Origin of the sequence: Luteibacter sp. (assembly GCF_035539195.1) — a bacterium.
Classification (GTDB): Bacteria; Pseudomonadota; Gammaproteobacteria; order Xanthomonadales; family Rhodanobacteraceae; genus Luteibacter.
In genome coordinates this window covers 1-56555 of the sequence record NZ_DATLIW010000018.1, presented here as the reverse complement: position 1 = coordinate 56555, position 56555 = coordinate 1, and the positions used below count along the sequence as shown (strand labels likewise).

The 56555-nt window shown below is 66.3% G+C and carries 53 protein-coding genes and 1 tRNA gene (1 of these 54 running past the window's edge); 28 read left to right on the top strand and 26 right to left on the bottom strand.

What is annotated here, in order from left to right; translation table 11 throughout:
- From pth to VM621_RS05970, 7 genes are all read right to left on the bottom strand, one after another.
- A protein-coding gene (gene pth / locus VM621_RS06000) for an aminoacyl-tRNA hydrolase (RefSeq protein ID WP_063573734.1) crosses the window boundary here: on the bottom strand, nucleotides 1-402 show its 5' portion. The gene continues 177 nt to the left of window position 1, outside the view; only the first 402 of its 579 coding nucleotides appear in the window; it begins with the start codon at nucleotides 400-402; its stop codon lies beyond the left edge, outside the window.
- 112 nt (nucleotides 403-514) lie between these two features.
- A complete protein-coding gene (locus tag VM621_RS05995) occupies nucleotides 515-1168 on the bottom strand; it encodes a 50S ribosomal protein L25/general stress protein Ctc (RefSeq protein ID WP_325468054.1) in 654 nt (217 codons plus the stop codon).
- A gap of 83 nt (nucleotides 1169-1251) precedes the next feature.
- The gene (locus tag VM621_RS05990) at nucleotides 1252-2190 is read right to left on the bottom strand and encodes a ribose-phosphate diphosphokinase (RefSeq protein WP_325468069.1); all 939 of its coding nucleotides are present in this window, start codon (nucleotides 2188-2190) and stop codon (nucleotides 1252-1254) included.
- Between the two features lie 71 nt (nucleotides 2191-2261).
- Nucleotides 2262-2338, bottom strand: a tRNA-Gln gene (locus VM621_RS05985).
- Nucleotides 2339-2404: 66 nt separating this feature from the next.
- Nucleotides 2405-3793, bottom strand: a complete 1389-nt coding sequence (gene ispE / locus VM621_RS05980) for a 4-(cytidine 5'-diphospho)-2-C-methyl-D-erythritol kinase (RefSeq protein ID WP_325468068.1) — start codon at nucleotides 3791-3793, stop codon at nucleotides 2405-2407.
- A 43-nt stretch (nucleotides 3794-3836) separates the two neighbouring features.
- The gene (gene lolB / locus VM621_RS05975) at nucleotides 3837-4457 is read right to left on the bottom strand and encodes a lipoprotein insertase outer membrane protein LolB (RefSeq protein WP_325468053.1); all 621 of its coding nucleotides are present in this window, start codon (nucleotides 4455-4457) and stop codon (nucleotides 3837-3839) included.
- Nucleotides 4458-4861: 404 nt separating this feature from the next.
- Entirely contained in the window at nucleotides 4862-6553 is a 1692-nt protein-coding gene (locus tag VM621_RS05970; RefSeq protein WP_325468052.1) for a tetratricopeptide repeat protein, read from the bottom strand.
- A gap of 155 nt (nucleotides 6554-6708) precedes the next feature.
- Here VM621_RS05970 and hemA point away from each other — a divergent pair, with 155 nt between their 5' ends.
- The 3 genes from hemA (at nucleotide 6709) to ppk2 (ending at nucleotide 10101) form a co-directional block, all read left to right on the top strand.
- On the top strand, nucleotides 6709-7980 hold the full coding sequence (gene hemA / locus VM621_RS05965) for a glutamyl-tRNA reductase (protein ID WP_325468051.1): 1272 nt from the start codon (nucleotides 6709-6711) through the stop codon (nucleotides 7978-7980).
- Between the two features lie 31 nt (nucleotides 7981-8011).
- Complete coding sequence (gene prfA / locus VM621_RS05960; protein ID WP_325468050.1) at nucleotides 8012-9094, top strand: peptide chain release factor 1; 1083 nt, start codon at nucleotides 8012-8014, stop codon at nucleotides 9092-9094.
- A gap of 230 nt (nucleotides 9095-9324) precedes the next feature.
- Entirely contained in the window at nucleotides 9325-10101 is a 777-nt protein-coding gene (gene ppk2 / locus VM621_RS05955; protein ID WP_325468049.1) for a polyphosphate kinase 2, read from the top strand.
- Here ppk2 and VM621_RS05950 read toward each other — a convergent pair.
- From VM621_RS05950 to recQ, 8 genes are all read right to left on the bottom strand, one after another.
- The gene (locus VM621_RS05950) at nucleotides 10095-10949 is read right to left on the bottom strand and encodes a cytochrome c oxidase assembly protein (protein ID WP_325468048.1); all 855 of its coding nucleotides are present in this window, start codon (nucleotides 10947-10949) and stop codon (nucleotides 10095-10097) included. The genes ppk2 and VM621_RS05950 overlap by 7 nt on opposite strands.
- A 4-nt stretch (nucleotides 10950-10953) precedes the next feature.
- Entirely contained in the window at nucleotides 10954-12816 is a 1863-nt protein-coding gene (locus VM621_RS05945; RefSeq protein WP_414674497.1) for a GldG family protein, read from the bottom strand.
- Nucleotides 12813-13547 (bottom strand): ABC transporter permease subunit, encoded by a 735-nt coding sequence (locus VM621_RS05940; protein ID WP_325468047.1) that lies wholly within the window; start codon nucleotides 13545-13547, stop codon nucleotides 12813-12815. Before VM621_RS05940 ends, VM621_RS05945 begins: the two co-directional genes overlap by 4 nt.
- Complete coding sequence (locus VM621_RS05935) at nucleotides 13544-14479, bottom strand: ABC transporter ATP-binding protein (protein ID WP_325468046.1); 936 nt, start codon at nucleotides 14477-14479, stop codon at nucleotides 13544-13546. Before VM621_RS05935 ends, VM621_RS05940 begins: the two co-directional genes overlap by 4 nt.
- Before the next feature lie 850 nt (nucleotides 14480-15329).
- Nucleotides 15330-17156: a glucose-6-phosphate dehydrogenase gene (gene zwf / locus VM621_RS05930; protein ID WP_325468045.1), complete on the bottom strand. Its 1827-nt coding sequence runs from the start codon at nucleotides 17154-17156 to the stop codon at nucleotides 15330-15332.
- Entirely contained in the window at nucleotides 17153-18979 is a 1827-nt protein-coding gene (locus tag VM621_RS05925) for a glycoside hydrolase family 15 protein (RefSeq protein ID WP_325468044.1), read from the bottom strand. Before VM621_RS05925 ends, zwf begins: the two co-directional genes overlap by 4 nt.
- Before the next feature lie 67 nt (nucleotides 18980-19046).
- Complete coding sequence (gene ybaL, locus VM621_RS05920; RefSeq protein WP_325468043.1) at nucleotides 19047-20711, bottom strand: YbaL family putative K(+) efflux transporter; 1665 nt, start codon at nucleotides 20709-20711, stop codon at nucleotides 19047-19049.
- Between the two features lie 182 nt (nucleotides 20712-20893).
- Nucleotides 20894-22711: a DNA helicase RecQ gene (gene recQ, locus VM621_RS05915; protein ID WP_325468042.1), complete on the bottom strand. Its 1818-nt coding sequence runs from the start codon at nucleotides 22709-22711 to the stop codon at nucleotides 20894-20896.
- A 176-nt stretch (nucleotides 22712-22887) separates the two neighbouring features.
- On the opposite strand from recQ, the gene VM621_RS05910 reads away from it, so the two are divergent.
- Complete coding sequence (locus VM621_RS05910) at nucleotides 22888-23178, top strand: hypothetical protein (protein ID WP_325468041.1); 291 nt, start codon at nucleotides 22888-22890, stop codon at nucleotides 23176-23178.
- Nucleotides 23179-23190: 12 nt separating this feature from the next.
- Here the strand turns inward: VM621_RS05910 and VM621_RS05905 are convergent, their stop codons facing one another.
- Nucleotides 23191-23550, bottom strand: coding sequence for an MGMT family protein (locus VM621_RS05905; RefSeq protein WP_325468040.1), 360 nt, complete (start codon nucleotides 23548-23550; stop codon nucleotides 23191-23193).
- Between the two features lie 76 nt (nucleotides 23551-23626).
- Between VM621_RS05905 and VM621_RS05900 the strand changes: the two genes are divergently transcribed.
- Entirely contained in the window at nucleotides 23627-24031 is a 405-nt protein-coding gene (locus VM621_RS05900; RefSeq protein ID WP_325468039.1) for a hypothetical protein, read from the top strand.
- Nucleotide 24032: 1 nt separating this feature from the next.
- On the opposite strand, the gene VM621_RS05895 is transcribed toward VM621_RS05900, so the two are convergent.
- On the bottom strand, nucleotides 24033-25157 hold the full coding sequence (locus VM621_RS05895; protein ID WP_325468038.1) for an inorganic phosphate transporter: 1125 nt from the start codon (nucleotides 25155-25157) through the stop codon (nucleotides 24033-24035).
- Between the two features lie 13 nt (nucleotides 25158-25170).
- Entirely contained in the window at nucleotides 25171-25800 is a 630-nt protein-coding gene (locus VM621_RS05890) for a DUF47 domain-containing protein (protein ID WP_107912750.1), read from the bottom strand.
- 181 nt (nucleotides 25801-25981) lie between these two features.
- Here VM621_RS05890 and VM621_RS05885 point away from each other — a divergent pair, with 181 nt between their 5' ends.
- Entirely contained in the window at nucleotides 25982-27301 is a 1320-nt protein-coding gene (locus VM621_RS05885; RefSeq protein WP_325468037.1) for a hemolysin family protein, read from the top strand.
- 33 nt (nucleotides 27302-27334) lie between these two features.
- On the opposite strand, the gene VM621_RS05880 is transcribed toward VM621_RS05885, so the two are convergent.
- The gene (locus VM621_RS05880; RefSeq protein ID WP_325468036.1) at nucleotides 27335-28099 is read right to left on the bottom strand and encodes an RNA methyltransferase; all 765 of its coding nucleotides are present in this window, start codon (nucleotides 28097-28099) and stop codon (nucleotides 27335-27337) included.
- A gap of 134 nt (nucleotides 28100-28233) precedes the next feature.
- Between VM621_RS05880 and VM621_RS05875 the strand changes: the two genes are divergently transcribed.
- The gene (locus tag VM621_RS05875) at nucleotides 28234-29037 is read left to right on the top strand and encodes an inositol monophosphatase family protein (RefSeq protein WP_325468035.1); all 804 of its coding nucleotides are present in this window, start codon (nucleotides 28234-28236) and stop codon (nucleotides 29035-29037) included.
- A gap of 262 nt (nucleotides 29038-29299) precedes the next feature.
- Nucleotides 29300-30337, top strand: a complete 1038-nt coding sequence (locus VM621_RS05870) for a metallophosphoesterase (protein ID WP_325468034.1) — start codon at nucleotides 29300-29302, stop codon at nucleotides 30335-30337.
- Between the two features lie 31 nt (nucleotides 30338-30368).
- Here VM621_RS05870 and hda read toward each other — a convergent pair whose 3' ends face one another.
- From hda to VM621_RS05855, 3 genes are all read right to left on the bottom strand, one after another.
- Nucleotides 30369-31064 (bottom strand): DnaA regulatory inactivator Hda, encoded by a 696-nt coding sequence (gene hda, locus VM621_RS05865; protein WP_325468033.1) that lies wholly within the window; start codon nucleotides 31062-31064, stop codon nucleotides 30369-30371.
- Nucleotides 31061-32218 carry an AI-2E family transporter gene (locus VM621_RS05860; RefSeq protein WP_325468032.1) on the bottom strand — a complete coding sequence of 386 codons (1158 nt, stop codon included), beginning with the start codon at nucleotides 32216-32218 and terminating at the stop codon, nucleotides 31061-31063. The genes hda and VM621_RS05860 overlap by 4 nt, the downstream gene beginning before the upstream one ends.
- 70 nt (nucleotides 32219-32288) lie before the next feature.
- Entirely contained in the window at nucleotides 32289-33275 is a 987-nt protein-coding gene (locus tag VM621_RS05855; RefSeq protein ID WP_325468031.1) for a DUF2066 domain-containing protein, read from the bottom strand.
- 104 nt (nucleotides 33276-33379) lie between these two features.
- Here VM621_RS05855 and purM point away from each other — a divergent pair, with 104 nt between their 5' ends.
- The 3 genes from purM (at nucleotide 33380) to VM621_RS05840 (ending at nucleotide 35922) form a co-directional block, all read left to right on the top strand.
- Nucleotides 33380-34450, top strand: coding sequence for a phosphoribosylformylglycinamidine cyclo-ligase (gene purM / locus VM621_RS05850; RefSeq protein ID WP_414674496.1), 1071 nt, complete (start codon nucleotides 33380-33382; stop codon nucleotides 34448-34450).
- A gap of 7 nt (nucleotides 34451-34457) precedes the next feature.
- Nucleotides 34458-35093, top strand: coding sequence for a phosphoribosylglycinamide formyltransferase (gene purN / locus VM621_RS05845; RefSeq protein ID WP_325468029.1), 636 nt, complete (start codon nucleotides 34458-34460; stop codon nucleotides 35091-35093).
- Between the two features lie 127 nt (nucleotides 35094-35220).
- Nucleotides 35221-35922, top strand: coding sequence for a DUF3108 domain-containing protein (locus VM621_RS05840; RefSeq protein WP_325468028.1), 702 nt, complete (start codon nucleotides 35221-35223; stop codon nucleotides 35920-35922).
- 224 nt (nucleotides 35923-36146) lie between these two features.
- On the opposite strand, the gene murA is transcribed toward VM621_RS05840, so the two are convergent.
- Both murA and VM621_RS05830 read right to left on the bottom strand, forming a co-directional pair.
- Nucleotides 36147-37406, bottom strand: a complete 1260-nt coding sequence (murA, locus tag VM621_RS05835) for a UDP-N-acetylglucosamine 1-carboxyvinyltransferase (RefSeq protein ID WP_325468027.1) — start codon at nucleotides 37404-37406, stop codon at nucleotides 36147-36149.
- Nucleotides 37407-37458: 52 nt separating this feature from the next.
- The gene (locus tag VM621_RS05830) at nucleotides 37459-37698 is read right to left on the bottom strand and encodes a BolA family protein (protein ID WP_046966997.1); all 240 of its coding nucleotides are present in this window, start codon (nucleotides 37696-37698) and stop codon (nucleotides 37459-37461) included.
- 169 nt (nucleotides 37699-37867) lie between these two features.
- On the opposite strand from VM621_RS05830, the gene VM621_RS05825 reads away from it, so the two are divergent.
- The 12 genes from VM621_RS05825 (at nucleotide 37868) to ptsP (ending at nucleotide 47804) form a co-directional block, all read left to right on the top strand.
- A complete protein-coding gene (locus VM621_RS05825) occupies nucleotides 37868-38881 on the top strand; it encodes a KpsF/GutQ family sugar-phosphate isomerase (RefSeq protein WP_325468026.1) in 1014 nt (337 codons plus the stop codon).
- A gap of 19 nt (nucleotides 38882-38900) precedes the next feature.
- Nucleotides 38901-39449, top strand: coding sequence for an HAD-IIIA family hydrolase (locus VM621_RS05820; protein ID WP_325468025.1), 549 nt, complete (start codon nucleotides 38901-38903; stop codon nucleotides 39447-39449).
- Nucleotides 39450-39454: 5 nt separating this feature from the next.
- Nucleotides 39455-40045 (top strand): LPS export ABC transporter periplasmic protein LptC, encoded by a 591-nt coding sequence (gene lptC / locus VM621_RS05815; protein ID WP_325468066.1) that lies wholly within the window; start codon nucleotides 39455-39457, stop codon nucleotides 40043-40045.
- Nucleotides 40008-40655 (top strand): lipopolysaccharide transport periplasmic protein LptA, encoded by a 648-nt coding sequence (gene lptA / locus VM621_RS05810; RefSeq protein WP_325468024.1) that lies wholly within the window; start codon nucleotides 40008-40010, stop codon nucleotides 40653-40655. The genes lptC and lptA overlap by 38 nt, the downstream gene beginning before the upstream one ends.
- A gap of 4 nt (nucleotides 40656-40659) precedes the next feature.
- Nucleotides 40660-41379 carry an LPS export ABC transporter ATP-binding protein gene (gene lptB / locus VM621_RS05805; RefSeq protein ID WP_325468023.1) on the top strand — a complete coding sequence of 240 codons (720 nt, stop codon included), beginning with the start codon at nucleotides 40660-40662 and terminating at the stop codon, nucleotides 41377-41379.
- 99 nt (nucleotides 41380-41478) lie between these two features.
- Nucleotides 41479-42960, top strand: a complete 1482-nt coding sequence (locus tag VM621_RS05800) for an RNA polymerase factor sigma-54 (RefSeq protein ID WP_325468022.1) — start codon at nucleotides 41479-41481, stop codon at nucleotides 42958-42960.
- A gap of 116 nt (nucleotides 42961-43076) precedes the next feature.
- Nucleotides 43077-43427 (top strand): ribosome hibernation-promoting factor, HPF/YfiA family, encoded by a 351-nt coding sequence (gene hpf, locus VM621_RS05795; protein ID WP_325468021.1) that lies wholly within the window; start codon nucleotides 43077-43079, stop codon nucleotides 43425-43427.
- A 78-nt stretch (nucleotides 43428-43505) separates the two neighbouring features.
- Entirely contained in the window at nucleotides 43506-44456 is a 951-nt protein-coding gene (gene hprK / locus VM621_RS05790; protein ID WP_046967003.1) for an HPr(Ser) kinase/phosphatase, read from the top strand.
- A gap of 20 nt (nucleotides 44457-44476) precedes the next feature.
- On the top strand, nucleotides 44477-45358 hold the full coding sequence (gene rapZ, locus VM621_RS05785; RefSeq protein WP_325468065.1) for an RNase adapter RapZ: 882 nt from the start codon (nucleotides 44477-44479) through the stop codon (nucleotides 45356-45358).
- A 39-nt stretch (nucleotides 45359-45397) separates the two neighbouring features.
- Nucleotides 45398-45790: a PTS sugar transporter subunit IIA gene (locus tag VM621_RS05780; RefSeq protein WP_063573064.1), complete on the top strand. Its 393-nt coding sequence runs from the start codon at nucleotides 45398-45400 to the stop codon at nucleotides 45788-45790.
- Nucleotides 45783-46052 (top strand): HPr family phosphocarrier protein, encoded by a 270-nt coding sequence (locus tag VM621_RS05775; RefSeq protein ID WP_325468020.1) that lies wholly within the window; start codon nucleotides 45783-45785, stop codon nucleotides 46050-46052. Before VM621_RS05780 ends, VM621_RS05775 begins: the two co-directional genes overlap by 8 nt.
- Nucleotides 46053-46055: 3 nt before the next feature.
- A complete protein-coding gene (ptsP, locus tag VM621_RS05770) occupies nucleotides 46056-47804 on the top strand; it encodes a phosphoenolpyruvate--protein phosphotransferase (protein ID WP_325468019.1) in 1749 nt (582 codons plus the stop codon).
- Between the two features lie 306 nt (nucleotides 47805-48110).
- Here the strand turns inward: ptsP and VM621_RS05765 are convergent, their stop codons facing one another.
- A complete protein-coding gene (locus tag VM621_RS05765) occupies nucleotides 48111-50582 on the bottom strand; it encodes an acyl-CoA dehydrogenase (protein ID WP_325468018.1) in 2472 nt (823 codons plus the stop codon).
- Nucleotides 50583-50620: 38 nt separating this feature from the next.
- Entirely contained in the window at nucleotides 50621-51499 is an 879-nt protein-coding gene (locus tag VM621_RS05760; RefSeq protein WP_414674499.1) for an alpha/beta hydrolase, read from the bottom strand.
- Nucleotides 51500-51639: 140 nt separating this feature from the next.
- Between VM621_RS05760 and VM621_RS05755 the strand changes: the two genes are divergently transcribed.
- The 5 genes from VM621_RS05755 (at nucleotide 51640) to VM621_RS05735 (ending at nucleotide 56223) form a co-directional block, all read left to right on the top strand.
- On the top strand, nucleotides 51640-52230 hold the full coding sequence (locus tag VM621_RS05755; RefSeq protein ID WP_325468017.1) for a helix-turn-helix domain-containing protein: 591 nt from the start codon (nucleotides 51640-51642) through the stop codon (nucleotides 52228-52230).
- Nucleotides 52231-52327: 97 nt separating this feature from the next.
- The gene (locus VM621_RS05750; protein WP_325468016.1) at nucleotides 52328-54118 is read left to right on the top strand and encodes a phosphoenolpyruvate carboxykinase (GTP); all 1791 of its coding nucleotides are present in this window, start codon (nucleotides 52328-52330) and stop codon (nucleotides 54116-54118) included.
- Between the two features lie 167 nt (nucleotides 54119-54285).
- A complete protein-coding gene (locus tag VM621_RS05745; protein ID WP_414674495.1) occupies nucleotides 54286-54873 on the top strand; it encodes an RNA polymerase sigma factor in 588 nt (195 codons plus the stop codon).
- Nucleotides 54870-55289 carry a hypothetical protein gene (locus tag VM621_RS05740; protein WP_325468015.1) on the top strand — a complete coding sequence of 140 codons (420 nt, stop codon included), beginning with the start codon at nucleotides 54870-54872 and terminating at the stop codon, nucleotides 55287-55289. Before VM621_RS05745 ends, VM621_RS05740 begins: the two co-directional genes overlap by 4 nt.
- Nucleotides 55290-55314: 25 nt before the next feature.
- A complete protein-coding gene (locus VM621_RS05735) occupies nucleotides 55315-56223 on the top strand; it encodes a DUF4097 family beta strand repeat-containing protein (protein WP_325468014.1) in 909 nt (302 codons plus the stop codon).
- Nucleotides 56224-56555 lie beyond the last annotated feature (332 nt).

Below are 56555 nucleotides of genomic sequence, written 5' to 3'. Positions count from 1 at the left end.
CCGCAGGCGATGGAACTTGCCGTGGCCGAGATGGGCCACGATGTCGCGCAATCCGTTCTGGCCGCCGTGGCCGCCATCGAACTTCATGCGAACGGTGCCGGGCGGGAGGTCGAGTTCGTCGTGGGCGACGAGACACTCTTCCGGCGCGATCTTGTAGTAGCGCAACGCCGAAGCGACGGCGATGCCAGACTTGTTCATGAATGTCGCGGGCTTGAGCAGCCAGACGGTCTCGCCACCGAGGCGCAGCTTGCAGGTTTCGCCGTGCAGCTTGCCGTCGAAGGTCCAACGCTCTCCCTGGTCCATGGCCAGGGCGTCGACACACCAGAACCCGGCATTGTGCCGGGTCCTGACGTATTCGGCCCCGGGGTTACCGAGGCCGACGATGAGACGTAGTGTCGCCATTGTTTCATCAGGCTTGTGTGGGAGCCGCTTCAGCGGCGATTGGGCGAATCGGCATCGCCGCTCCGTTGGCTTTTCGCCGATGAATCGGCTCCCACATTGGCCTAATCGCCGATTACTTCTTGTCGGCCGGCTTTTCTTCGGTCGCCGGCACTTCCGCGCCTGCAACCGGTTCCGGATCGACTTCTTCCTGGACCGAGGCCACGGTCACGACGGCGACGTCGTGTTCCTTGCCCAGGCCCAGTTCCGGGATTTCCACACCGGCCGGCAGCTTGAGGTCGGACAGGTGGACGATGTCGCCGGCGGACAGCTTGGCGAGGTCGAGTTCGATGAACTCCGGGAGGTCCTTCGGCAGGCACCAGACGGTGACTTCCGTCAGGTTGTGCGAAATGACCAGACCGGCGGTCTTGCCGGCGGGCGATTTTTCCTGATTCAGGAAGTGCACCGGAACGGCGACCTTGAGGACTTCGTTCTCGTTGACGCGCTGGAAGTCCATGTGCAGCATGAGCTGCTTGAACGGGTGCTTCTGCCAGTCCTTGATCAGGATCTTCTGCAGCTTGCCGTCGACCGTCAGGTCGATGACCGACGAGTAGAAGGACTCGAAGCGCGAGCCGAGCAGCACATCGTTATGCAGGACCTGAACGGGCTGCGGCGCCTCGTTGCCGCCATAGATGACAGCCGGTACGTAGCCAGACAGGCGGAGGCGGCGGCTCGCACCCTTCCCCTCGACCTTGCGGCTGGTAGCCGTGAGCTTGTGATTCGTTGACATGGTGTTGCCTCAGTGTTGAAAGCCGCCTTCCGGCGACTGGTAATGGGCTCCTCCGCGACCAGGGGAGCCCGAAAAACGATACGTCAGTCGATGTAGAGCGAGCTCACCGACTCGCCAAAGGCGATGCGGCGGATCGTCTCCGCGAGCAGTTCCGCCACCGACAACTGGCGAATTTTCGCACAGTCGCGGGCGTTGTCGCGCAACGGCAGCGTATTGGTGACCACCAGCTGGTCGAGCTGGGAGCCTTCGATGTTCTGGATCGCGGCACCCGACAGCACCGGGTGGACGCAGTAAGCGACGACCTTGCGGGCGCCTTTGTCCTTCAGCGCCGCCGCGGCGGCGCAGAGCGTGCCGGCGGTGTCGACGATGTCGTCCACCAGCACGCAGGTCTTGCCTTCGACGTCGCCGATGATGTTCATGACCGTGGCCACGTTCGCCTTCGGACGGCGCTTGTCGATGATCGCCAGATCCGCGTCGTCCAGACGCTTGGCGAGCGCGCGGGCGCGCACCACACCACCGACGTCGGGGCTGACCACGATCAGGTCGTCCATGCTGTGGTGGCGCCAGATGTCGGCCAGGAGCACCGGCGAGGCGTACACGTTGTCGACCGGGATATCGAAAAAGCCCTGGATCTGGTCGGCGTGCAGGTCGATCGTCAGGACGCGGTCGGCACCGGCCGTGGCGATCATCTTGGCGGCCAGCTTCGCCGTGATCGGTACACGCGCCGAGCGCGGGCGACGATCCTGGCGGGCATAGCCGAAATACGGCATCACCGCGGTCACGCTGCCGGCCGATGCGCGCTTGAGCGCGTCGATCAGCACCAGCAGGTCGAACAGGTTCTCCGCGCTGGGCGCACCCGTCGGCTGGATGACGAACACTTCCTGCTTGCGAACGTTTTCCTCGATCTCGATCTGCGCCTCGCCATCGCTGAACCGGCCGATGAGGGCCTTGCCGAGCGGAATGCCGAGACGGGCGGCGACATCGTCGGCGAGCAGACGGTGCGCGTTACCACTGAACAACATCGGGGTGGACGTATCCACGTAGGAACTCCTGGCGTGAGAGAGGGTTGGATCGGCTTTGCCACCGCGAACGGTGGCTGGGGCGGCAGGATTCGAACCTGCGCATGCGGGAATCAAAATCCCGTGCCTTAACCAGCTTGGCGACGCCCCAACAATTCGTTCCGGCAAGCCTTCCGGCCTGCCTTGGTTTTGCCGCAGCCCGCGGCCCTTCCCGTCCTTACGTCACGATGCCCGACGATTCGATCCGTTGCCGCGCGATATGCAGCGGCGAGGGATCGATACCCGCCGCCACGTGGGCCCGAAAGCCTGCGGGACAGCGCGAAGCGACCGCAAGGGCCGCCTCGTGGGTTCTCGTTTCCAAAAAGATGCAACCGCCGCTACCCGACAGCCGCGCGTGGCCGAAGCCACCCAGCCAGTCCAGTGCAGCCACCACCCGCGGGTGACGCGCGCGAACCACAGGCTCGAAGGCGTTCTCCGCGGAATCCCCGGAAACAAAGGATGAAATTGTCGCCCGCGGCGCATTTCGTGTCAATTCGACGGCACGGAAAAGCGCTGCCGTGGGCACGTTTTCCCGAGGGTCGACGACGACATACCAGCGCCGCGGCAGGCGCAGCGGCGTCAGTTGCTCGCCCACGCCCTCTGCCCAGGCCGACCGGCCCCGGACGAAAACCGGTACGTCCGCGCCGAGCCGCACGCCCAGGGCGGCCAGGGCGTCTTCGCTCAAGCCGGTGCCCCATAGGACATTCAGCCCTACCAGGACCGACGCGGCGTCGGAGCTGCCTCCGCCAAGGCCGCCGCCCATCGGAATGCGCTTGGCGACCTCGATATCCGCGCCAAGCTCGGTTCGCGTCTCAGCTGCCAGGAGACGGGCGGCGCGCACGGTCAGGTCCGTCTCTTCGGGAACCCCACTGATCGGCGTCGGGCGAGCGATGACGCCATCGCCACGGATGCGCAGGCGCACTTCGTCGCCCCAGTCGAGCAGGCGGAACACGGTCTGCAGCTCGTGGTAGCCATCCTCGCGGCGACCGACGATGCGAAGGAAGAGGTTGAGCTTGGCCGGGGCGGGCCACACGGTCCAGTCGCCTTCGTCCAACGGCGCCAGCGGGCGGCTCATGAAGACGCGCAAGTGGTCGGGAAATCCGTTCTCGCGATCGCGCTCGAGCGCCCTGGCGAACGCCGGCGCGTGCTTGTCGACGACGCTGAATCCATGTTTCGCGTAGAACGGCGCATTCCACGGCACGTCGGCCAGCGTACCGAGGTCGACACGGCGATACCCGGCCTCGCGCGCCCAACGGCAGGCATGTTCGAGCAGTGCCGCGCCGATGCCCTTCCCACCGAATTCGGGAAGCACGTCGATTTCGGCGATCCCGATCGTGTCGGCCGGGCCCTCGGTATCGAGGCAGACGAAACCGACGATGTCCTCCTCCACCGTGGCGACCCAGGCCAGCCCGCGGACGATCAGCTCGCGAACGATGTCGCCCGGAAGCGCCATCGACGAATACGAGCGCCACGCCTCGTGCCCGCGAAACAGTTCGACGGCCGCCCGCTCGATGGCACAGAGGCGCTCGGCGTCGTCCGCATGGGCGCGGGAGATCTGGAAGTTCATCATGGACCGGGGTGCATCGACAGGGGCGGAGTATAGCGGCGCCTTACCGGTCGAACGACCAGTTCTCCACCGACAGCCTGACCTTGTATGGCGCCTTTTCCGCGAAAACGCGCGTAGGCATGGCCGGCGTTCGCGTGGCGTCCCATTGCTTGTAGTCGACGGTCCAGCCGTCCTGGACCAGGCGTGAGGGCAGCCGGTCGGCACCGAAGGCGATGTCCGCCGGACCGGTGTCGGCACGCAGGCCCAGCGCCCAGCGTTTCAGTTCGGCCAGGGGAATGTTCCAGCCGACGGTGTTCGCCATCAGCGACTCCGCGTCGGCACCATGGCGCGGCCCGCCGTCGAGGCCCTCGAGGTCGGCCCCGCCAGGGCCGCCGGTCAGCCGGAACGTTCGGCCGGTGATCGGGCCGCGAACCGTGAAGTCATAGCGGTCGCCGTCCTGCCGCCAAGTGAGCGTGCCGGAATTGTTGTCCTTGCCGTCGCTGACAGACAGCTTTCCCTCGAGGGTCCAATGATCGGTATCGGCGAGGCTTCGCTCGCGCTGCTCCTGCAGGCCGAGGGTGGCGGCGTCGCCTTGCAGGCGCACAGGGGCTTTCGTGGTGGCGCAGGCGGCAAGCAGCAGCACGGGAAGGGAGGCGAAAAGCGCTTTGTGTGGGAGCCGATTCATCGGCGAAGGGCGCTTGCGGTCGAGGTGATGGTCCGCGCCGTGCGGCGCGGGGATCGCCGCTGAAGCGGCTCCCACAGGAGGGATTGCTGCTCCCACAGGGGGGATCGCCGCTCCCACAGGGGGGATCGCCGCTCCCACGGGAGGGATTGCCGCTGAGGCGAAAAGCGCTTTGTGTGGGAGCCGATTCATCGGCGAAGGGTGCTTGCGGTCGGGGTGATCGTCCGCGCCGTGCGGCGCGGACATCGCCGCTGAAGCGGCTCCCACAGGAGGGATTGCGGCTCCCACAGGAGGGATTGCGGCTCCCACAGGAGGGATCACGGCTCCCACAGGGGGGGGTGCCGCTGGGGCGGCTCTCGCAGGAATGCCTGCGGGGGGCCTCGGCAGGGCTTTCACGGGAAGGCGCATCAAGGCTTGAACTTCCGCTCGGTCCGCTCCAGGGAAGCGTTCTTCGGATCGATGCGGCGCACCTCGTTCAGCACTTTGCGGGCTTCGTCGTGCTCGCCTCGGTTCCACAGGACTTCGGCCAGGTGCACGCCGATGTCGGCGTCCTTGCGCTTGAGCCAGGCACTGCGCAGGGTACGCTCCGCCTGGTCCAGCTGGCCCTGGCGGAATTTCAGCCAGCCCCAGGAGTCGGCGACGGACGGGTCGTCCGGGCGTGCGCTACGGGCGGCTTCGATCAGGCTCTGCGCCTCGCCGAGATCGCGGTCGTTATCGGCCAGCGTGTAACCGAGGGCGTTGCTCGCCTCGATGTCGCCCGGCTTGATCTCGAGCACTTTACGAAAGTCGGCCACGGCCAGGTCGATCTTTCCGGCCTCGGCATAGGCCAGACCGCGGCCATAGAGCATGTCGGTGTCATCGGCCTTGACGCGCAGCGCCTTGCCATACGAAGCGGCAGCGGCGTCGAACTGACGGGCATCCATGTAGAGCTCGCCATCGAGGGCGAATGCCTTGAGCAACTGCTCGGGGCGATCCGCATAGGTGGTCTGCAGTTCGGCGACGATCTCGTGGGCGTCGTCGTCCTTGCCTTGCACGTGAAGCACCACGGCACTGCGCACCGAGGCGTCGTAGATGTGTGGATCGTCGTCGCCGACGGCGGCGTACCAGTCCAGCGCGTCCTCCTGTTTGCCGAGCAATTCGGCCATCTGGCCCAGGGTGAACGCATTTTCGGACTGCACATGGTCGGGCTGGTGACGGATCTCTTCGTACAGCCGGCCCACGGCCGTTTTGTCGTTGGCGCGGGCGGCCAGCGTCATCCGCATCGTGTAGGTATCGCTGTCCTGGGGGCCGCCGGCAAGGAGCTTCGAGGCGGCTTTCTCGTCGCCTCCCTGGGCCAGCACGCTGGCATACGCCAGGCGCAGGTGCGTGTTTTTCGGATCCTTGGCGACGGCCTTGGCGAAGAGCTTCTTCGCGGCCTCCTTGTCGCCGGCACGGAACTTCTGCTGGGCCGCCCACCCGTACGTGGTGCCGTCATGAAAGCGGGCTATGGCGCCGTCGCCGATGGTCTTCGCATAGTCGTGGCGTCCGAGGTTCTCGCCCAGTTCGCTCATCGCCAGCCAGGCGGTCGAATCGTTGGGCAAACGTTGCGGGGTGGCGACGCGCTCCAGCAAGACGCCTGCCTGCGCGGCGTCGCGCGCGCTCATCAGGGTTCGGCCGATCTCGCGCCAGGCATCCGGATCGCCGGTGGCAATCATGGCGTTGAGCTGGCGCTCCGCCTCCGTGGTGTCGCCACGGTCCAGGGCCACCCGCGCCCTGCCCTCGGAGAGATCGAGCGGCTTGCCGTGGAGGGCCGCCCAACGGTCGAGCGCCTTGGTGGCAGCCGCCTGGTCGTGTACCGCCAAGGCCAGTTCGGTGGCCCGCCCGGCGACCCGGGGATCGTCGCTCAATTGCGCCGCGTTGCCATAAGCCGCCGAGGCAGCCTTGAGATCGTTGGCCGCCAACGCAAAGTCACCGGCCATCAGCTGGGCCTGGACGTCGCGCTCGGGAGGCAGGGTGGCCACCTGGAGCCGATCCAGTGGCTGGACGCCGGTGCGGGTTGCCCTGGGCGCCTCGTGCGGGGCGACCGCGCACCCGGCCGCGAGGGCCGTCAAACCGACCATGGCCACAAAATGCCGCACTTGCTTGAACTTGGACCGACCGCTCAGCACACTAATCTCCGTCATAATCGATAGGGCGCTACAAGAGCCACGCACCTCGTGAGCGCACAATGCGCTCTTAGCTTAGCCGACGCCACCGAAGCCGACCCACGCCCGTCATGCCACTCATCGCCCTCGGGCTCAATCACCTCACCGCGCCGGTCAGCCTGCGCGAGCAGGTGGCATTCGATGCCGCGGTGGCGCCGCAGGCACTGGACGACCTTGTCCGCCAGCCGGGCGTGGAAGAGGCGATGATCCTCTCCACCTGCAATCGCACCGAGCTGTACTGCAGCGTGACCGAGGGTTTCGAAGGCGTACCGGGGCAGTGGCTGTCGCGTCAGCATCGATTGACCCCGCAACGCCTCGACGAGTTCCTTTACCGCCACGACGAGCAGGACGCGGTGCGCCACATGTTCCGCGTCGCCACCGGCCTGGACTCCATGGTCCTGGGCGAGCCACAGATCCTCGGCCAGGTGAAGGACGCCTACCAGCAGGCGCGTTCGGCGCAGAGCCTGCGCGCACCGATGGAGCGCCTGCTCCAGCACACATTCGCCGTCGCCAAGCGGGTCCGCACGGACACCCGCATCGGCGCTCACACCGTTTCCGTGGCATACACCGCCGTGCGCCTTGCCGAGCAGGTGTTCACCGACCTGCGCCAGGCCTGCGTGCTGCTGATCGGGGCCGGCGAGACGATCGAACTGGCTGCCCGACACCTGAGCGACAAGAAGCTGCGCCGGCTCATCGTGGCCAACCGCACCCTCGAGAACGCCCAGGAACTGGCCGGCCGTTACAGCGGATACGCCATCGCCCTGTCCGACCTGCCCCGCCACCTCGCCGAAGCCGATATCGTCATCACCTCGACGGCCTCGCGACTGCCGGTGGTGACGAAGCAGATGGTGGCCGATGCCATCAGCGCCCGCCGCCGCCGCCCCATGTTCATGGTCGACATCGCCGTACCTAGGGATATCGAGCCGGAAGTGGCCCAGCTCGACGACGTGTACCTCTACGGCATCGACGACCTCAAGCAGGTCATCGACGAGAACCGCCGTTCCCGCGAGCTGGCCGCCCGCGAGGCCGATGCGATCATCGACCTCCAGGTGGACCGCTATATGGCCTGGCGCCGCGCCTTGAGCCTGCGCAATCCTGCCGTGGACATGCGCGTCGCTGCCGAGGCCCAGCGCGACGAGGTCCTGGCTAAGGCCCAGGCAATGCTGCTCAGGGGCCGCTCCGCCGACGAAGCACTCGCCTTCCTGGCCAATACGCTGACCAACAAACTGCTCCACGCGCCCAGCGCCCGCCTGCGCGACGCCGCGCTTTCCGGCGATCTCGACCTTCTCCACGCGGCCGGCCGACTGTACGGACTGGACCCGGACGACGACGTTTCCGCATGATGTGCGGCTCCTGCCACACCGCGTGCTCCGAATGACCCCCTCGATCCGTCGCAAACTCGAAGCCCTTGCCGAACGGCACGAAGAAATCGGGCGGCTGCTCGCCCAGCCGGACGTCCTCGCCGACAGCCAACGCTTCCGCGACCTCTCGCGCGAATACGCGCAGCTCGAGCCGGTCACGCTGTCGCTGAGGGAACACGACACCGCCGAACGCGAACTGACCGAGTCGAGGGCCATGCTCGACGACCCTGAAATGCGCGAGATGGCCGCCGACGATATCGCACGGGTCGAAAGCCGCTTGCGCGATCTCGATGCCGACCTGCAGGTGTTGCTGCTGCCCAAGGATCCACGCGACGACGGCAATCTCTTCCTCGAGGTCCGTGCCGGCACCGGTGGCGACGAGGCCGCCATCTTCGCCGGCGACCTCTTCCGCATGTACGTGCGTTATGCCGAGCGTCAGCGCTGGCACGTGGAAATCCTGCATGCCAACGAAGGCGAGCACGGCGGCTACAAGGAAGTGGTCGCGCGCGTCGAAGGTCGTGGCGCCTACTCGAAACTGAAGTTCGAGTCCGGCACGCACCGCGTGCAGCGCGTCCCGGAAACGGAATCGCAGGGTCGCATCCATACCTCGGCCGCCACGGTCGCGATCCTGCCCGAGCAGGACGAGATCGATGACATCGAAATCCGCGATGGCGACCTCAAGATCGACACCTTCCGCGCCTCCGGTGCCGGTGGCCAGCACGTCAACAAGACCGATTCGGCCATCCGCATCACGCACCTGCCCACCGGCACCGTGGTCGAATGCCAGGACGAACGCAGCCAGCACAAGAACCGCGCCCGCGCGATGAGCCTGCTCAAGGCCAGGTTGCTGGACGCGGAACGGAGCAAGCAGAGCGCCGTGCAGGCCGAGTCCCGGCGCCTGCAGGTCGGCTCGGGCGATCGCAGCCAGCGCATCCGCACGTATAGCTATCCGCAGGGCCGGATCACCGATCATCGGATCAACCTCACCTTGTATCGCCTGCTGGAGACGATGCAGGGCGACCTGGACGAGCTGATCGACACGCTGACCCGCGAGCACCAGGCGGATGAGCTGCAGAACCTGATCGCGGCAACCTGAAGGGCATCGCCGCTGAAGCGGCTCCCACAAAAAGCCACGCCCCGTGTGGATGCCGATCCACCGGCGATGCCCCCTGTGGGAGCCGATTCATCGGCGACGCCCCATGTGGGAGCCGCTTCAGCGGCGACGCCCCATGTGGGAGCCGATTCATCGGCGATGGGTGCTCGCGCCAAACTTACATTTTCTGGCCCACAATGCCGGTCACCTCCCCGTGGAACGGAACCGAACCGATGGGCAAGAAGAAAAAGAAAACCTACGAGCATGACCTCGAGGCCCTGCAAATCGAGCTGGTCGGCCTGACGCGCTGGTTGCGGGCCACCGGCAAACGCATGCTGGTGATCCTCGAAGGACGCGACGCCGCGGGCAAGGGCGGCACCATCAAGGCGATCACGGACAAGCTCGACACCCGGGCCGCGCGCGTGGTCGCGCTGGGCAAGCCGTCGCATACCGAGGAAGGCCAGTGGTACTTCCAGCGCTATGTCACCGAACTACCCACGGCCGGCGAGCTCGTGCTGTTCGATCGCAGCTGGTACAACCGCGCCGTCGTCGAACCCGCCATGGGCTTCTGCACGGAGGATCAGTACGACAGCTTCATGAAGGCCTGCCCGGCGTTCGAGAAGCTCCTCACCGACGACGGCATCATCCTGGTCAAATACTGGCTGTCGGTCGACCAGGAACCCCAGGAGAAGCGCTTCGCCGAACGCGCGGCCGATCCGCTCAAGCGCTGGAAGCTCTCCCCCGTGGACCTCAAGGCCCGCGAGAAGTACGTCGAGATGGGCGACCTGCGTGATGCGATGATCCAGCACACGCACACCGCCGATGCACCCTGGTTCGTCGCCGACTTCAACAACCAGAAAGAAGGCCGGTTGAACCTGATCCGCCATCTGCTCGACCAGGTGCCCGACAAGTTCACGCCGGACAAGCCATTCGACCTGCCGCCGCTGAAGAACAAGCCGAAGAAAGACAAGGTCACCGCCAAGGCGGAAAAGGTGCCGAAGGTCTATTGACGCGCGGCGGTACGACGCACCGGCGCCTTGCGTTTCGGCAGGCGCCCGTTGCGCGACAGCCTCAGCCACTGGCGCAGCGCCAGCAGACCGCCGGCCGATTCGATCATCGCCGCGGGCACCCACATGATCACGCCACCGATCAGCTGACCGGTGAGCACGTTGAGGGTGAAGGCGCGCCCGCAGATCTCGAAGATCGGATAGAGGTCGGTCTTCGAAAAGGTGACGATCGCGCCGGCGACGATCTGCGGGGTCATGGTGATCGCCGGCGACAGCACGCGGATGCCCGGGGACATCCTTCCCGGCGGCTTCGGGCGGTGATCGAGGACGATCGACCAGTAGGCCAGCCCCGAGAGCACCATCGACCAGTTCATCGCGCGGTAGATCCGCCAGTCCAGCATCGCCATGGTCTGCATGTCGGGGATGAGCCAGACCAGGATCAGGGCGACGAAGAACGCGGTGACGAAAGCGGGGTTGAACAGGCACGCCGCGCACACACGCCAGGCCGCGGATCGCCCGGCGCGACGCAGGCGGACGCGTAACCACAAGGGCAGGCCCGCACGGAGCACCGTGCCCGGATACGCGGCGATCACCAGTAGCGGAGCCAGGTGATGCAACAGCACCTGCTGAATGCGGTGCATGAAGAACTCATGCTCGGCGTAGTAATCGAAATACGTGTGCAGCGCCACGTAGACGATCCCCATGCCCGTCCAGAACGCCGCCTGGCGCAGCGGAGCGACCGGCAGGCGCCGGCTGCCGGCGAGATACGCGGCGGACGTGGCAAGGAACACGACGAGGAACACCCAGGAGAACTCCCAGGGCACGATCCACTTCATGACGTCGGCACCCATCCGCTCAGACGACGCGACGGGCGCGACGCGTGCGACGCCAGCCGTAGATCAGGCCAAGCAACGCGACCAACCCCGGCACCAGCACGATATTGATGAACTTCAGGCGCAGGCCCAGCGCGTCGATCTCGGCATTGAGCTGGTGTTGCACGTCGCGCAGCTCCTTGCCGATCGCGAGCTTGCGCTGCAGGTACTGCTCCACCTCGCGGCGCTGCTCCGCCGTCGCGGTCGCCGGACCCGTCACGCCCTTGGCCGGTTGCAATTCCGCAAGGCGCCGCTGGGTCTCATAGAGTTCGTTCTCGAGTTCGCGTTTCTTGACCAGGAACTTGCGGTCGGCCGCAGCCTGCAAGGCCTTCACCCGGGTGAACGGCCGCTGCGAATTCACCCTGCCGCGGATCGACAGCAAGGCGGTCGAGCCGCCCAGGTTGTCGACGAGGTTCGCCACGAAATCCCCGTTGTTGGCGAACGGGGTGAGCTGCTGCTGACCGAGCAGGGGCTGCACGTCGATCCACAAGCGATCCGACAGCAGATCCGTGTCGGCTACCAGGACGATCTCGCCCGGACCACTGGCGACGGCGAGGTGTCCTTTCTCCGTGCGCTCGGGGAACGCCGTGCGGAAGGTATCGCGCAGGCGGGCCGCCAGCAGGTAGCGTTCGTGCGTCGGTTCGTAGTTGTCGAGCAGGCTGGTCGGATCGCCCGCCGAATCGCGTACGCGCTGGGCAGGCACGATCGCCGCTTCGTCCGAGGTCTGCACCAGCGGGATGAGGCGCGCCTTCGTATCCTGCGCGAGCTCGAAGAAACCCGCGGTCGAAAAGTTGATTCGCTGCAGGCTGGCCGTGACGACGTCGTCGTGGTTGAGCTCCTGCGCACCCAGGCCGAGCATGGCCGGGTGGCCGATGCTGTTGCCGTTGAGTTCGATGGTCAGGGCCTGCGAGCGATCGAGCACCACACGCGTCGGATCGAACACCACGCCCCAGGCCCGGAACAGGCGTGGCAGGTTCGAGTCGTGATCGTCGACCGTGCCGTGCGAGTCCACCATCGGTGCCGTATCCATCTCCGCGTCCGGATCGACGAAAACGACGAGATGCCCCCCGCGCAGCACGAACTGGTCGATCGCGTACTGCGCGTCGTCCGACAGGTGCTTCGGGTGGATGAGCAGCAGCACGCTGATCGCCGGATCGATCCGCTTGGCTCCATCCGGATCGATCGTGGTGACCTCGGCCAGCTGCTCGAGCTGGCGCATCAGCGTCCAGGCCGGCTCGCCGATCACCAGGTTGCCGTCGACCGGCAGGGAGCTCATCACACCCAGCCGTGGTTTCTTCGGCATCCCCACTTCATAGAGCAGCTTGGCGATGTCGTACTCGACAAAGGCCTCGCGGGCCGGATCGAAGAACGGAATGGCTTGCGGTACGGTATCGCCCGGGCCGCTGCTGCCGACCAGACCGAAGAAGACCCGCTCACCGTTGCTGCCGCCGCTGGCCGGCGTCAGGCCATAGCTTTCGGCGGCATCTTCGTCGTCCGAATACGGCACGGGATCGATGACACGCAGGCGGATCCGTCCATGCGCGCGGACGGCGATCTCGCGCAACATCTCGTGTACGCGCTGCTCGTAGCTACGTAGCTGGGCCAGGTCGCGCGTGGCATGGTCGGAAAAATACAGCGTGAGCGTCAGCGGCTTGTTCAGGCCATCGACGATGTCGAGCGTACCGGGCGTGAGCGTATAGATCCGGTCCGAAGTGAGATCCACGCGCGCGGTACGCAGTGACAGCGAACTGAAGGCGATCGTGACCAGGAACAGGACCAGGATGCCGAGCAAGGAGAGCCGCAGCAGGAAGGGGCGTGTCAGGTGCAGGTGTCGTGGCATGCTCATCGCGTCCTCTTCAGGTCGAGGACGACAACGCTCGCTGCCAGCCAGGCCACGATCGTGGCGAAGAAGTACACCAGGTCACGCAGATCGAGCACACCGCGGGCGATCGCGTTGGCGTGACGCGCGATGCTCAGCTGGCCGAGCGCGCCGATGACCTTCGGCGGCACCGCGTCCTGGAAAAAGTCGAGCACCTGCGGCTGTCCGGCGAGCAAGAGCAGGAAGCACACCGCCGCGGTGAGGATGAAGGCGATGATCTGGCTGCGCGTCGCCGTGGACATGCACGTGCCGATGGCGATGAAGGCCCCGGCCATCAGCCAGCTGCCGACGTAACCGGCGAGGATCACCCCGTTGTCGGGGTCCCCGAGGTAGTTCACGGTGATCCAGATCGGGAAGGTCAGGACCAGGCAGATGCCGATGAAGGCCCAGGCGGCGAGGAACTTGCCGAGCACGGCCTGCGAGATCGATACCGGCAGCGAGAACAGCAATTCCAGCGTGCCCGAGGCGCGCTCTTCCGCCCACATGGACATGGTCACCGCGGGAACCAGCACCAGGTAGAGCCAAGGGTGCATGTCGAAAAAGGGTTGCAGATCGGCCAGGCCGCGATCGTAGAAGTCGCCCGTATAGAACGTCAGCACGCCGGCCATGACCAGGAAGATCACCATGAACACATACGCCACCGGCGTGACGAAATAGCTCCATAGCTCGCGACGCATGATCGCCGTCACGCCGCTCATGCCTGCGCTCCGCGCGACTGTGTGGTGATCTGGCGGAACACCTCGTCGAGGCGTCCCTGCTCGAGCTGGATTTCCGAAACCTCGAGATTCTGCGTACGCAGCAAAGCCTGCACCTCGTCGAGGATGGGTTGGCCGTTACGGGGAAACACCGTGACGCGGCCGTCGAGGGGATCCACTTCCACCGATGCGACGTTGGGAATGCGGGCCAGCATCTCGCGAGACACGCCGCTCCCGGGCGCGCTGAACGACACCGCGCCGTGGTAGCGCGAGCGTGCTTCCAGCTCGGCCGGGGTCGCGTCGGCGAGAAGGCGACCGTTAGCAATGATGGCCACGCGATTGCACAGCGCGTGTACCTCTTCGAGCAGATGGGTGGAGATCAGGATGGTGCGTTCGCGCGCCATCGCGTCGATGAGCATGCGTACCGAGTGCTTCTGGTTCGGATCGAGGCCGTCCGTGGGTTCGTCCAGCATCAGCACCGGCGGATCGTGCAGGATCGCCTGCGCGAGGCCCACGCGCCGGCGCAGTCCCTTCGACAGGGTACCGATGGTCTGCTCGAGCACATCTTCCAGCTCGAGCCGCATCACCACTTCGTCGAACCGACGAAAGGCGATGTCCCGGTCCAGTCCACGCACGCGGACCATGAAGACCAGGAATTCCCGGATGGTCATTTCGCCGTAGCTGGGCGCACCCTCGGGCAGGTAACCCAGCGCCCGCTTGGCGGCGAGGGGTTCCTTGCGCACATCGTGTCCGCAGACCCGGGCCGTGCCTGACGTGGGCGCGAGGAACCCGGCAATCATCCGCATGGCGGTCGATTTGCCCGCCCCGTTGGGCCCGAGCAAGCCAAGCACCTGCCCCGGCTCGGCGCGCAGGGTCAGGGCATCCACCGCGGTCAGCGGCCCATAACAACGAGTGAGTCGGTCGGTCTCGATCATTGCTTCGCAGTGTAGCGAGCGGCTCGGCGGATAGCTCGCTGCCTGACGTCGGGCATCCCTCGGTAACCTGGCGATCGCCGCTGAAGCGGCTCTCACACCAAAAAAAAGATTCATCGCGGAAGTCCGGGGACGCCGAAGGCATCGGTTCACTCAGCGGCTGATGCCGCGGCGAGCGCGGACGTTACGGCGCAGAGCCTTCGGTGCCCACCCTCGCTGCTCAGACAGGTCCTCCGCGTTCGGTGCGGAAGGCCGCTGCGCGGCCGGTGTCTTATATGGCCTGCGGCCGCTCACTTGTGCGGAACTCGCCTCGAGGGTGGGCACCGAAGACTCTCCCGGACCGTGAGGTTCGCGTGGGTCGAGCCAAAGCCGCCACGGCATCGCCGGCAAGCCGACACAAGCGCGACGAAGGTGGTGGACAACCGGATACCAGCAACCGCTTCCGCATCGACCCGGAGTTCCGGGCACGGCCGGGGCCGACGACGGCACCACACAACGGCTCTCCTGCCAGCTGACCGTATCGTCGTGAGAGACCTTGGCGTCCACCCTCGAGGCGAGTTCCGCACAAGTGAGCGGCCGTAGGCCATATAGATACATAGGCCGCGCAGCGGCCTTCCGCACCGAACGCGGAGGACCTGTCTGAGCAGCGAGGGTGGGCGCCAAGGTCTCCCTGCGAAACGCCCAAGTGTACAAAGCGATGGCGAAGCCGAGCCCCGCGAGGCCGAAGGCGAGCGAGGCGCAAGGTGCGAACGAAGGCTGGCATGCCCAGCACCCGCCACCGGCAATCCGCGAAGAACCAAAAAAGAGCCCGGCAAAAAGCCGGGCCCTTGCATTGCAACGAGCTACGTAGCGGTTACTTCTTGCGCGCGCGCTTCGCTACCGCCGTCTTCTTCACGGCAACCGTCGCCTTCTTCACCGGCGCGGCCTTGCGTGCCGCGGCAACCTTCTTCACGGTCGCCTTCTTCGGAGCCGCCTTCTTCACCGCGGACTTGCGAGCCGGCGCGGCCTTCTTCGTCGCGGCGACGCGCGCCGTCTTCTTCGCGACGGCCCGCTTGGCAGTCTTCCGGGTGGCCGGCTTCTTCTCGACGCTCGCCGACGGATCCACCTTGGGCTTCGCGGTACGCCGAGCATTGAGTTCCGCCGCCGAGTTCAGCGGACGCCACGAGCGGCCACCGAGGGCCAGCAGCGTGTCGGCAGAGGCCGGGCCCGCGCTGCCCGACGCATAGTTCGGGAAGTCCGCCGGGGTGCGCTGCGCCCAGTCGTCGAGGATCGGCTGCACGGCACGCCAGCAGGCCTCGACCATGTCGGCGCGCTGGAACAGCGTTGCGTCACCGGTCATGCAATCGTAGAGCAGCGTTTCGTAGCCCACGTTCGGCTCGGCACGGAACCAGTCGGCGTACTTGAAATCCATGCGCACCGGCGCGAGCTCCACACGCGGACCAGGACGCTTCACGTCAAACTGCAGCGAGATACCCTCGTCCGGCTGGATCTGCAGGACCAGCCAGTCCGGACCGAACGCGTCCATGCCGGTGCCACGGAACGGAGCGAATGGCGCGGACTTGAAGCGGATCGCGATCTCCGTCGTACGCCGTCCCATGTGCTTGCCGGTGCGCAGGTAGAACGGCACGCCCGACCAGCGCCAGGTATCGATCGACAGCTTCAGCGCGACGAACGTCTCGGTGACCGAGTCCGAGGCCACGTTCGGCTCGTCGCGGTAGGAGGTCGCCAGTTCGTTGTTGACCGCGCCGGGGCCGTACTGGCCGCGCACGGCGTCTTCGGGCTGGATGGGGCGGATCGCCTCGATCGTCTCGGCCTTGCGCGTACGCACGGCTTCGGCATCGAACGAGGTCGGTGGCTCCATGGCCACCATCGCCAGCAACTGGAACAGATGGTTCGGCACCATGTCGCGCAGCGCGCCGGTCTGCTCGTAGAACGAGCCGCGGCGCTCCACGCCGACGGTTTCGGCCACGGTGATCTGCACGTGGTCGATGCGGTCGCGATTCCAGATCGGCTCGAACAGGCCGTTGGCAAAACGGAAGGCCATGATGTTCTGCACCGTTTCCTTGCCGAGGAAATGGTCGATGCGATAGATCTGGTCTTCGCGAAGCACCTTGAGGATGCGCTCGTTCAACGCATGCGCCGAAGCGAGGTCGTGGCCGAACGGCTTCTCGATGATCACGCGACGCCAGAAGCGGCCGTCCGCGCCACCGTCGTCGACCAGGCCCGCATGCTTGAGCTGTTCGATCACGTCACCGAAGAAGCGCTCCGGGGTAGCCAGGTAGAAGAGCACGTTGCCCTGGGTGCCGCGACGGCGCTCGGCATCCTTGAGCTTGGTGGCGAGGCTCTGGAACGCGCTGAGGTCGTCGAAATCGCCGGCGTGGTAGCTCATCTGGCTACTCAGCCAGCCCCAGGCCTCTTCGTCGAGCTTCGCGCCCGAGTTGCCTACGTAGCGCTCGAGCGCCGTGTGCAGGCTCTTCTTCCAGGCGTTGTCGGCCATCTTTCCGTGATTGAAACCGATCACGGAAAAGTTGTCGGACAACAGGCCGGTGCGACGCATGTTGTACAGGGCGGGAACCACGAGGCGGCTGGTGAGGTCGCCGGCAGCGCCGAAAATCACGACGGTACACGGGTCGGCCGGGTGAGCGCGCGAGGTGACGCGCTTCGATTGGGCTTGGCTCATGCACGGACTCCTTGGGGATCGGTGGTATTAGGGGAAGCGTGGCTGTCGGCAGTCGCGCTGTAACCATGCGCGAGACTGAAAGCGGCATTAACCAACGCTACGTGGGAAAAGGCTTGTGGGAAATTGCCCAGCAGTCGTTTCGACCGTGGATCGTACTCCTCTGCGAGCAATCCGAGGTCGTTCGAAAGAGCGACCAGCCGGGTGAAAAGCGCCCTCGCTTCGTCCAGCCGGCCCAACAGCACGTAGTTTTCCACCAGCCAGAAGCTGCATGGCAGGAACTCGCCTTCGCCGGGCGGCAGGCCGTCGACGCCACTGCGTGTGTCGTAGCGGCGGACGAACCCCTCCACGAGCAACTCCTCCTCGATCGCCCGGACCGTGGCGACGATGCGCGGATCGTCCGGGGGAAGGAAATCGGTGAGCGTCACCAGCAGCAGGCTGGCATCGAGTTCGGTCGAACCATAGGACTGCGTGAAGCAGCCACGCACCGGGTCCACGCCCTTGGCCAGGATATCGGCCTTGATCTCGTCGGCGACCCCGCGCCAACGCCGGACGAAATCCGGGTCGCGGCCGTCACGGTCCTGCTCGGCCGCACGCTGGAACGCCAGCCAGGCCATGACTTTCGAATGGACGAAGTGGCGGGGCTCGCCCCGGATCTCCCAGATGCCTTCATCCGGCTGGCGCCAGATGCTTTCGAGGTGCTCCAGGAACACCGACTGCACGTCATCGGCATCGGGCTGCAGGGCGACGCCATGGCGCACCGCGTGGGCGAAGGCACCGACCAGCTCGCCGAAGATATCCAGCTGGAACTGGGCGGACGCCGCATTGCCCACACGGACGGGCTTGGCCCCTTCGTAACCGGACAACCACGGCAATTCATACTCTTCGAGCCGACGCTCGCCGGCCAGGCCATAGAGCACCTGCAGTTGGTCGGGGGAGCCGGCGACGGCGCGACGCACCCATTCTCGCCAGGCGCTGGCTTCGTCGTGGTAGCCGGCGTTGACCAGCGCAGAGAGGACGAACGTGGCGTCACGGGCCCAGCAGAAGCGGTAATCCCAGTTCCGTTCGCCGCCCAGCTGTTCGGGCAGGGAGGTGGTCGGCGCCGCCACGATACCGCCGGTGGGCAGGTAGCTCAGGCCCTTGAGCACGATGAGTGAGCGACGCACGATGTCGCTCCACTCGCCGGAGTCGTTGCAACGACCGGACCAGCCTTCCCAGAAGGCCAGCGAATCCTTCAACTCCTGCCGTGCATCGAGCGCTTCGGGTGGCGGCAGGTGGGATGGCCCCCAGGCCATGACGAAGGGGACCGAGTCTCCCGCGCTCACCGCGAAACGGGCCACGCTATGCATGCCCTCGCCTTCGACGGCGATCGGGCTGCGCACCACGAGGAGGTCGGGCCCGGCGACCGCGGTGATCGTCTGCTCGTCGAGCCTGGATACCCACGGCACGGCGCTGCCATAGTCGAAGCGGACTGTGAGGACACTCTTGAAGTCCACGCGACCTTCGATGCCTTCGACAATCCGCGTCACGCCCACCTGCTCCCCGGCAAACGGCATGAAGTCGATGACGCGGGCGCGGCCCGTAGCCGTTCGCCATTCGGTCTCCAGGACGAGACTGCCGTCGATGTAGTGGCGTTCGCTGGTGGCGTCGGGATCGGATGGCGCGATGCGCCAGCGCCCATCGCTTTCGTCGCCGACCAAAGCGGCGAAACAGGCGGCCGAGTCAAACCGCGGTACGCATAGCCAATCAATGGAACCGTTGCGCGCTACCAGCGCGGCGCTGCGGCAGTTGCCGAGCATTGCGTAGTCTTCGATCCGGGATGCCATGAAGTCCTCGTCGCGTGGGCGCTATTCCGTTAACGGTAGCCGCCGGGACGTTAGAACCGCGTAGCGATCAGTGACCCGAACCGGCGACCGGCGCACGATCGCCACGTGACGCTTCGAAGAGGCTATGCGCAAGTTCCTGCTCTCCGTAGATCACTTCGCTGGCACCGAGCCCGGCAAGATGGTCCATGCACTCCTGCGAATGGGCGCGAGCCACGATCGGCAGGTCGGCGCGCAACTGGCGTGCCGCCCGCACCACCTGCCCGGCTTCGAACGGATCCGGGACGGCCACGATCAGCGCTCGCGCGCCAGCGAGGTTGGCCTCGGCGAGGACGAGCGCCGCGGCGGCGTTGCCAATGACGACATCGGCGTCGCCCGAATCACGCAGGGCGCGCACCGCGTCCTCGTCGGTTTCGATGACCAGCACGCGCGCACCGGCCGCACGCAGCTCCGCGAAGACGCGGCGACCGACGCGGCCGAAACCGACCAACACCGTATGCCCGCCGGTGGCTGCCGGATGCGGTTCCGGCGCGTCGGCGTCGTGCTTCGCGATCCAGCGGTCCAGGGCCACGAAGAGCAGCGGATTGACCAGGATGGAGACGATCGCCGCGGCGAGAATGACATCGCGCGCCTGCTCGCTGATCAGGCCGACCGAGACACCGAGCGCGGCGAGGATGAACGAGAATTCGCCGATCTGCGCAAGACTCGTCGCGATGGTCAGCGCCGTCTTCACCGGCCGGCCGAAAGCCCGCACGATGACGAACGCGGCAGCCGACTTGCCGACGATGATGATCAGGCAGGCGGCCAGCACGATCCAGGGATGCTCGACGAGGATATGCGGGTTGAACAGCATACCGATGGAGACGAAGAAGAGGACCGCGAATGCATCGCGCAGCGGCAGGGTTTCCTCGGCGGCCTGCTGCGACAGTTTCGATTCGCCCATCATCATGCCGGCGAAAAAGGCACCGAGTTCGAACGACACGTCGAACAGGTGCGCGGCACCGAAGGCCACGCCCAGCGCCATCGCCAGCACGGCGAGGCGGAACAGCTCGCGCGAACCGGTGGCCGAAACAGCCTGCAGCGTCCACGGGATGACGCGCTTGCCGACGATGAGCATCAGCGCGACGAAGACCACCACCTTGCCGACGGTCCACGCGACGGTCTCGAAAAGTTCGCCCATCGACGGCGCCGCGCCGCCCTTCTCCGAACCGAGGAAGCCGCCGATCGCCGGCAGCAGCACCAGCGCGAGCACCATGGCGAGGTCTTCGACGATCAGCCAACCCACCGCGATACGTCCACGATCGCTGTCGAGCAGCCTGCGCTCCTCCATCGCGCGCAACAAGACGACGGTACTGGCAACCGAAAGCGCGAGACCGAAGACGAATCCCTGGGCGAGCGGCCAGTCGAGCCACCAGCCGAGCAACATGCCCAGGCCGGTGGCGACGCCCATCTGCACGGCCGCGCCGGGGATCGAGATCGCCTTGACCGAGAGCAGGTCCTTGAGCGAGAAGTGCAGCCCCACACCGAACATCAGCAGGATGACGCCGAGGTCGGCCAGTTCCTGCGCGATACCCGCATCGGCCACGTAGCCCGGCGTGAAAGGCCCGGCCACGACACCTGCGACGAGATAGCCGGCGAGAACCGGGAGCCGAAGGCGGTTGGCGATGGCGCCGAAGATGAAAGCGAGGACAAGGCCACCGACGATGGTGGCGATGAGTGGCGTGGCGTCGTGCATGGGCGGCTCCTGGAGTCGTCGTTGGCCGCGACCGGACGTCGCGGCATGCACCCTCGTCTTGTCACCTGGAACCGGCGAACGTAGCGATGTCGGGTCAGCCCCTGAAGATTGGGGACGATACGATGGGCATGCAAGCGAAACCGGACATTTTCTTCATGGGGGACGCGGAGTTGAGAATAACCTCAAGCTCCGCTCGCCGTCAGTACCGCCAGGAAATCCTTGCCATATCGCTTGAGTTTGTTCTCGCCCACACCGCTGATCGAACCCAGTTCGTCTTCGTTCGCGGGCAAGGCACGGAGCATCGCAAGCAGGGTCGCGTCGTGGAAGATGACATACGCCGGCACGCCATGCTGTTTGGCCAGTTCCGAGCGCACGCGCCGCAGCTCGCTCCATAGCGGCTGCTCGATTTCCTCGATACCAAGCGACCCGCCCGTGGTGGCCGGCGACGGCCGCGCATTGCGCCGCCCCTTGGCCGGACGTGCGTCCTCGCGCAGCCACACCTTGCGCTCGCCCTTGAGTACGGGGCCGCTGGTCGGCGACAGACGCAACGTGCCGTAACCTTCGGGATCGGCTTCGATCAGGCCGGCGGCCAACAACTGGCGGAAGACCGAGCGCCATTGCGTGGCGTCCATGTCGGCACCCACGCCGAACACCGTGAGCTGGTCGTGGCGCAGGTCGCGCACGCGCTCGCCCGCTTCGCCACGAAGAATCTCGATGAGATGACCCGCGCCGTAACGCTGGCCGCTGCGATAAATGCACGACATGGCCTTCTGCGCGGCAAGCGTCGCGTCCCACGTCGTCGGAGGAACCAGGCAGTTGTCGCAGTTGCCGCAGGGTTGCGGGTAGACCTCGGCGAAGGCCTCTAGCAGCAACTGGCGACGGCATCGCGTGGCCTCGGCAAAGCCGAGCAGGGAGTCGAGCTTGAGGCGTTCGATGCGCTTGCGATCGTCACCCGCCTCGGACTGCGAAATCATCTGGCTCATGGTGACGACGTCGCCCAGGCCATAGACCATCCAGGCTTCGGCGGGCAGGCCGTCGCGACCCGCACGCCCGGTTTCCTGGTAGTAGCCCTCCATGCTGCGCGGCAGGTCGAGGTGGGCGACGAAGCGGACGTCGGGCTTGTCGATGCCCATGCCGAAAGCGACGGTCGCCACCATGACGATGGCGTCCTCGCGAAGGAAACGCTGCTGATGGCGCGTGCGCGTTTCGCCGTCGAGTCCGGCGTGATATGGCAAGGCTTCCACGCCGGCCTCGACCAGCCACGCCGCCGTCTCGTCGACCTTGCGGCGGCTGAGGCAATAGACGATGCCGGCTTCGCCGCGGTGGGCATCGAGGAAGTCGAGCAGCTGCCGACGCGCGTTCTGTCGCGGGGCCACCCGGTAACGGATGTTCGGCCGGTCGAAGCTGGAGACGAAGCGGCGCGCGGCATGGAGCCCGAGCCGTTCGACGATCTCCTCCCGCGTGCGGTCGTCCGCCGTGGCGGTGAGGGCGATGCGCGGCACTTCCGGAAAGCGCTCGTGGAGGATCGCCAGCTCGCGGTATTCCGGGCGGAAGTCGTGACCCCACTGGGAAACGCAGTGCGCTTCGTCGATGGCGAACAGGGCGATGGGAATGCGATCGAGCAGGCCGAGGAAGCGCCCGGTGAGCAGTCGTTCCGGTGCCACGTAGAGCATGTCCAGGTCGCCGGCGAGGAGCAGTTCCTCCACCTCGCGCTGGGTTGCCGAATCCAGGCTGGAGTTGAGGTAGCGGGCGCGAACGCCGGCTTCGGTCAATGCGTCGACCTGATCCTGCATGAGGGCGATCAGCGGGGAGACGACGATACCCGTGCCGTGACGTATCAGCGCGGGAATCTGGAAACACAACGATTTGCCGCCACCGGTGGGCATCAGAACGAGGGCGTCGCCGCCGTTGGCGACCTCCTCGACGATGGCCTGTTGCTGGCCGCGGAACTCGGGGTAACCAAAAACGGAATGAAGGAGGTCGTGGGCCTGGGACTGCATGCCGTCATGCTAACAAACGGGGGGCCCGATCTGGCATGCACTGGCAGCTGAACGAGGTGTAGGCCTACGCCGATTTGAGATGAAAGCGATGTTCTTTAGCGGCGCACGAGCAGGTAATGGGGGCGAGCCCGATCCGTGGCTCGTCGGCTGTTCGCATCCTTCGAAGGGGAAGGAAAATGAAGAATCCGTGTCCCGCCGCTGTATGCCTCGCCTGCACCTTGCTTGCGAGCGCCCAATTCGCCCGTGCCGAAACCGGCCGGATCGACTTCGCCGGAAGTATCGCCGAGCCAGGCTGCCCCCTGCGGGACGGCGCCTTCGATTGTGGGCCAGAGCGGTATGCGACAGCCGTCGTCGAGGCGCTCGACCTGGCGTCCGCTCAGCGCCGGATCCCCGTCGAGCTGTTCGCCTACGCGTTGCAGCGCGACCGTTCCGCCGGCTGGCAGGTGCTCGACGTCACCTATCGCTGAAGTCGCCGCGGCTCATCCCCAGATCGCCCGGTCCAGGTCGTGGTCGAGCCCGAAGGCGCTCATGGGCACGCGGCCATCCTTCACCGTGACACCCTCTGCCTTGAGCCGCCGGCATTGCTCGCGGAAGCCCTGCGTCCCTGCGGGAATGCCGATGCGTCCGTCCGCCCGCAGGACGCGGTGCCAGGGAAGGTCGAGCCGGTTCGGCGCATCGCCCAGCACGCGGCCGATCAGCCGGGCGCGCCCCGGGTAGCCGGCCCGTGCCGCGATGGCGCCGTAGCTGGCCACCCGGCCACGGGGGATCGCCGCTACCGCTTCGATGATCCGCGTCGCGCGGAGCACGCGGGCCTCGTCGTCGTCGAGTTCATCCGTCATGGTCGTTTCATGCATGCCTGGAAACGGCAGGGAGCGTACCATCGACCCTCCCCAGTGACGGACCTTCCCTACGGCCATGCGACACTTCGAGGCAATCCGCTCCCATGTCGGCGGCGTTCACAAGCTCCGCCAGAACGAGCCCTACGTCATCAGCTTCGACCTGGAACTGCCGGACGGGCGCCACCAGGGCATCTACCTGGCCGAACTGGAAGATGCCGAAGGCCTCCGCTTCCTGCGGCTGTCGACCCCGATCGGCCCTCTCGCCGGCGTCGACGCGCGTCGCTGCCTCCGCTTCAACTGGGAGCAGCGCACGGGCTACCTCGCCGAGGCCGACCTCGACGGCTCGCCCTACCTGCACCTGTGCGAGAACCGCCCCTACGATTACCTCGACGAACGCGAGCTCGCGCGCCTGATCGAGGAGCTTGGCGCCACAGGCGACCAGCTCGAACAAGTCGTCAACGGCGAAGCCGACGCCCTCTGAATCAGAGGAACAGGCGGCTGAGCTTGACCAGGCCGTAGCCGATCCCCGCCGTGATCGGCAGGGTGAGGATCCAGGCCCATACCATCCGCTCGACGACGGACCAGCGGATCGCGTTCCAGCGCTTGGCCGCGCCCACGCCCATGATCGACGCGGACACGTTGTGCGTGGTCGAGACCGGCACACCGAGCAGCGAGGCGGTGAGGATCACCGCCGCCGAACTACCCTCGGCGGCGAAACCGTTGATCGGGTGCAGCTTGACCATCTTGTGGCCCAGCGTCTTGATGATGCGCCAGCCACCGCCCGCGGTACCTGCGGCCATGGTCAGCGCGCAGACCACCTTGACCCAGATCGGGATCGGGAAGCCGCCGGGCGCTGCGGGGTCGTGCGGAATGCGCAGGAAGTGCAGGATCGTCGGCAGATGGTCGAAGTTACCCGCCGCCGTCGCACCGGCCAGCGCCAGCGCGATGATGCCCATGCTCTTCTGCGCGTCGTTCATGCCGTGGGACAAGCCCATCGCGCTCGCCGAGACGATCTGCGCCTTGCCGAAGAAGCTGTTGACGAAGGGCGTCCGGCCGAAACGGCGCAGCGCACCCTTGCGGCTCGAGAAGAAGCCGAGCAACGCATACAGGCCACCCATCAGCGCGTAACCGATCACGAAGCCGAGGAAGGGCGAGACGATCATCGGCAGGATGACCTTGGGCAGCACGCCCTTGCCCAGCCACCAGTGGGCGCCACCCTCCCACCAGATGATCGCATGCAGGTTGCCGTCGGAGGCCGCCAGCGCGGCGCCACAGAGGCCGCCGACGAGGGCGTGGCTGGAGCTGGACGGCAGGCCCATCCACCAGGTGATGAGGTTCCAGATGGTCGCGCCGAGCAGTGCGCTGATCAGCAGTTGCGAACCCACGTCGACCACGCCGGTGTCGACCAGGCCCGAAGCGATCGTCGCCGCCACGGCGGTACCCCACAGGGCGCCGGCGAGATTGGTGACCGCCGCCAGCAGGACGGCCTGGCCGGGGGTGAGCACCTTGGTCGCGACCACGGTGGCGATGGAGTTCGCCGTGTCGTGGAAGCCATTGATATAGGTGAAGGCGAGAGCGATCAGGACGACCGCGATGACCATGCTCATCGGACCGCCGCCCTCAGGAGTTCTTGAGCACGATGGAATAGACGACGTTGCCGACGTCGCGGCACTTGTCCACCGCCTTCTCCACCAACTCGAACAGATCCTTGGCGAGGATGGCGCGAAGCGGATCGGAGGCTTCGGCGTAAAGCGTGCGGTAGGGGTCGAGCAGGAGGCGGTCGGCCTCGGATTCGAGCGCCTGCAACTGGTCGCGAAGCTTCTTGACCGGGTCGATCTTCAGACCATGGCGCAACTGGCCGATCATGGCGACGACGACCTCGGCCGAGCGCTCGAGCAGTGCCGCGCGCTGGCTGAAATCGATGCCCTGGAGCCGTTCGGCGACGATGACATAGCGCTCGGCGAACTTCTCGATGGTCTTGGGGATCTTGTACAGCGCGGAGTTCAGCGCCTCGATGTCTTCGCGGTCCAGGGCGGTCACGAAGGTGTTGACCAGTTCTTCGCCGATCTGCCCGTGCAGGGCCTTCTCGCGAGCCCGGGCCGTGCTGAAAGCGGCCATCACGGGGTTGCGGTCGGCCTGGGTGACGAGCTCATGCATCGCCTTGGCGCTTTCGCGGGCGGCTTCCGCGCTGGCCTCGAGCAGGCCGTAGAACTTGTCGCCCTTACCGAACATCGTCTGGAGTGAAAACATGGGGTCGCCTGGGGGAACCTGGGGGATTTGTGACGCTAATGTTACCGGAAGACACATCCAGGAGCCGATTCATCGGCGAACAGGACATCTGAGAGCCGATTCATCGGCGAAAAGCCAACAAGGCGCAGAAGCCGAATCCCACACGACCCAAATCCCCCCGGTCTGATATATATCCCCCCCGATGCTCTCCGAAATCCTGCTCGTCCTCCTCCTGTCCCTCGGCAACGCCTTCTTCGCGCTGTCCGAGATGTCCGTCGTGGCCTCGCGCAAGAGCCGGCTCAAGCAGATGGCGCGGACCAGCCGCCGGGCCGGGGTGGCGCTGCGCCTCGCCGAGTCTCCCGAGCGCTTCCTCTCCACCGTGCAGGTCGGGATGACCCTGATCATCCTGGTGACCGGCGCCGTTGCAGGCGACACCCTTGGCGCGCAATTCACCGCCCTCCTCCACGACGGCGAGCCCGCGTGGCTGGAACCCTACGCCAGGATCATCGGCTGGCTGCTCGGCTTCCTGCTGATGTCGCTGGTGCAGATCGTGATCGGCGAACTGGTGCCCAAGCGCGCCGCCCTCACGGCGCCCGAGCGCATCGCCTCGCAGATCGCCGTGCCGATGCTGGTCATCTCGCGCATCACCCTGCCGATGGTCTGGCTGCTCAATCATCTTTCCAGCGGCATCCTCCACGTGCTGCGCCTGCGCCGTGGCGATGCCTCGGCTGCCACGGAAGAGGAGATCCGCCTGCTCGTGGCCGAAAGCGCCGAGCAGGGCATCCTCGACGTGGACGAACGCAACATGGTCAACCGTGTGCTTCGCCTCGGCGACCGTACGGTGGGCTCGGTGATGACCCCACGAATGAAGATCGCCTGGCTCGACATGGACGCACCGCAGGAGGACAACCTCGAGGTCCTGCGCGAAACGCCGTATTCGCGCTACCCGGTCTATCGTCGCGACGAGAGCGAGGTGATCGGCACGGTCGAAGTGAAGTCGCTGTTCAGTTCGTTACAACGCGGCGAGGTGGATCTGTTCAAGCACATTTCCCGCCCGCTCTTCGTCCCGGCGACGGCGCGCGCCCTGGATCTGCTCGAATCCTTCCGCGACGCCGATACCCAACTCGCCCTCGCCGTGGACGAATACGGCGACATCGAAGGCCTGGTCACCCTCAATGACCTCCTGTCGGCGGTTGTCGGTGCGACCGCCCCTTCCGCCGACGATACGACGCAGGACGGTCCCATCGTCCGTCGCGAAGACGGCAGCTGGCTCGTCGACGGCACGCTGCCGGCCGACGATCTGCGTGAACTGCTGCAGATCGACCGCCTACCCAACGAGGAAGAACACGACTTCCGCACCGCCGCCGGCATGGTCACCACCAACTTCGGACACATCCCGCATGCCGGCGAATCCTTCGTCTGGCAGGGCATCCGTTTCGAAGTCCTGGACATGGATGGCGCACGCATCGACAAGCTGCTGGTCAGCGTCGCCGGCAAGAACGAGGCGCTCGCCGACCGCTGAGGGGCCGGAAGGACGAACGAGGCAGGCGCCGACTCAGTCCTGTTTATGTGCCATCTCGGCCATGCGCTGCGCATCGGCGAGGATGCCATGGAGGATGCGCAGTTCGCGCAGTTCCGGGCGTGCGCGGAGGAACAGCTTGCGCAGCTTGAGCATGATCGTGACCGGAGAGCGACCCTTGTGGAACTCGATGTCGTCGAGGGTCTGGCCCAGGTGGGTGAAGAAGCGTTCGAGCTGTTCGGCATCGGCCGGAACCTCGTCCGGGTCCGGCACGGCCTCCGGCGCCTTGGCCTCGTCGGCCAGCAAGGCCGTGCGCAACTCGTAGGCAACGACCTGCACCGCCTGCGAGAGGTTCAGCGAGCTGAAATCGTCCACGCTGGGGATGCGGATCATCGCGTGGCAGCGGGAAAGCTCGTCGTTCTCCAGCCCGGTGCGTTCGTTGCCGAAGACCAGGGCGACCTGCTCGCCGCGGCGCGCGGCGGCGATCGCCTGGGCCACGCCCTCGCGGGGATCCAGCTCGGGGATGTTCACCCCGCGGCGCCGCGCCGACAGACCGAGGGCGAAAGTCGTGCCGGCCAGGCCGGCCACCAGGTCGTCCTGGACCGAGGCCCGAGCAAGGACGTCGTCCGCGCCGGCCGCCAGGGCCGTCGCCTCCGGATCGGGGAAACGATGGGGTGCCACCAGGGTGAGCCTGTCGAAACCCATGGTCCGTATGGCGCGCGCCGCCGAGCCGATGTTGCCCGAATGCGAGGTGCGGACGAGGACGAAACGGAGGCGGTCGTTGAGCTCGGAAAGGGCCATGGCGTGGGAAGGCTGAACGGGAGGACCGGAAAGTCTACAACGGCAATGACTTGGGTGAGCCGCAAGGCGGTGTTAAACTGCCCGACCGACGCGGCCCGCCCGCGCTCACCTGTTCTTTTACCAAGTCGATCCCCATGCCCAGACCCGCCGTCAACGTTGCGGCGCGCGCCGCGCGCTCCGCAGGAAACATCATCCTGCGCTACATGAATCGCCTCGAGGGCCTTGCGGTCGTCGAAAAGCAGCGCATGGACTTCGCTTCCGAAGTCGATCGCCTCGCCGAAGCCGAGATCGTGAAGGAACTCCGCCGCGCTTACCCCACCCACGCCATTCTTGGCGAGGAATCGGGGCAGATCGGCAAGGGACCGCTGACCTGGGTCATCGATCCCCTCGACGGCACGCACAACTACCTGCGTGGCATTCCTCATTTCTGCGTCTCCATCGCCCTGGTCGAAAAGGGCGAGCCCGTGTATGGCGTGGTTTTCGATCCCCTGCGCGATGAACTCTTCACCGCCAGCAAGGGCGATGGCGCTTACCTCAACGATCGTCGCATCCGCGTGGGCAAGCGTGAGGGTCTCTCCGGTGCGCTGATCGCCACGGGCTACCCGTACCGCGCGCGCAACCATCTCGAGCCGCAGTTGGCGATGACCGCCGCCCTGCTCGCCGAGGCCGAAGACATCCGTCGCATGGGATCGGCCGCGCTGGACCTCGCCTACGTGGCATCGGGCCGTGTCGATGGGTTCTTCGAACCGGCCCTCAACATCTGGGACATCGCCGCGGGGGCCTTGCTCGTGCGCGAAGCCGGCGGCGTCTATGGCGACTTCGCCGGCCGCGAGGGCCTGCCGGAAAACGGCAACATCATCGCCGGCAACCACAAGGTGGCCGCCGCGATGACGGAAGTGATCAAGGCCAACGCCACGGCACGTTTGCTCGGCGTCTGATACGACAAATGATGTAGGCGACCGCCTCGTCGATGCCGACGAATACGTCGGCCGCCCCCTGAGTAAGAGCGCGCGCCCCTGACGGGGCGCGCGCTTTTTTGTTGGGTCTTCGCGAAACGCAAGAGCGGCGCACGCCGCGGCTGACTGTCGTCCTAAGCCCGAACCAGCCCTGGCTTCGTCCTACAGGCGCCGGCTTGCCCTGCCGTTAATCTGTGCTTGCGAACGGGATGTTCGCTTCTCGCACCGACACAAGGACGACAACGTGACAAGGAATCCCCTCACTCACCACACCCTGGCCCTGGCTCTGGCCATGGGCTTGCTCGCCTTCGCTGGAGACGCCGTCGCCAAAGTGCAGACGATGATCGTCACCTCCGATCCCCAATATCCGTGGACCGACCGTACCGATGCGCGCGTGCCGGAGAGCGACAGCGAACGCGATAGCCGATCGGAAGCCCTCATCACCGAGCAATACCGCAGTATTGCGGCTTATCGGGCGGCGCGGCCGGGCCAGGATATTCCCGTCTTCGTCAACGGCGACCTGACGGCGTATGGGCACGGCAAGGAGCTCGACGTCATGGAGCGGTTGCTTCCCCTCCTCGGCGACAACGTACACCTTGGCCTGGGCAACCACGACTACCAGAACAACATCCGTCAGGACGACGACTCGGGGTGCTTCAACAACTGGTGCGCGCGCGAAAGCATCAGGGCTCTTGTAAAGCACGTGACGCAGAAGGCCGGCAAGGTCGCCTTCGACTTCGCCGTGAGCCCGGGGGTGTTCACGACCGTCTATAAGGGCAGCCTCGCCTACGCGGTGGATGCGCCTGGGCTCGATCGCGTACTGAGCATCCAGCTCAACAACTTTCCGGAATACCAGGTCGCTTTCGAATCGGTCGAGGGCGTCGGCGTCGGGCGTTACGAGATCGACTCCTCGCTGACCTGGCTGCGCAACCTGCTCGGGAACAAGCTGGAAAAGCCGCGTTTCGGCGATTGGGAAGATCGCGAGTACGACCTTGCCATCGTCCATATGCACGACCCGACGAGATACGAGGACGACTTCGTAACGCTGGTCACGAACACCGATGTCGCCGCCATCTTCGCCGGTCACCTGCACCGGAGCATGGGCCGCTACGGCCGGATCGGCGAGGTCCCGGTCTTTCTCAGCGGCTCGGCGTCGCAACGTACCTACCTGATCGTCGAACACGATACCGACGAAGGCGTGCTACGCGTCTACGGCGTTCGCGACAACCAGCCCGAACAAAAGACACTGATCGATACCGTCCCCGTCCATCGCCATCACTGAGGACGCGGGAGCCGTCGTGCGACGGGTTGCCTCAATCGCTCCTGAGCAGATTGCGCAGGAACGGCACGGTGACCCGCCGCTGGGCGGCCAGCGACGCACGGTCGAGCGTATCGAGCAGATCGAGCAAGGCACCCAGGTCCCGCGCATGGTGCGCGAACAGCCAGTCGAGCACGGTATCGTCGAGCTCGATGCCGCGGCCGGCCGCATGGTCGCGAAGTACCTGGCGGCGTTCCACGTCCGCCAGGGGCTTCAACAAGGCCTGGGTCAATGAGCCCAGACGCGAACGAAGATCGGGCAACGCGATATCCAGCGACGCCGGCGCGCCCACCGCGGCGAACAGGAGCGTGCAGCCGTCGGCCCGATAACGGTTGAAGGTGTCGAACAGCGCGTGCTCGGCGTCGGCTTCGCCGGCAATGGAATCGACGTCGTCGATCGCCAGCACATCGCTGCCAGCCATGCCGCGAACAGCGGCCGCCCGCGATCCGCGCAGGCCTGCCAGCGGCAGGTACTGCGCCGTGCGTCCGGCGTCGATCGCGGCCTGGCACGCCGCGATGAGCAGGTGCGTGCGACCGCTGCCCAGGGGTCCGGCGACGAAGACCCAGGGTGCCGTGGCGTCGGTCGCCGCAGCCTGTATCGCTTCGACCGCGACGGCATTCTCACCGGCATGGAAGTGCTCGAAGCGCTGGCGACGTGGCCAGCGCAGGGCGAGGGGAAGCTGGGTCGTCATGGACCGCCATCACCTGGAATCGCGGGGCGGGACGGCCTCACACTCACATCCACGTCGACGTCGACGTCGATCCTCTCCGGCTCTTCCGGCGCCGCAGGCTCCATGTACAGGTCGCTCTCGCGATAGCGCGCGAAGACGTAACGCATCAGCACCACCACGACCGAAGCCGCCGGCAGGGCGAGCAGAACGCCGAGGAATCCGAACAGGTGCCCGCCGGCGAGGACAGCGAAGATCACCGCCACCGGATGCAGGCCGATCTTGCCGCCGACCAGGCGAGGCACCAGGACGTAGCCCTCGAGCAGCTGGCCGATGGTGAACACCACCGCCACGAGGATCACGTGGGTCCAGTCGCCGTACTGCACCAGCGCGGCGATCATGGCGGCGACGAAACCGATCATGAAGCCGAGATAAGGTACGAAGCTGAGCAAGCCGGCGACCATGCCGATGAGCGGACCGATCGAGATCCCGCACAGCGTCAGCCCGATACCGTAGAACAGGCCGAGCGCCAGCATCACCAGCAACTGACCACGAACGAAGGCGCCAAGCACCTGGTCCGATTCGCGCGACAGACGCACCACGGTCGGCTCGATGGAGCGCGGCAACAGGCGCTGGATGTGCGCGATCATCGTGTCCCAGTCGCGCAGCAGGTAGAACGCCACCACCGGGATCAGCACGAGGTTGGTCAACCACATGACGATGCCCATGCCGGACTGCGATACCTTGGCCACCGCCGTCGCCAGCACGCTGCTGACCGAGCCGATGTGCTCCTTGATGGTCGCGATCAGGCGGTCGCTGTCGAAAACGTCGGCGTCCAGGTGCAGCCGCTGCTGGATCCAGGGAAGCGCGGTGCTCCGCGCCCATTCGACGTAACGCGGCAGGTTTTCGGCGAGGTTCTCGAACTGATGCTGGATCAGCGGGACCAGCAGCAGCAGCGTACCGATGAAGATCAGCGCGATGACGGTGAAGACGATGCTCACCGCCCACGTCCGCCCCATACCCAGGCGTTGCAGACGATCAGCCAGTGGGTCGCCGAGATAGGCCAGCATGGCCGCGATGGCGAAGGGCATCAGCACCGGCGCGAGCAGCCAGATCACGAAGATGATGACGGCGGCGATGGCGAGCATCTGCCAGCGGCGCGAGGTGTCGTGAGTCATGCGATTCCAGGGTCGGCATAAGGGTGATGCCGCCATCGTCCCGTGGCGGTGGTGATGCCATTGTCGCGGATCAGGGGATCCAGCGAACGGCGAAGTCGGCGCCGTCGTGGGCGTTGGCTGCAAGCACATGACCGCCCGAGGCGTAGCCGGCGATCAGCCGGGCCAGGGGCGCGGTGGCGCTGACGTTCAGCAGGACGCCCTCCGAGGTGGCGCCAATCGGGGCCACGGACTTCACCGAAGGGTCGTTCTGGAAGGTCGAGAGCAGACCCGCGTAGTCGGCGGCCGAGCGCAGCCCGGAAACCCAGACCTTGCCGCTGGAGCTGCCGCCCTGGGCCGCCGCGAACTGGCGGTCGAGCTTGTCGGCCATGGCGTTGGCGCCATTGGAAAGCAGCGCGGCACGTGCCTCCCCGCTGTCCTTCCAACTGGAAGCGCGCCCGGCCGAGACGAGCGTCCAGTCGGTCTGGTCGCCGCCGACCTTGCCGATCAGGATCACGGCGGTGTTGTATTGGCGCGCCACGGTGGCGATCGCACCGGCGTCGCCCCCGGCGATGGCATTGGCGTCCAGGGTGGAGTCCGGCTTCGGCAGGACGATCTGGTAACCGCGGGAATCGGCCATCTGCGACAGCGGCAGCAGGTCCTGCTGACCGAGCGGCTTGCCGCCGGCATCGTGGGCGATCACCAGCACCGGCGCCTTCGGCGCGGCCACGGCGGCGTCGCCGACGGCCAGCACGCGGCGGATGGCGCCCGGGTCGAACACGATATCCAGGCTCAGCGGCGCACCGTTGGCCCCGCCGGTTCGGGCGTACTGATACTGCTGCACGAGGCCGCCGGGCTGCTTCATCGCCTCGGCGTAGCCCGGCTTGGAACGGGGATCCGCCCCATTCGAGGCCCTGGCGAGCACCTGGGTGAGACCGTTGGCGAAGGCCTGGTCACGCACCGCCGCGGAGGTGTCGGCCACCGGTACGGTCACCGTATAGATCGCGGTCTGCGCCGCCGCCGTACCGACAAAACACAGCAGGAAGAGCATCAGTAAGGCGAGGAAACGGACTGGGCGCATGATTTTGGCGTCGCTTTGTGAAGACGGGGAGTCTGCCCAAACCTTGCCATGCCGTCCATCCAGACGGTGTGCAGGACAAGGCCGCGGGGTCGCTTGCTGTTATCATGCACGGTTTCCAATACGCGCCGGAATCGCTTATGTCCTCCGACCAGGGCTCCCTTACCTACCGCGACGCGGGTGTCGACATCGACGCCGGCAATGCCCTCGTGGAACGCATCAAGCCCATGGTCAAGCGGACCTTCCGTCCGGAAGTCATGGGCGGACTGGGTGGCTTCGGCGGCCTGTTCGACCTCTCCGGCCGCTACAAGGAGCCGGTCCTGGTCTCGGGTACCGACGGCGTGGGCACCAAGCTCAAGCTCGCCCAGCACCTCGGCCGTCACGACACCATCGGCATCGATCTGGTCGGCATGTGCGTCAACGACGTGCTCGTGCAGGGCGCGGAGCCACTGTTCTTCCTGGACTATTTCGCCACCGGCAAGCTGGACGTCGACACCGCCGCCGCGGTCATCAGCGGTATCGCTCGTGGCTGCGAACTCGCCGGTTGCGCCCTCATCGGCGGCGAAACCGCGGAGATGCCGGACATGTACCCGCCGGGCGAATACGACCTTGCCGGCTTCACCGTCGGCGCGGTCGAAAAGGCCGCCATGAACGACGGCTCGAAGATCGTCGCCGGCGACGTCATCCTTGGCGTGGCCGCCTCCGGCCCGCATTCCAACGGCTATTCGCTGATCCGCAAGATCCTCGAACGTGCCGGTTCACCGCTCGACACCGATGTCGGCGGCGTCAAGCTGGGCGACGCGCTGATGGCGCCCACCACCATCTACGTCAAGCCGATCCTCGACCTGCTGTCCAAGGTGGACGTGCACGGCATGGCCCATGTCACCGGTGGCGGCCTGAAGGAAAACATCATCCGCGTGGTGCCCGACGGTCTCGGCCTGAACATCGACGCATCCTCGTGGGAACTGCCGCCGGTATTCCAGTGGCTGCAGCGCGAAGGCAAGGTCGCTCGCGAGGAAATGTGGCGCACCTTCAACTGCGGCATCGGCTTCACCGTGCTGCTGGCACAGGCGCAGGTCGAGGCCGCAAAGGCCGCGCTGGCCGCTCATGGGCTGGCCTCCTGGTCGATCGGCTCGGTCGTCGCCGCCAGCGGCGACGAGCGCGTCCACATCGCCTGACCTGGCCGTGGATCGACCCTTGCGTGTCGCCGCGCTCGCTTCCGGGCGCGGCAGCAATCTCGCCGCGCTGATCGCCGCCGGCCTGCCGATCGACATCGTACTGGTCGGCAGCGACAAGGCGTCGGCCGGTGCGCTGGCGATCGCCGCGAGCGCGGGCATCCCGACGGTCGCCCTGAATCCCCGCGACTACGCCACACGTGCCGACTTCGATCGCGCGCTGTTCGGCCGTGTCGCCGATGCCGGCGCCGACCTGCTGGTGCTGGCCGGCTTCATGCGGATCATCGATGCGAGCGTGGTGGCGGACTGGGAAGGCCGCGCCATCAACATCCACCCCTCGCTGCTGCCGAAATACCGCGGCCTGCATACGCATCGCCGCTGCCTGGAAGCCGGCGACACCGAGCATGGCGCCAGCGTGCACTTCGTCACCGCCGAACTGGATGGCGGCCCGGTCGTGGCGCAGGCTCGTATCGCGGTCGGCCCGGACGACACGGAGGCCTCGCTGGCCTCACGGCTGCTGGTCGAGGAGCACCGGTTGCTGCCCGCCGTCGTTGGCGCCATCGCCAGCGGGCGACTGCGCTGGGAAAGCCGCGCCCTCTTCGACGGCCTTCCGTTGGCCAGCCCGCTGGATATCGCGGACTTCTAGCTGAGCCGCGGGAGCCGCTTCGGCGGCGATGCCCCGGGTCTCGCAAGCCCGTCGCCGATGAATCGGCTCCTACCGGGCTGCCCCTGGCACGGTCCCACATTCAGCCGTCGCCGCTAAACTCGGTGGCATGAAGACGACTCCCCTGCTCCGCGCCGGCTTTGCGCTGGCCCTCGCCCTGCCTGTCGCCGCGATCGCCGCGGACGTTCCGCAGGCCTTCACCGCGACCTACCACGTCCTCCAGGGCGGCGATCCGCTCGGCGACGCGACGATCACCCTGAAATCCGTCGGTGGCGGCAAGTACGAATACAGCAACCAGACCAAGGGCACCGGCGGCCTCGCGGCGGCGGTCGGCGCGAACGTGAGCGAGGTTTCGCAGTTCACCTGGTCGGGCAAGGTACCGGCCGCGGTGAGCTACCACTACCAGCTGGATTCCTCGTTCAAGAGCAAGACCCGCGACCTGACCATCCAGGGCAATACGGTGCAGGTCCAGGACAGCAAGAAGGCTTACTCGTATCCCGCCGTGCCGAACATGGTCGAGCGCAATACCTTGCCGCTCGCCCTGGGTGTGGCGCTGGCCGCGGGCCAGCAGCAGGCGTCCTTCCCGGTCGCGGTCAAGCAGGCCGTGGAGAACCAGACGTTCAAGGTGACCGGCAAGGAAAAGGTCACGGTCCCCGCAGGCTCGTTCGATGCACAGCGCGTCGACCGCTCCGACGAAGCGTCGACCTTCAGCGCATGGTACGTGCCCGCGAAGTACCCCGTGCCGGTGAAACTGGCACAGAAGGACGGCGGCGACCTGACGCTCGAGCTCGTGAGCTACAAGGCCCGGTAACAAGGCCGGCCCTCGCCGCCAGCCACTGTGGCAGCTCCTTGTGGAAGCCACTGCGGCAACTCCGTGCGGAAGCCACTGCGTCAGCTCCTTGTGGGAGCCGCTGCGTCAGCTCCTTGTGGGAGCCGCTTCAGCGGCGATGGGCGCCGCGACAACCTGGCCCGCTGCCGCGGGATCGCCGATGAATCGGCTCCCACAAGGCACTGATGACCCGGCACCCAGCTGGTTCAGCCGGGCACGCGCCGAATCGTCGCGCCGAGCACACCGAGCTTCTCTTCGATGTTCTCGTAGCCGCGATCGATGTGGTACACGCGGTCGACCGTGGTGTCGCCTTCGGCGACCAGGCCGGCGAGCACCAGGCAGGCCGAGGCGCGAAGGTCGGTGGCCATGATCGGCGCGCCGCTCATCTTGGGCACGCCGGTGATGATCGCGGTGTTGCCCTCCAGGCGGATGTCGGCGCCCAGGCGCTGCAGTTCCAGCGCATGCATGAAGCGGTTCTCGAACACCGTCTCGGTGATCACGCCCACGCCTTCGGCGACGCAGTTGAGCGCGGTGAACTGCGCCTGCATGTCGGTCGGAAATGCCGGGTACGGCGCGGTGACGAGATTGACCGCCTTGGGCCGGCGGCCGCCCATGTCGAGCTCGATCCAGTCCTTGCCCGTGCTGATGTGCGCACCGGCCTCTTCGAGCTTTTGCAGCACGGCGTCCAGGGTGTCGGCGCGCGCGCCACGCGCGCGCACCTTGCCACCGGTCATCGCGGCGCCGACGAGGAAGGTGCCGGTTTCAATGCGGTCCGGGAGCACTTCGTAGTGCGCACCATGCAGGCGCTCCACGCCTTCGACGATGAGCGTGGACGTGCCGACGCCGTCGATCTTCGCGCCCATCGCCATCAGGCAGTGAGCGAGATCCACCACTTCCGGTTCCTGCGCGGCGTTCTCGATGATCGTCGTGCCAGAGGCAAGAGTGGCGGCCATCAGGATGTTTTCGGTACCGGTGACGGTGACCATGTCCATGACGATGCGGGCGCCCTTCAGTCGACCGGCCTTCGCCTTGATGAAACCGTTCTCCACCGTGATTTCGGCACCGAGTGCCTGGAGGCCACGGATGTGCTGGTCGACCGGGCGCGAGCCGATCGCGCAACCGCCGGGAAGCGAAACCTCGGCCTTGCCGAAGCGGGCGACCAGCGGACCGAGCACGAGGATCGACGCTCGCATGGTGCGGACCAGCTCGTACGGCGCGACGCAGGAATTCTCCGGGCGCGGGTCGATATGCATTTTCATGCGATCGTCCAGCACCACACGCACGCCCATGCGGCCGAGCAACTCGATAAAGGTGGTGACATCGTGCAGATGCGGCACATTGCCGATGCTTACCGGTTCGTCGGCGAGCAGGCAGGAAGCGAGGATGGGCAGTACGGCGTTCTTCGCACCGGAAATGCTCACGTCGCCCACGAGCGGGTTGCCCCCGGTGATCAGGATCTTGGCCATGGAATTCGAATACCTGGAAAGTGGGATCGTACGAAGAAGGTCGCGGCGCCGGTCAGCGGCGGCCGGCGGCCTCTTCGGGAGTAAGGGTCTTCAGGCCCAGGGCGTGGATCGCACCGCCCATGAGGTCGCCCAGCGTGGCGTAGACAAGGCGGTGCCGGGCAAGGGGGAGCTTGCCGGCGAATTGGTCCGAGATGACATCAGCCTCGAAGTGCACGCCGTCGTCGCCGCGAACGTTCACCAGGGCGCCGGGCAAGCCGGCTTCGATCAATGCCTGGATGCGTGCAGCGTCCATGGATTCTCCGTTGGAAAGGGGTCGCCAGGCCGTGGGGTTCCGAAACGGACCCTGAACCACTGTTCGATGGCGGCGACGATAAAATGAGAATATGTAATGGTAATGGAAATCCGGTGTCGCAGAAATGGACATCCCGGGTCAACGCCCCAACCCGGACCCCCGAGGCCGCATGAACGCCCGCACCGCCCCGCCTGCCGATCACCCGCTCGTGAATGCCGATATCGTTGTCCGTAGCGCGCGTACCGTGATCGCCACCGAGGCGGCCGCCATCCGCGCGCTGGAAAAGAACGTCGATGCGTCCTTCGTCGAAGCCTGCCAGCTGATCCTGGCCTGCAAGGGCCGCGTGGTGGTCTCGGGCATGGGCAAGAGTGGGCACATCGCCCGGAAGATCGCGGCGACCTTCGCCTCCACCGGCACCCCGTCGTTCTTCGTCCACCCCGGGGAGGCCAGCCACGGCGACCTGGGCATGATCCAGCCGGACGACATCCTCCTCGGGATCTCCTACTCCGGCGAGACCGACGAACTCCTTTTCATCCTCCCCGCGATCAAGCGGCAGGGCATTCCCCTGATCTCGATCACGGGCAACCCGAAGTCTTCGCTGGCCAGGCAGGCCAACGTCAACATCGATGCGAACGTCAGTTCGGAAGCCTGCCCGCACGGCCTGGCACCGACCGCCAGCACCACGGCCGCGCTGGTCATGGGCGATGCGCTCGCGGTGGCCCTGCTCGAAGCCCGCGGCTTCACCCCGGACGACTTCGCCCGTTCGCATCCGGCCGGCAGCCTCGGCCGCCGCCTGCTGTTGCATATCGCCGATGTCATGCACGCGGGTGACGACGTGCCTCGCGTGCCCCTCGGCGCCACCCTGAGCGAGGCGCTGGTCGAGATGAGTCGCAAGCACCTGGGCATGACCGCCGTGGTCGGCGACGACGGCCTCCTCCTGGGCGTTTTCACCGACGGCGACCTGCGTCGCTGCCTCGACGACGACGGCATCGACCTGCGCAACGCCACGGTCGACCAACTGATGACCCGCGGACCGAAGACCATCGGCTCCGACAAGCTCGCCGTGGAAGCCGCGCAGCTGATGGAAAAGCACCAGATCAACGCCCTGCTGGTCACCGATGCCGACGGGCGTGTGGTCGGCGCGCTCAACATCCACGACCTGCTCCGCGCCCGCGTCGTTTGACGCTCCTGACCAGAAGCCCATGGCCTACACGCATTACACCGAGATTTCCGCCGACGTCGCCGAGCGCGCAGCCAAAGTACGCGTGGTCGTGTTCGACGTGGACGGTACGCTCACCGACGGCCGCCTCTGGTACGCCGAAGACGGCCGCGAGACCAAGGTCTTCCATGTGCACGACGGCCTCGGGCTGAAGCGCCTGCAGGAAAATGGCGTCAAGGTCGCCATCATCACCGCGCGCATCAGTCACCCGGTGTCGCTGCGTGCGGAGGAACTGGGCATTCAGCACGTCTACCAGGGCCAGAAGGACAAGCGGGCCTGCCTGACCGAACTGTTGGACGCCATGCGCCTGGCACCCGAAGCATCGGCCTTCGTCGGCGACGACCTGCCCGACCTGGCCGCCATGGGCATCGCCGGGCTCGCCGTGGCCGTGGCCAACGCCCACCCCTGGGTCGCCGAACGAGCCCATGTCCGGACTCGCCTGTCGGGCGGCTACGGGGCCGCCCGTGAGGTCGCCGACCTGATCCTTGCCGCCCAGGGCAAGGCCGAGGCCGAGCGGGATCGCTGGCTGTGAACCTCATGCTCCTGTTCAAGGACCGCAGTGCCGCGGGCATGGCCGGCGTACTCGCCGCCTTGCTCGGCGCCAGTGTGCTGCTCTACTACTGGGTCGCGCCGGCGAAGGAAGCCAACGACTTCGTCGGACCGCCGCGCTCGGGCTACGTGCTGACCAACTTCGATCTGGACTCCTACAACGATGTCGGGCAACCGGCATTCAAGCTGATCGCGCCCCACCTCGAACGCCGCGAGGGCGACGACTCGCTATACATCAATGCGCCCGATTTCGTCCTGCCGCCGACCAAGGACCTCACCACGCCGCCGTGGAAAGGGCACTCCCAGTACGGCTGGGTGAACAAGGACGGCAGCCTGCTCAAGCTGCAGGGCAAGGTGCATATGGATCGCGTCGCCTTCGCGCAGACGCCGCCAGCCAGCATCGACACCTCCGAGGTCACGGCGTGGCCCAAGGAGAACCGCCTTGAGACCGCGGAGGCGGCCCGGATCGTTCAGGGAACCTCTACAATGGATGGCGTTGGCATGCGCGCCAATCTCGACACCAAGCATTTGGAGCTTCTCGATGCAGTCCACTCCGTCTACCTGCCGCGCAAGCGCTAAGGCCCTCCTTGCGGTACTCGGCGTGGCGCTCGCGGCGAGCACGCCGGCCATCGCCAAGAAATCCGACCGCGACCAGCCGACCAACATCACCTCGACCTCGTTCGACGGCACCCAGCAGCAGGCGAACAGCACGCAGCCGGGCAAGGTGATCTGGACAGGCAACGTGGTGCTCACGCAGGGCACGCTGAAGATCACCGGCAGCAAGGCCACCGGTTTCCTCGACGATCAGAACCAGATCACGCGCGTCATCGTGGACGGCAGCCCGGCCACCGTGCAGCAGCTGGACGAGCAGGACCTGTTGATGCGCGGCCACGCCAGCAACATCGACTACAAGCCCGACGATGCCGCCAATGGCAGCGACGGCATCGCCGTGCTTACCGGCAAGGCGCACGTGGACAAGCAGGTCGACGCGTCCGACAAGAGCAAGCTCAACCAGAGCGACGGCGACAAGATCACCTACAACACGACGAACAGCACCATGACCGGCGAGAGCAATGGTCCGGAACCCGTGCACATGACCTTCCAGCCGAAGAACCCGCCCCCGGGCGCGGCTCCGGCAAAGTCCGCCACACCGCCGGCCGCCAAGCCGACCCAGCCGAAGAAGCCCTGACCCGATGCTTTCAGCCCAAGGCCTGCAGAAGCGCTTTCGCGCGCGCCAGGTAGTCCGCGATTTCGCCTTCTCGATCCGCGAGGGTGAAGTGGTCGGCCTGCTCGGCCCCAACGGTGCCGGCAAGACCACCTGCTTCTACATGGTGGTCGGCCTCATCCAGGCCGATGCCGGCTCGATCAAGCTCGACCAGCAGGACATCACCGGCCTGCCCATGCATGCCCGCGCCAAGCTGGGCATCGGCTACCTGCCCCAGGAAGCCTCGGTGTTCCGCCGCCTGAGCGTGTCGGACAACATCATGGCCGTGCTCGAACTGCGCGACAACATGACCACGAAACAGCGCGAGGACGAGCTGGAAAGCCTGCTCGACGAACTGAAGATCGCGCACATCGCCGAGCAAAAGGGCATCAGCCTCTCCGGCGGCGAGCGTCGCCGCGTCGAGATCGCCCGTGCCCTGGCCGCGCGCCCGCGCTACATGCTGCTGGACGAGCCCTTCGCCGGCGTCGATCCGATTTCGGTCGGCGAGATCCAGCGCATCGTCCGTCACCTGAAGGAACGCGGCATCGGCGTGCTGATCACCGATCACAACGTCCGTGAGACGCTCGGCATCTGCGACCGCGCTTATATCCTCAACGACGGCGAAGTCCTCTCCCGCGGCACGCCACAGCACATCCTCGCCGACGAGAAGGTACGCGAGGTGTATCTGGGCCGCGAATTCCGGATCTGACGCCCTGCCGCTTCGGTCGGTGGGCATAGTTCGCCGGAATGCTGGTTTGAGAAGGTCGCAAGGGGTTACGATGGATTCGACACCTCACGCATCGAAGGCATGAAACCCGGACTCCAGTTTCGCCTGCATCAGCAGCTCACGCTGACGCCCCAGTTGCAGCAGGCCATCCGCCTGCTGCAGTTGTCGCAGCTGGAGCTCGAGGCCGAACTCCGCCAGATCGCGGAAAGCAACCCCTTGCTCGAGTTCGCCGAGGACGCCGAGGCCGAACCCGATCCGCCCGAAGAAGGCGACTACGACGGTCCCGACTTCCCGGCCCGCGACGAGGTCCCCGCCAAGGTATCCAAAGCCGAGGAAGAGTCCACGGCCACCCCCTCGGAAGAGCTCGCCCCCGAATGGGACGACGACCGCTTCCACGGCGAAGCCGGTGACTATGCCGGGGCGCCCTCACGCTCCGGCAGCGGCGACGAAGACGGCTTCGAGCCCCAGAACGCGGCACCGGAAAGCCTTCAGCAGCATCTGGAATGGCAGCTCAACCTGTCCCAGTTCTCGCCGCGCGACCATGCGATCGCCACCGCGATCATCCATGCGCTGGACGAGGACGGCTACCTCCGCGACGGCGTCGAAGCGGTCGAGGCGGCATTGCCCGCCGAACTGCATGCCAGCGCGGCGGAGATCGAGGGCGTGCGCCAGCGTGTGCAGCGCTTCGACCCCACCGGCATTGCCAGCCTGGACCTGCGCGACTGCCTGCTCTGCCAGCTGTCGCAGTTCTCGCTGGACACCCCGCACCGCGACCTGGCCATCCGCGTGGTCACCGACGAGCTCGAGTTGCTGGCCCGTAACGATGCCGCCAAGATCGCCCGCAAGCTCAAGGCGGCCGAAGAGGACGTGGCCGCGGCCGCCGCCCTGATCCGCAGCCTCGACCCGCGCCCCGGCTCCGCCCTCGACGCCACGCCGGTGGAGTACGTCGCCCCGGATGTCTACGCTCGCCGCGACAACGGCCGCTGGACCGTCAGCCTCAATCCCGACGCCCAGCCGCGCCTGGGCCTCAACCAGCACTACTGCAACCTGATCGCCCGCGCCCGTGGCGACGACGCCACCTGGATGAAAGGCCAGCTCCAGGAAGCCCGCTGGCTGCTCAAGAGCCTGCAGTCACGCGCCGAGACGCTGACCAAGGTGGCCGACGTGATCGTGCGCCGACAGAGCGCCTTCCTCGACTACGGCCCGGAGGCGATGCATCCGCTGGTGCTGCGCGAGGTGGCCGAAGAGGTCGGCATGCACGAATCGACGATTTCCCGGGTAACCACGCGCAAGTACATGCACACGCCGCGCGGTACCTTCGAGTTGAAGCACTTCTTCTCCAGTGGCGTGGCCACGGAGGACGGCGGCAGCGCCTCGGCCACCGCGATCCAGGCCATGCTCCGCAAGCTCATCACGGGGGAGGACGCGCGGCGGCCCCTGTCCGACCAGGCCCTGGCCGAGGAACTTCATCGACGCGGAATTCAGGTGGCCCGTCGTACGGTGGCCAAGTACCGGGAAGCCCTGCGCATTCCCAGTTCCAGCGAACGTGTCCGCGCCAGTTAAGCGCGGGGAACCCTCACGGAGGTCCACGGTCCGACTATTTCAGGCTTGAGGAACGGCACCCCGTCGTTCCGCACTCGTCGCCGCCAAGGCGGCACCCTCAGCAAGAAGGAGGCGTCATGCAAATCCAGATCAGCGGCCAGCACATCCATATCACCCCCGCTCTGCGCGAGCGCGTGGAACAGCAAATCGGCCGCTTCGAACGCCTTTTCGACAACATCAAAGCCCTTGACGTGGTCCTTTCCGTCGACAAGAACGAACACAAGGCCGGCGGTACCCTGCATTGCGCCGGCACCCGTCTCCATGCCGAAGGCGTGGCCCGGCTGGAAGACGACAAGAAGGGGGACACCCTCTACAACGCCATCGACGCGATGATCGCCAAGCTTGCCGACCAGCTGAAGAAGCACAAGGAAAAGCTCAAGGATCACCACAATGCCGAGGGCCGCGACGCCCGCGTCGCCAGTCCCTGAACCCCCGTCCACGCTTGATGGCACAATAGCCCTGGCCGGCGCCTTCGCGCCGGCTTCGCCATTTCAAGGGATCCAAGCGTGGACCGGCTGACCGCCAGACAACTCTTCGACGGAGTACACGAGCGCATGGCGCTGCGCTGGGCCGCGGGCATGCGTGGCGAGTCGCGCGTGCTCGAGCCGAACGCCAAGCAGAGCCGCCGCCCCTCGCTGGTCGGCTACCTGAACGTGATCTACCCGAACAAGGTGCAGATCATCGGCACCGAGGAACTCAACTTCCTCGACGGACTGGAACCACGCCAGCGCTGGGAAGCGATCCACAAGATCGCCGCCTACCAGCCGGCCGCCCTCATCGTCACCAAGGACCAGGCGATCCCTTCGGACCTGCGCGAAGTGGCCGAGGAAACCGACACGCCGTTGTGGCAGAGCACGCGTCGCGGCCATGAACTGCTGACCTACCTGCAATACCACCTGGCACGCACGCTGGCGCCGCGGGTCACCTTGCACGGCGTGTTCCTGGAGGTGTTCTCGATCGGCGTACTCATCACCGGCGAACCCGGCTCGGGCAAGAGCGAACTGGCGCTGGAACTGGTCAGCCGCGGTCACCGCCTGGTCGCCGACGATGCCACCGAATTCACGCTCATCGCGCCCGACGTCATCGACGGCGCCTGCCCCGACCTGCTCCAGGACCTGCTCGAAGTGCGCGGCCTGGGCGTGCTGAACATCCGCGAAATGTTCGGCCACACCGCCGTGAAGCCCTCGAAATACCTGCGCCTGGTGATCCACCTCAAGCCGATGCTGGTCGGCGAGGAGACCGACGCGATGACCCGCCTCACCGGCGACGTCAGCCGGCGCAACGTGCTCGACGTGGACGTCCCCAAGATCACCATTCCGGTCGCGCCCGGCCGCAACCTCGCGGTACTGGTCGAGGCCGCAGTGCGCAGCCATGTGCTCAAGAGCAAGGGCATCGACCCCGCGCAGACCTTCATCGACCGCCAGGCGCACCAGATGCGCCGACTGCCACCGTGGTGACCCCCGTGATCGATGAAGTCATGAACCCGATCGTCGACCCCGACGCGATCCACCTCATCGTTCTCACCGGTATGTCCGGTGGTGGCAAGACCGTCGCGCTGCGCGCGCTCGAGGATCTCGAGTTCTATTGCGTGGACAACATGCCCGCGGAACTCATCCCGCAGCTGGTGGCGGCCGTGAGCCAGGGCGAGCACGGCCCGCGACGCCGCATCGCCGTGGGCGTGGACGTTCGCAACCGTCGCGTCGACCTTTCCCGCATGCCCCACGTGCTCTCCGAGCTGTCCATGGCCGGGGTGCACGTGCACCTGATTTTCCTGGACAGCCGCGACGACGTGCTGATCAAGCGCTACTCGGAGACCCGCCGGCGCCACCCGCTGGCCGCCGAGAAGCTCTCGCTGGCCGATTCGATCGCCCAGGAACGCAAGCTGCTGCGCCCGCTGATCTCCATCGCCGAGAAGGTGATCGACTCCAGCGACCTCAACGTGCACCAGCTGCGCCGCCTGTTCGCCACCGGCTACGCGGCCGCGTCCGACGGCACCACCCTGCTCTTCGAGTCCTTCGCGTATCGCCGGGGGCTGCCCTCGGACGCCGATTTCGTCTTCGATGCCCGCTGCCTGCCCAACCCGCACTGGGACCCGCGACTGCGTCCGTTCTCGGGCAAGGACCAGCCGGTCAGGGAATTCCTCGACGCGAACCCCCTGGTAGGCGAATACTATGCCGACGTGACTCGCTGGCTCGAAACGTGGTTGCCACGGTTCGAGGGCGAGGATCGCAGCTACGTCACCGTTTCGATCGGCTGTACGGGCGGGCGTCATCGCTCGGTCTACCTCGTCGAGAAGCTGGCCCAGCATTTCCGCTCGGAACGCGGCAACGTACTGACATTTCATCGTGAGCTCGAATAACGCCATGACCCAGCCCAAGCCATACCGAGAGTCCGGGCGATGAGCGTCGGCGTCCTCCTCATGACCCACGAAGCGGTCGGCAAGGCGCTGATCTCCGCCGCGCGCCACGTCATGCCCAAGCTGCCGATGGACGTGGATGCCGTGGAAGTGCCGCCCAGCGCCGATCCCGACGTCATGCGCACGCTCACCGCCAAGCATGCACGCGACCTCGACCACGGCGACGGCGTACTCGTCCTCGCCGACCTTTACGGCGCCACGCCCTGCAACATCGGTCTTTCCCTGAGCGAACTGGGCGTGCACCTGCGCTGCGTTTCGGGCCTGAACCTGCCGATGCTGCTGCGCGTACTCAACTACTCGGACAAATCGCTGACCGAACTGACCGAGATCGCGGCCAGTGGCGGTCGCGGAGGGATCTTCATCGACCATGCTTGAACGAGACATCGTGGTATCCAACCGGCTGGGCCTGCACGCACGCGCCTCGGCCAAGCTCGTCCAACTGGTTTCCGGGTTCAAGTCGACCGTCTGGATCATCAGCAAGGGTCGCGAGGTGAATGCCCAGAGCATCATGGGCGTGATGATGCTGGCCGCCGGCATGGGCACCGCCTTGAGCGTGCGCGCCGAGGGCGACGACGAGGCAGCCGCCCTGGACGCCGTGGTCGCCTTGTTCGACCGCAAGTTCGACGAGGGTGCCTGACCGATGAGAGTCGTGCTGACCGGCACGCAAGCCGCCCGGGGCATGGCCCTCGGTCGCGCACGCCTGGTCCAGCCGAGCATCTACGCGGTCGACACCCGCATGCTCGACGACGCGGAGATCGCACCCGAGATCGAGCGCCTGCACAAAGCCATCGACAGCGCCCGCACGGAGCTGCGTGAGTTGCGCGGCAAGTTGCATGGCGCGCTCGCGCGCGAGGTGGGCGACTTCATCGACGCCCACAGCCTGCTCCTCGACGACGAAGAGCTGCTGCGCGGCCTGGACGAACTCGTCGCCGTCGGCCACTACACGGCCAGCGCGGCGCTGAAGATGCAGCGCGACCGGCTCGCCGCCGTGTTCGACGCCATGAACGATCCCTACCTGAAGAGTCGCGGCGAAGACATCGACCAGGTGATCGGCCGCGTCATGTCCGCCCTGCTCCAGCAATCCAGCCGTGAGGAGCGCAAGCTCGCCGCGCGCGTCGGCGAGATCGTCGTCAGCGATACCGTGGCTCCCGCGGACATGGCCAGCATGGCCGGCCAAGGCATGCTGGGCGTCATCGCAAGCGCCGGCAGCATCTACTCGCACAGCGCCATCCTCGCGCGCAGTTTCAACCTGCCCATGCTGGTCGGCACCAAGGACGCACTGGCCACGATCAACGACGACGACCTCGTCCTGATCGACGCGGAGCACGGCGAAGTCATCGTGCATCCCACCGCCCAGGATCTTGCCCGCTACCGCCAGTGGCAGCGGCAGGCCGCGGCGGAGGGCCGTCGTCTGGCTGCGCTTGCTTCCGCGCCGACACTGACCAAGGACGGCGCCCATGTGCGCCTCTACGCCAATGCCGAACTGATCGGCGACATCACGCTGGCCCGCGCCCGCGGCGCGGATGGCGTCGGCCTGTATCGCTCCGAATTCCTGTTCCTGCGCCAGCGCGGCCTGCCCTCGGAAGAAGAGCAGTTCGTCGCCTATCGCGATGTCGTGCTCGGCATGGGCGGCCTGCCCGTCACCATCCGCACCCTCGATCTCGGCGCCGACAAGGCCGACGCCGCCGGCCTGGCCATTCGCGGGGAAGACAATCCCGCGCTGGGCGTACGCGGCATTCGTCTGTCCCTGCGTTACCCCGACATCTTCAGCGTGCAGTTGCGCGCCATTCTTCGTGCCGCCTGCTATGGGCCGGTGCGCATCCTCGTCCCGATGATTACCCATCTGGGCGAAATGACCGACGTGCGGCGCCTGATCAAGAAAGCCCGCGAGGACCTCGCGCGCGAAGGCCAGGAGTTGCCCGAGCGACTGGATGTGGGCGCGATGATCGAAGTGCCGGCGGCGGCGATCGGCGTGACATCGATCCTCGAGAAGGCCGACTTCCTCGCCATCGGCACGAACGATCTTGCGCAGTACGTACTCGCGGCCGATCGCAACAACGACGCGCTCGAAGGCATCTACGACCCGTTGCAGCCGGCGTTCCTGCGGCTCATCGCGCACGTGATCGCAAGCGCACGCCGGGCGAAGAAGCCGGTGAGCCTGTGTGGCGAGATCGCCGGCGATACGCAGTTCACGGCACTGCTCCTGGCCATGGGCCTGGAGGAATTCAGCATGCACCCGGGGCAGTTGCTCCAGGTGCGTGACCGCCTCACCACGCTCGATTGCCGCGCGCTTCGTCGTGCGGCGCCGCGATTGTTCCGTGCGCATTCGCGGGATGAGGTGGAGGCGCGTTTGCTCGAAGTTGTCGCCCGCCAGGACAACTGCGCCTGACGCCTCGCTTCGATTCTTGTGGGAGCCGCTTCAGCGGCGAACCCTCGGGCTGTCGTTTAGGCGAACGAGGCCTTGTGGCGTTTGGGCAGGCGCCCGAACTCACCGCCATGTTGCTTCTTCCGTTTATGCCGACGTACCGGTGCTCACTGCGGTGAGCGACAATCCGGGGTGATTTCACCCTGCTTCGGCTATCCGATGCTTCATTCGCGGATTCGACGCTGAGGGTTCGCCGCTTAAGCGGCTCCTACAGGAAGCAAAACGGCCGCATGTATTGCGGCCGTTTCGGTTCGCAAAGTACGAGGCGGCTTACGCGGCGCGCACCTTTTGCATGGTTTCGGCATTGCGCTTCACGCCAGCCTGCAGCTCTTCGCTGTCGAAGTCGTCGACGGAGATGAACTCGGCGACGCCGTCACGCACGCGCTGGAGCAGGTCGCGCTCGGCGGTGGTGATGGCGCCGAGCTTCTCGGCTTCGGCGAGCTGCTCGTTGTACGTGTGCGACTTCAGCTGGCCGCCCTTGAACGCCTTGAGGAACTTGCGCTCCACCGGCTCCGCGGCGATCACGTCGGGCAGGAGCGCGTTCATGCGGCCCACCGTGTTGTTCGCCGTCGGGGTGAGATACGTCCACGTGGTCAGGCGATCGCGGGCTTCGCTGGGTGCGGTGATCAGCGCGGCGACACGGCGGCCGAGGCGATCCGACGGCGGCACTTCGCGGCGACCGAACGGGAACACCAGGGCACGCAGCAGCCAGGCCACCGGGCGCACCGGGAAGTTGCGGATCACGCCGTCCAGCGCCATCTGCATGTTCCAAACGCACTGGTGGAACGCCCAGGCCAGCAACGGACGATCCGCTTCCGGACGGCCGGTGTCTTCGTAGCGCTTGAGCATCGCGCTGGCGATGTACAGGTACGAAAGCACGTCGCCCAGACGGGCCGAGAGCTTTTCCTTGAACTTCAGCTTGCCGCCGAGCACGCCCATGGCCACGTCGGCGCACAGTGCCAGCGCCGCGGAGTAACGGTTGAGCTTGCGGTAATAACGGCGGGTGTACGCGTCGCCGGCGGTCTCGCCGATCTTCGCCGCGGTGACGCCGAGGACGAAGCTGCGCACGGCGTTGGAGAAGCCGAAGCCGATGTGACCGAACAGCGCCTTGTCGAAGGTCTTCAGGCGCTCGCGGTAGTCAGCGATACCCAAGGCCTGCATTTCCTTCAGGACATAAGGATGGCAGCGAATCGCACCCTGGCCAAAGATCATCAGGCTGCGCGTCATGATGTTCGCGCCTTCCACCGTGATGGCGATCGGCACGGACTGCCAGCCGCGGCCCATGTAGTTCTTCGGGCCGAGAATGACGCCCTTGCCGCCGTGCACGTCCATCGCGTCCGAGGCGATCTGGCGGCACCATTCGGTGGCGTGATACTTGGCGATGGCGGACGGCACGGCCGGCTTTTCGCCGCGATCGACCGCGGCGGCGGTGGCACGCGAGAGTGCCTGCATGGCGTAGGTCAGACCGCCGATACGGGCCAGCGCTTCTTCCACGCCCTCGAAACGACCGATGGCCAGGCCGAACTGCTTGCGCATGCGCGCATACGAACCGGTAGCCGAGACGGCCATGCGCGAAGCGCCGGTCGCGTTGGACGGCAGCGAGATCGCGCGACCGACCGAGAGGCACTCGACCAGCATGCGCCAGCCCTGGCCGGCCATGTGCGGGCCACCGATCAGCACGGACAGCGGCACGAACATATCCTTGGCGTGCACCGGGCCGTTCTGGAACGGGGTGTTCAGCGGGAAGTGCCGACGACCGATTTCCATCCCCGGGGTCTCGCGCGGGAGCAGCGCCAGGGTGATACCGAGATCTTCCTTCTCACCCAGCAGCTTGTCCGGGTCGTACATGCGGAAGGCGAGGCCAACGATGGTCGCGACCGGCGCGAGCGTGATGTAGCGCTTGTCGAAGGTCAGGCGGATACCGACGGTCTCTTCGCCATTCCACATGCCCTTGGTGACGATGCCGAAGTCGGGAATCGAGGTAGCGTCGGAACCGGCATAGGGACCGGTCAGGGCGAAGCACGGGATCTCGCGGCCATCGGCCAGGCGCGGCAGGTAGTGGTTCTTCTGCTCGTCGCTGCCGTAGTGCATGAGGAGTTCGCCCGGCCCGAGCGAATTCGGCACGGCGACGGTGGAGGCGACCGTCTGCGACATGCTCGAGAGCTTCTGCAGCACCGCGGAGTGAGCCAGCGCCGAGAAACCGAGGCCGCCGTAGCTCTTCGGGATGATCATGCCGAAGAACTTGTTCTTCTTGATGAACTCCCAGACGTTCGGCGGGAGGTCGGCGAGCTCGTGGGTGATCTGCCAGTCGTCGATCATGCTGCACAGCTCCTCGACGGGGCCGTCGAGGAAGGCCTGCTCTTCCACCGAGAGTTCCGGCTTGGGCTGGCGCAACAGTTCGGACCATTCCGGCTTGCCGGAGAACAGCTGGCCTTCGAAACCGACGGTACCGGCCTCGAGGGCGGTCTGCTCGGTCTCGGACAGCTTCGGCGTCACCTTGGCGAAGATCGACAGCAACGGCGCGCTGATCTTCTTCCGGCGGAAGTCGACCATCAACAACGGTGCGGCGACGACGGCCAGCAGGATCAGCACGATGACCGTGGTCACCGGCGCACGGGCGAGCAGGCCGACGACGAGGGTCGTCACCGCGGTCGCGATGGCCCACGTGCGGAGCGACGTGCGGTGGTAGGCGCAGGCACCGGAGGCAATCAGTGCCGCCAGTACAACCAGGAGTGCAGACATCGGTGTTACCTCGTCGTGAGTCGGTTAGAGCGGGTGGATCAGAGCGATTGCATGAACGTTGCGATCTCGCGCGTAAACGCATCGTTGGCGTCGCCGGCCACCATATGCGTGGCATCGGCAAGGGCGACGTGGCGCGCATGCGGCACGAGATGGAGAAATTCTTCGACGGTCTGGCTGGAGACGACGTCGCTGCGGCTGCCGGACAGGAGCAACACCGGCACCTCGACGCGCGCGGCGGCGGCGAACAGGCGGGGCTGGTAACGCTCGCTCTCCTGGACCAGGCCGTCGAGCAAGGCGGGATCCCAGTGCCAGCGAAGGCGGCCCTGATGGTCCTGGCGCAGCAGGGGTTTGAGCTGGGCTTCGGATTTGCGCTCGCGGCGATGCGGCAGGTACGCCTCGATCGCGGAGGCCGCCTCCTCGTAACTCGCGAAACCGTCCGGGTGCGCGCGCATGAAGCCGAGGATACGTTCGACACCGGCGGTTTCCCAGCGCGGGGTGATGTCGACCAGGATCAGCGCCGAGAAGGGCGGTCGACCCTGCTCCGCTTCACCGGCGGCCATCAGGCCGAGCAAGCCACCCATCGAGGCGCCCACCAACACCGGCGGCCGGCCGTCGGGGGACCTGGCCTCGGCCGCTACCGCGAGCAGATCATGGACGAACTGCTCCATGTGGTACTCGCCGCGTGGCACGCGTTCGCTTTCGCCGTGGCCGCGGGCATCGAAGGTCGTGGCATCGAAGCCCTGCTCCGCCAGGGCGCGCGCCGCGCCGTTCCAGGCGTGACGCGTCTGCCCGAAGCCATGCGCGAAGACCAGCGAGGGCGAGCGCTCGCCCGCCCAGTGCTGCGTGGCGAGCACGAGGCCATCCATCGAGACCAGGCTCGAGGTAGCGGACGACAGGGGCGAGGGATGGGCAACCATACGGCCGAGTATGTAGTGCCGGGAGAGGTGCGTCAATACGCCTGCGTACGGTCACGCAATGGCAACCAAGTCAAGGTCTTATGCAACACGCCGGGAGCCTGCCGGATTGCAAACGGTGGCGTCTCGGCTACCATGCGTCGATGACCGACGGTGCCAAGAACGAACGAGTCCGCCTCTCAGCCGAAGACTGGGAAGACGGCGCCCTAGCCCTTATCGCCGAACAAGGCGTCGGCGCCCTTGCCGTGGAGGCGCTTGCGCGTCGCCTGGGGGTGACCAAGGGCAGCTTCTACTGGCACTTCCGCACACGCGAGGCCCTGCTCCAGGCCTCGCTGGAACGGTGGGAAGAATACGGCGAACGCGAAGTCCTCGGTGAAATCGAGCGCATCGCCGATCCGCGCAAGCGGTTGCCCGAATTGTTCCGTCGTGTCGCCCACGAATTGCAGGCGCACCGCGTCTACGCCGCCCTGCTCAAGGCGCTGGACCATCCGCAGGTCGTGCCGGTGATGGCGCGGGTATCGCAGCGGCGCATCGAGTTCCTCACCACGATGTACAAGGAAGCCGGCCTCGAGCCCGTAGTCGCGCTGCATCGGGCACGCCTTACCTATGCCGCGTACGTGGGCTTCCTGCAGCTGAACTTCACGCTCGGCCTGCCACGCCTGAGCCACGACGAGTTCGACGCCTATGTCGAGCATGTGATCTTTACGCTGACGCCGGCCAAGCCCGCCGCGTGAGCTGAACGGCACGGCGCATTTTGCTGCGCCGTGCCTTGCCAATACCAACGCTCGCAAACTACTGTCTCCACAGGCGTTTAACTGGAGACCACAACGGATGCGTTCGTACGGCAGTTCCTTGGAAGCATTGAATCGATGGGTTGACGATGTCGCCCGACTGACCGAGCCCGCCACGATTCGCTGGTGCGACGGCTCGGACGCGGAGTACGCGGAACTCGTCCAGACGATGCTCGCCAGTGGCGATCTCCTCCCGCTGAACGAGGAGACCAACCCGCGCAGCTACCTGCACCGCTCGAATCCTTCGGATGTCGCTCGCGTCGAGCACCTGACCTTCGTCTGCACGCCCGAGGAAGACGAAGCGGGCCCGAACAATCACTGGATGGCGCCCGCCGAGGCCCATGCCAAGATCGACGCCCTGTTCGCCGGGGCCATGCGCGGCCGCACCATGTACGTCATCCCGTACTGCATGGGTCCGATCGATTCGCCGCTATCGCGTTGTGGCGTCGAGATCACCGACAGCCCCTACGTGGTCGCCAACATGCGCATCATGACGCGCATGGGAGCCCCTGCCCTCGCCCGCATCGAGCGCGAAGGCCAGTTCGTCAAGGGACTGCATTCCACTGGCGACCTCGATCCCGAGCGTCGCTTCATCATGCACTTTCCCGAGGAGCTTTCGATCAAGTCGATCGGCTCCGGCTACGGCGGCAATGCCCTGCTCGGCAAGAAGTGCCACGCCTTGCGTATCGCCAGCCACCAGGCGCGTCGCGAGGGCTGGCTGGCCGAACACATGCTGATCGTCGGCATCGAGAATCCGCAGGGCGAAAAGCACTACATCGCCGCGGCGTTTCCCTCGGCGTGCGGCAAGACCAACCTGGCCATGCTCATTCCGACCGAGGGCTACCGCAAGGCGGGCTGGAAGGTCTGGACCGTGGGCGACGATATCTGCTGGATGACGCCGGGCGAAGACGGTCGCCTCTGGGCGATCAACCCGGAAGCGGGCTACTTCGGCGTTGCCCCGGGCACGGGCGCGAACACCAACCCGACCGCCCTGGCCACGCTCGGCCACGATGCCATCTTTACCAACGTCGCCGTTACCGCCGATGCGCGCCCGTGGTGGGAAGGGCTCGGCGAAGGCGAGCCGGTGACCGATTGGCAGGGCCGCCCGTACGATGCCGCCAACGGCCCGGCCGCGCACCCGAATTCACGCTTCACCGTCAGCGCGAAACAGTGCCCGAGCTGGGCGCCGGAATCCGAAGACGCCGCGGGCGTACCGATCTCGGCGATCGTCTTTGGCGGTCGTCGCCCGTCGCTGGTGCCACTGGTGTTCGAGGCCAAGGACTGGGCGCATGGCGTCCTCGTCGGTGCCGCCATGGGCTCGGAGACCACCGCGGCGGCTACCGGCGCCGTTGGCGTGCTTCGCCGCGACTCGATGGCCATGAAGCCGTTCTGCGGCTACAACTTCGCCGACTACTTCGCCCACTGGCTGTCCTTCGACAAGCCCGGCGCCAAGCTGCCGCGGATCTTCCACGTGAACTGGTTCCGCAAGGACGCCGACGGTCGCTTCATGTGGCCAGGCTATGGTGAGAACCTCCGTGTCCTCGACTGGATGATCCAGCGCGTGGCGGGCAAGGCCGAGGGCATGGAAACCCCCATCGGCGTGGTCCCGGCCAAGGGCGAGCTCAATGCCGAGGGGCTGTCGCTCAAGCCGGGCGCGCTCGACGAACTGCTCCACGTCGACGTCGAAGGCTGGACCGAAGAACTCAACGCCATCGGGCTCTATCTCGAAGGCTTCGGCGCGCGCATGCCCGAACGCCTGAAAGCCGAGCGCGTTCGCGTGAGCAAGGCGCTGGAAGCGGCTATCGAACGCCGGGCCGCCAACGTCGCCTGACGGCGGCTCAGTGTGGGAGCCGCACATCGGCGATTGGCCTGGCGGCTAAACCGCTCCGTTGGTTTTTCGCCGCTGAAGCGGCTCCCACATTTCCCTCTCGCTTAAACGCTCCCACATTTCCCTCTCGCTTAAACGCTTCTCACCTTGCCGGCATCCAAGCTGGCAAGATGAATGCACTATGCCTCGCCGCCACTTCCTTCATGCAGCCTGAGCTGCCCGTCGCCGCGTCCGATGACGATGTGGTGCGAGCGGCCGTCGGCGGCGACCGGAAAGCGTTCGAGCAGCTCTATCGCAAGCATTCGGACCGGGTCTATGGCGCCATCCTGCGCCTGGCCGCCTTCGATCATGCCCGTGCGGAAGACCTGACCCAGGAAGCCTTCATCCGCGCCTGGCAGAAGCTCGACGGCTTCCGCTTCGAAAGCGCATTCGGCACCTGGGTGTACCGGCTGGCGGTGAACGTGGCGCTCATGTCCATACGTGCCCGCAACGCCGACCCAGTCAGCATTGTCGACGATGAACATCTGCCGGACATCGCCGACCTCGATAATCCCGTCCGCGCCGTGGAGCGCGACGAGCTGGAAAAGGCCATTGCGGCATTGCCGCCGCGGGCCCGTGCCGTCCTCATTCTCTACGACGTGGAAGGCTGGAAACACGAGGAGATCGCCATCGAACTCGGGATGGCGGTCGGCTCCTCGAAAGCGCAGTTACACCGTGCACGCGGACTGCTCCGCCGCGCACTGGGAGATAAGCCATGAACGAACTCGACTACCTGCGCCAGATGCGCTCCCTCAACCGGCCGGTTGCGCCCCGTCGCGACCTCTGGGCCGGGATCGAGGCCCGCCTCGACGAGGCACCCGCCGCTGCCGCACCCCGCCGCCGACGCGCGCAACCCTGGTTGATGGCCGCGGCGATCGCCGGTGTGGCGGTCCTCGGCGGGGGCCTTGGCCTTCATCTCGTCGCGCCGCCCGGCAGCGATGGGCTTGCCAGCGTATCCCGCTGGAAACCGACCGACCCGCGCCTCTCCGGAGCCGCGGTGGAACTCGACGCCGCGCGCATGGAGCTGACCCAGGCCATGCAGGACTCCCCCGATTCGGCCGCCCTGCAGCGCCTGCTGCTGAAGACCGAGCGCCAGCGCGACCGTCTGCGCAACCTCGAAAAGCAAGCCGGCTAACACGCGAACAGCCAGGACCCCACACATGAAAACGCTCTATATCACTCCCCTGCTGCTGGCGCTCTCGATCGGACAGGCATTCGCCTCGACGCCGATCAACCTGTCGAAAGACATCCGGTCCGATGCAAAAGTCAGCATCGACAACGTCAAGGGCGAAGTCACGGTGACCGCCTGGGACAAGAACCAGATCCAGGTCTCCGGCACCCTGGGCGACGGCGCCCGCCCGCTGGAGATCGAAGGCAACGACCGCAGCGTGGAAATCCACGTGGATACCGACTCGAAGGTGCACTCTGTCTTCAACTGGGGCAGCGACACGCGCATGCAGCCCACGGTGCTCAACGTGCGTGTGCCGAAGGCCGTCAGCGTCGAGATCAACGTGGTCAGCGCACCGGTAAGCATCGACGGGCTCGACGGCGGCAAGGTCGAGATCAATTCGGTAAGCGGGCGCATCCGTGGCAACCTGCGCTCGCCCGACATCAACCTGCAGACGGTCAGCGGCAGTATCGATCTCGCCGGCAGCGCGACCAAGGCCGAGTTGCAGACCGTCTCCGGCGATATCACCGCGCCGAGCGTGACCGAACGCGTCGAAGCGCAGACGGTTTCCGGTCGCATGACGATAGGCGGCGGCCCGTGGAAGCAGGCCAGCTTCAGCACGGTTTCCGGCGACACGCAGATCAACGGCGGCCCTTCGCGGGACGGCAAGATCGATGTCGACTCGATGAGCGGCGACGTGCAGCTCCAGCTGCCCGCCGATGTCTCCGCCAAACTGAATGCCTCGACCTTCAGCGGCAGCATCCGCAGCGATTTCGGCAGCCCGTCCAGCGGCGAGGATGGCCCAGGCAAGCAACTGAAGACCACCATCGGTGGCGGCAGCGGCAACATCCACGTCGAGTCCTTCAGCGGCGATGTGAAACTGCGCGGGCAGGGACGCTGAGCGCGACGAGCCCGGCTTCCACACCCATAAAAAAGCCGCCTTGAAGGCGGCTTTTTTACGGTTCTTCACGGATTGCCGGGGCGGGCGGGCGCTCGGCATGCCGGGCCTTCGTTCGCACCTCGCACTTCGCCGAGGGCTCGCCTTCGGCATCGCGGGCTCGGCTGCGCCATCGTTCTCTACACTTGGGCGTCTCGCGGGGAGACCTTGGCGCCCACCCTCGCTGCTCAGACAGGTCCTCCGCGTTCGGTGCGGAAGGCCGCTGCGCGGCCCATGGTTCTATATGGCCTACGGCCGCTCACTTGTGCGGAACTCGCCTCGAGGGTGGACGCCAA

Excerpts from the sequence above, each read along its gene's own strand:
- VM621_RS05910 (WP_325468041.1), top strand. The coding sequence starts at position 22,888 with ATGAAGAATCCGTGTCCCGCCGCTGTATGCCTCGCCTGCACCTTGCTT.
- VM621_RS05995 (WP_325468054.1), bottom strand. The coding sequence starts at position 1,168 with ATGTCAACGAATCACAAGCTCACGGCTACCAGCCGCAAGGTCGAGGGG.
- VM621_RS05825 (WP_325468026.1), top strand. The coding sequence starts at position 37,868 with ATGAACGCCCGCACCGCCCCGCCTGCCGATCACCCGCTCGTGAATGCC.
- VM621_RS05875 (WP_325468035.1), top strand. The coding sequence starts at position 28,234 with ATGCCCAGACCCGCCGTCAACGTTGCGGCGCGCGCCGCGCGCTCCGCA.
- hemA (WP_325468051.1), top strand. The coding sequence starts at position 6,709 with ATGCCACTCATCGCCCTCGGGCTCAATCACCTCACCGCGCCGGTCAGC.
- VM621_RS05900 (WP_325468039.1), top strand. The coding sequence starts at position 23,627 with ATGCGACACTTCGAGGCAATCCGCTCCCATGTCGGCGGCGTTCACAAG.
- VM621_RS05945 (WP_414674497.1), bottom strand. The coding sequence starts at position 12,816 with ATGAGCATGCCACGACACCTGCACCTGACACGCCCCTTCCTGCTGCGG.
- ptsP (WP_325468019.1), top strand. The coding sequence starts at position 46,056 with ATGAGAGTCGTGCTGACCGGCACGCAAGCCGCCCGGGGCATGGCCCTC.
- VM621_RS05840 (WP_325468028.1), top strand. The coding sequence starts at position 35,221 with ATGAAGACGACTCCCCTGCTCCGCGCCGGCTTTGCGCTGGCCCTCGCC.
- VM621_RS05990 (WP_325468069.1), bottom strand. The coding sequence starts at position 2,190 with ATGTTGTTCAGTGGTAACGCGCACCGTCTGCTCGCCGACGATGTCGCC.
- VM621_RS05935 (WP_325468046.1), bottom strand. The coding sequence starts at position 14,479 with ATGATCGAGACCGACCGACTCACTCGTTGTTATGGGCCGCTGACCGCG.
- VM621_RS05750 (WP_325468016.1), top strand. The coding sequence starts at position 52,328 with ATGCGTTCGTACGGCAGTTCCTTGGAAGCATTGAATCGATGGGTTGAC.
- lptC (WP_325468066.1), top strand. The coding sequence starts at position 39,455 with ATGCTCCTGTTCAAGGACCGCAGTGCCGCGGGCATGGCCGGCGTACTC.
- ispE (WP_325468068.1), bottom strand. The coding sequence starts at position 3,793 with ATGAACTTCCAGATCTCCCGCGCCCATGCGGACGACGCCGAGCGCCTC.
- VM621_RS05950 (WP_325468048.1), bottom strand. The coding sequence starts at position 10,949 with ATGGGTGCCGACGTCATGAAGTGGATCGTGCCCTGGGAGTTCTCCTGG.
- VM621_RS05885 (WP_325468037.1), top strand. The coding sequence starts at position 25,982 with ATGCTCTCCGAAATCCTGCTCGTCCTCCTCCTGTCCCTCGGCAACGCC.
- ybaL (WP_325468043.1), bottom strand. The coding sequence starts at position 20,711 with ATGCACGACGCCACGCCACTCATCGCCACCATCGTCGGTGGCCTTGTC.
- VM621_RS05820 (WP_325468025.1), top strand. The coding sequence starts at position 38,901 with ATGGCCTACACGCATTACACCGAGATTTCCGCCGACGTCGCCGAGCGC.
- VM621_RS05735 (WP_325468014.1), top strand. The coding sequence starts at position 55,315 with ATGAAAACGCTCTATATCACTCCCCTGCTGCTGGCGCTCTCGATCGGA.
- VM621_RS05925 (WP_325468044.1), bottom strand. The coding sequence starts at position 18,979 with ATGGCATCCCGGATCGAAGACTACGCAATGCTCGGCAACTGCCGCAGC.
- murA (WP_325468027.1), bottom strand. The coding sequence starts at position 37,406 with ATGGCCAAGATCCTGATCACCGGGGGCAACCCGCTCGTGGGCGACGTG.
- VM621_RS05745 (WP_414674495.1), top strand. The coding sequence starts at position 54,286 with ATGAATGCACTATGCCTCGCCGCCACTTCCTTCATGCAGCCTGAGCTG.
- VM621_RS05890 (WP_107912750.1), bottom strand. The coding sequence starts at position 25,800 with ATGTTTTCACTCCAGACGATGTTCGGTAAGGGCGACAAGTTCTACGGC.
- lptA (WP_325468024.1), top strand. The coding sequence starts at position 40,008 with ATGCAGTCCACTCCGTCTACCTGCCGCGCAAGCGCTAAGGCCCTCCTT.
- VM621_RS05970 (WP_325468052.1), bottom strand. The coding sequence starts at position 6,553 with ATGGTCGGTTTGACGGCCCTCGCGGCCGGGTGCGCGGTCGCCCCGCAC.
- VM621_RS05880 (WP_325468036.1), bottom strand. The coding sequence starts at position 28,099 with ATGGCCCTTTCCGAGCTCAACGACCGCCTCCGTTTCGTCCTCGTCCGC.
- hpf (WP_325468021.1), top strand. The coding sequence starts at position 43,077 with ATGCAAATCCAGATCAGCGGCCAGCACATCCATATCACCCCCGCTCTG.
- VM621_RS05905 (WP_325468040.1), bottom strand. The coding sequence starts at position 23,550 with ATGACGGATGAACTCGACGACGACGAGGCCCGCGTGCTCCGCGCGACG.
- VM621_RS05765 (WP_325468018.1), bottom strand. The coding sequence starts at position 50,582 with ATGTCTGCACTCCTGGTTGTACTGGCGGCACTGATTGCCTCCGGTGCC.
- VM621_RS05860 (WP_325468032.1), bottom strand. The coding sequence starts at position 32,218 with ATGACTCACGACACCTCGCGCCGCTGGCAGATGCTCGCCATCGCCGCC.
- rapZ (WP_325468065.1), top strand. The coding sequence starts at position 44,477 with ATGAACCCGATCGTCGACCCCGACGCGATCCACCTCATCGTTCTCACC.
- recQ (WP_325468042.1), bottom strand. The coding sequence starts at position 22,711 with ATGCAGTCCCAGGCCCACGACCTCCTTCATTCCGTTTTTGGTTACCCC.
- lptB (WP_325468023.1), top strand. The coding sequence starts at position 40,660 with ATGCTTTCAGCCCAAGGCCTGCAGAAGCGCTTTCGCGCGCGCCAGGTA.
- VM621_RS05895 (WP_325468038.1), bottom strand. The coding sequence starts at position 25,157 with ATGAGCATGGTCATCGCGGTCGTCCTGATCGCTCTCGCCTTCACCTAT.
- VM621_RS05755 (WP_325468017.1), top strand. The coding sequence starts at position 51,640 with ATGACCGACGGTGCCAAGAACGAACGAGTCCGCCTCTCAGCCGAAGAC.
- VM621_RS05940 (WP_325468047.1), bottom strand. The coding sequence starts at position 13,547 with ATGAGCGGCGTGACGGCGATCATGCGTCGCGAGCTATGGAGCTATTTC.
- VM621_RS05830 (WP_046966997.1), bottom strand. The coding sequence starts at position 37,698 with ATGGACGCTGCACGCATCCAGGCATTGATCGAAGCCGGCTTGCCCGGC.
- zwf (WP_325468045.1), bottom strand. The coding sequence starts at position 17,156 with ATGAGCCAAGCCCAATCGAAGCGCGTCACCTCGCGCGCTCACCCGGCC.
- prfA (WP_325468050.1), top strand. The coding sequence starts at position 8,012 with ATGACCCCCTCGATCCGTCGCAAACTCGAAGCCCTTGCCGAACGGCAC.
- VM621_RS05855 (WP_325468031.1), bottom strand. The coding sequence starts at position 33,275 with ATGCGCCCAGTCCGTTTCCTCGCCTTACTGATGCTCTTCCTGCTGTGT.
- VM621_RS05740 (WP_325468015.1), top strand. The coding sequence starts at position 54,870 with ATGAACGAACTCGACTACCTGCGCCAGATGCGCTCCCTCAACCGGCCG.
- hda (WP_325468033.1), bottom strand. The coding sequence starts at position 31,064 with ATGACGACCCAGCTTCCCCTCGCCCTGCGCTGGCCACGTCGCCAGCGC.
- lolB (WP_325468053.1), bottom strand. The coding sequence starts at position 4,457 with ATGAATCGGCTCCCACACAAAGCGCTTTTCGCCTCCCTTCCCGTGCTG.
- VM621_RS05800 (WP_325468022.1), top strand. The coding sequence starts at position 41,479 with ATGAAACCCGGACTCCAGTTTCGCCTGCATCAGCAGCTCACGCTGACG.
- ppk2 (WP_325468049.1), top strand. The coding sequence starts at position 9,325 with ATGGGCAAGAAGAAAAAGAAAACCTACGAGCATGACCTCGAGGCCCTG.
- VM621_RS05760 (WP_414674499.1), bottom strand. The coding sequence starts at position 51,499 with ATGGTTGCCCATCCCTCGCCCCTGTCGTCCGCTACCTCGAGCCTGGTC.
- VM621_RS05780 (WP_063573064.1), top strand. The coding sequence starts at position 45,398 with ATGAGCGTCGGCGTCCTCCTCATGACCCACGAAGCGGTCGGCAAGGCG.
- VM621_RS05775 (WP_325468020.1), top strand. The coding sequence starts at position 45,783 with ATGCTTGAACGAGACATCGTGGTATCCAACCGGCTGGGCCTGCACGCA.
- purM (WP_414674496.1), top strand. The coding sequence starts at position 33,380 with ATGCACGGTTTCCAATACGCGCCGGAATCGCTTATGTCCTCCGACCAG.